The 57,671-nt window shown below is 32.5% G+C and carries 57 protein-coding genes and 1 pseudogene (1 of these 58 running past the window's edge); 19 read left to right on the plus strand and 39 right to left on the minus strand.

Annotated features, from left to right (window positions below; translation table 11 throughout):
• From BLP68_RS16985 to BLP68_RS17035, 11 genes and pseudogenes are all read left to right on the plus strand, one after another.
• Positions 1-251: pseudogene (locus tag BLP68_RS16985) on the plus strand (hypothetical protein); the annotation flags it as partial.
• 241 nt (positions 252-492) lie between these two features.
• Positions 493-1,734 (plus strand): glutamate-5-semialdehyde dehydrogenase, encoded by a 1,242-nt coding sequence (locus tag BLP68_RS16990; protein ID WP_091546156.1) that lies wholly within the window; start codon positions 493-495, stop codon positions 1,732-1,734.
• 9 nt (positions 1,735-1,743) lie between these two features.
• A complete protein-coding gene (gene proB / locus BLP68_RS16995; RefSeq protein ID WP_091546159.1) occupies positions 1,744-2,538 on the plus strand; it encodes a glutamate 5-kinase in 795 nt (264 codons plus the stop codon).
• A 31-nt stretch (positions 2,539-2,569) separates the two neighbouring features.
• Entirely contained in the window at positions 2,570-3,385 is an 816-nt protein-coding gene (gene proC, locus BLP68_RS17000; RefSeq protein ID WP_091546160.1) for a pyrroline-5-carboxylate reductase, read from the plus strand.
• Positions 3,386-3,817: 432 nt separating this feature from the next.
• Complete coding sequence (locus BLP68_RS17005) at positions 3,818-4,195, plus strand: L-lactate permease (RefSeq protein ID WP_330389210.1); 378 nt, start codon at positions 3,818-3,820, stop codon at positions 4,193-4,195.
• A 285-nt stretch (positions 4,196-4,480) separates the two neighbouring features.
• Positions 4,481-5,188, plus strand: a complete 708-nt coding sequence (locus BLP68_RS17010; RefSeq protein ID WP_091546165.1) for a FadR/GntR family transcriptional regulator — start codon at positions 4,481-4,483, stop codon at positions 5,186-5,188.
• A 382-nt stretch (positions 5,189-5,570) separates the two neighbouring features.
• Positions 5,571-6,356 carry an electron transfer flavoprotein subunit beta/FixA family protein gene (locus BLP68_RS17015; protein WP_091546167.1) on the plus strand — a complete coding sequence of 262 codons (786 nt, stop codon included), beginning with the start codon at positions 5,571-5,573 and terminating at the stop codon, positions 6,354-6,356.
• A gap of 30 nt (positions 6,357-6,386) precedes the next feature.
• On the plus strand, positions 6,387-7,568 hold the full coding sequence (locus tag BLP68_RS17020; protein ID WP_091546170.1) for an electron transfer flavoprotein subunit alpha/FixB family protein: 1,182 nt from the start codon (positions 6,387-6,389) through the stop codon (positions 7,566-7,568).
• Between the two features lie 11 nt (positions 7,569-7,579).
• On the plus strand, positions 7,580-8,977 hold the full coding sequence (locus BLP68_RS17025; RefSeq protein WP_091546172.1) for an FAD-binding oxidoreductase: 1,398 nt from the start codon (positions 7,580-7,582) through the stop codon (positions 8,975-8,977).
• Positions 8,978-9,256: 279 nt separating this feature from the next.
• On the plus strand, positions 9,257-9,937 hold the full coding sequence (locus tag BLP68_RS17030) for a Dph6-related ATP pyrophosphatase (protein ID WP_091546175.1): 681 nt from the start codon (positions 9,257-9,259) through the stop codon (positions 9,935-9,937).
• Positions 9,938-10,092: 155 nt separating this feature from the next.
• Positions 10,093-11,349 carry a polysaccharide deacetylase family protein gene (locus tag BLP68_RS17035; RefSeq protein WP_091546177.1) on the plus strand — a complete coding sequence of 419 codons (1,257 nt, stop codon included), beginning with the start codon at positions 10,093-10,095 and terminating at the stop codon, positions 11,347-11,349.
• Between the two features lie 25 nt (positions 11,350-11,374).
• Here BLP68_RS17035 and uvsE read toward each other — a convergent pair whose 3' ends face one another.
• Positions 11,375-12,346 carry a UV DNA damage repair endonuclease UvsE gene (gene uvsE / locus BLP68_RS17040; protein WP_091546180.1) on the minus strand — a complete coding sequence of 324 codons (972 nt, stop codon included), beginning with the start codon at positions 12,344-12,346 and terminating at the stop codon, positions 11,375-11,377.
• Positions 12,347-12,677: 331 nt separating this feature from the next.
• Between uvsE and BLP68_RS17045 the strand changes: the two genes are divergently transcribed.
• Both BLP68_RS17045 and BLP68_RS17050 read left to right on the plus strand, forming a co-directional pair.
• A complete protein-coding gene (locus BLP68_RS17045) occupies positions 12,678-13,181 on the plus strand; it encodes an NUDIX hydrolase (protein WP_091546183.1) in 504 nt (167 codons plus the stop codon).
• A gap of 249 nt (positions 13,182-13,430) precedes the next feature.
• The gene (locus BLP68_RS17050) at positions 13,431-13,739 is read left to right on the plus strand and encodes a P-II family nitrogen regulator (protein WP_091546185.1); all 309 of its coding nucleotides are present in this window, start codon (positions 13,431-13,433) and stop codon (positions 13,737-13,739) included.
• A 282-nt stretch (positions 13,740-14,021) separates the two neighbouring features.
• On the opposite strand, the gene BLP68_RS22475 is transcribed toward BLP68_RS17050, so the two are convergent.
• From BLP68_RS22475 to BLP68_RS17110, 12 genes are all read right to left on the minus strand, one after another.
• On the minus strand, positions 14,022-14,324 hold the full coding sequence (locus BLP68_RS22475; RefSeq protein ID WP_091546187.1) for a 4Fe-4S binding protein: 303 nt from the start codon (positions 14,322-14,324) through the stop codon (positions 14,022-14,024).
• The gene (locus BLP68_RS17060) at positions 14,321-14,794 is read right to left on the minus strand and encodes an EFR1 family ferrodoxin (protein ID WP_091546189.1); all 474 of its coding nucleotides are present in this window, start codon (positions 14,792-14,794) and stop codon (positions 14,321-14,323) included. Before BLP68_RS17060 ends, BLP68_RS22475 begins: the two co-directional genes overlap by 4 nt.
• 40 nt (positions 14,795-14,834) lie before the next feature.
• Positions 14,835-15,248 (minus strand): nuclear transport factor 2 family protein, encoded by a 414-nt coding sequence (locus BLP68_RS17065; RefSeq protein WP_091546192.1) that lies wholly within the window; start codon positions 15,246-15,248, stop codon positions 14,835-14,837.
• A gap of 251 nt (positions 15,249-15,499) precedes the next feature.
• Positions 15,500-16,111, minus strand: a complete 612-nt coding sequence (locus tag BLP68_RS17070) for a class I SAM-dependent methyltransferase (protein ID WP_091546193.1) — start codon at positions 16,109-16,111, stop codon at positions 15,500-15,502.
• A gap of 22 nt (positions 16,112-16,133) precedes the next feature.
• Entirely contained in the window at positions 16,134-17,009 is an 876-nt protein-coding gene (locus tag BLP68_RS17075; RefSeq protein ID WP_091546196.1) for a DUF4037 domain-containing protein, read from the minus strand.
• Positions 17,010-17,160: 151 nt separating this feature from the next.
• Positions 17,161-17,556, minus strand: coding sequence for an FMN-binding protein (locus tag BLP68_RS17080; RefSeq protein ID WP_091546199.1), 396 nt, complete (start codon positions 17,554-17,556; stop codon positions 17,161-17,163).
• Between the two features lie 241 nt (positions 17,557-17,797).
• Entirely contained in the window at positions 17,798-19,123 is a 1,326-nt protein-coding gene (locus BLP68_RS17085; RefSeq protein ID WP_091546202.1) for an ABC transporter substrate-binding protein, read from the minus strand.
• 24 nt (positions 19,124-19,147) lie between these two features.
• The gene (locus BLP68_RS17090; RefSeq protein WP_091546205.1) at positions 19,148-19,969 is read right to left on the minus strand and encodes a carbohydrate ABC transporter permease; all 822 of its coding nucleotides are present in this window, start codon (positions 19,967-19,969) and stop codon (positions 19,148-19,150) included.
• Positions 19,970-19,988: 19 nt separating this feature from the next.
• The gene (locus BLP68_RS17095; RefSeq protein ID WP_091546208.1) at positions 19,989-20,882 is read right to left on the minus strand and encodes a carbohydrate ABC transporter permease; all 894 of its coding nucleotides are present in this window, start codon (positions 20,880-20,882) and stop codon (positions 19,989-19,991) included.
• The gene (locus tag BLP68_RS17100; protein ID WP_091546210.1) at positions 20,879-21,952 is read right to left on the minus strand and encodes an ABC transporter ATP-binding protein; all 1,074 of its coding nucleotides are present in this window, start codon (positions 21,950-21,952) and stop codon (positions 20,879-20,881) included. Before BLP68_RS17100 ends, BLP68_RS17095 begins: the two co-directional genes overlap by 4 nt.
• A 199-nt stretch (positions 21,953-22,151) precedes the next feature.
• Complete coding sequence (locus tag BLP68_RS17105; protein WP_176759084.1) at positions 22,152-23,594, minus strand: bifunctional metallophosphatase/5'-nucleotidase; 1,443 nt, start codon at positions 23,592-23,594, stop codon at positions 22,152-22,154.
• Between the two features lie 19 nt (positions 23,595-23,613).
• On the minus strand, positions 23,614-24,165 hold the full coding sequence (locus BLP68_RS17110) for a CD3072 family TudS-related putative desulfidase (RefSeq protein ID WP_091546215.1): 552 nt from the start codon (positions 24,163-24,165) through the stop codon (positions 23,614-23,616).
• 1,002 nt (positions 24,166-25,167) lie between these two features.
• Between BLP68_RS17110 and BLP68_RS17120 the strand changes: the two genes are divergently transcribed.
• The 4 genes from BLP68_RS17120 (at position 25,168) to BLP68_RS17135 (ending at position 28,917) form a co-directional block, all read left to right on the plus strand.
• Complete coding sequence (locus BLP68_RS17120; RefSeq protein WP_091546218.1) at positions 25,168-26,391, plus strand: L-lactate MFS transporter; 1,224 nt, start codon at positions 25,168-25,170, stop codon at positions 26,389-26,391.
• A gap of 138 nt (positions 26,392-26,529) precedes the next feature.
• The gene (locus BLP68_RS17125) at positions 26,530-27,651 is read left to right on the plus strand and encodes a tyrosine-type recombinase/integrase (protein WP_091546220.1); all 1,122 of its coding nucleotides are present in this window, start codon (positions 26,530-26,532) and stop codon (positions 27,649-27,651) included.
• Positions 27,652-27,742: 91 nt separating this feature from the next.
• A complete protein-coding gene (gene lexA, locus BLP68_RS17130) occupies positions 27,743-28,372 on the plus strand; it encodes a transcriptional repressor LexA (RefSeq protein WP_091546224.1) in 630 nt (209 codons plus the stop codon).
• A gap of 101 nt (positions 28,373-28,473) precedes the next feature.
• Positions 28,474-28,917 (plus strand): hypothetical protein, encoded by a 444-nt coding sequence (locus tag BLP68_RS17135; protein WP_091546226.1) that lies wholly within the window; start codon positions 28,474-28,476, stop codon positions 28,915-28,917.
• Positions 28,918-28,997: 80 nt separating this feature from the next.
• On the opposite strand, the gene BLP68_RS17140 is transcribed toward BLP68_RS17135, so the two are convergent.
• The 10 genes from BLP68_RS17140 to miaB form a co-directional block, all read right to left on the minus strand.
• Complete coding sequence (locus BLP68_RS17140) at positions 28,998-30,284, minus strand: methionine gamma-lyase family protein (protein ID WP_091546230.1); 1,287 nt, start codon at positions 30,282-30,284, stop codon at positions 28,998-29,000.
• Positions 30,284-30,481: a hypothetical protein gene (locus tag BLP68_RS17145; RefSeq protein WP_091546234.1), complete on the minus strand. Its 198-nt coding sequence runs from the start codon at positions 30,479-30,481 to the stop codon at positions 30,284-30,286. Before BLP68_RS17145 ends, BLP68_RS17140 begins: the two co-directional genes overlap by 1 nt.
• 10 nt (positions 30,482-30,491) lie before the next feature.
• Positions 30,492-31,052 carry a hypothetical protein gene (locus BLP68_RS17150; protein ID WP_091546236.1) on the minus strand — a complete coding sequence of 187 codons (561 nt, stop codon included), beginning with the start codon at positions 31,050-31,052 and terminating at the stop codon, positions 30,492-30,494.
• The gene (locus tag BLP68_RS17155) at positions 31,033-31,638 is read right to left on the minus strand and encodes a GTPase domain-containing protein (RefSeq protein ID WP_176759085.1); all 606 of its coding nucleotides are present in this window, start codon (positions 31,636-31,638) and stop codon (positions 31,033-31,035) included. Before BLP68_RS17155 ends, BLP68_RS17150 begins: the two co-directional genes overlap by 20 nt.
• A gap of 112 nt (positions 31,639-31,750) precedes the next feature.
• Positions 31,751-32,695 carry an AAA family ATPase gene (locus tag BLP68_RS17160; protein WP_091546241.1) on the minus strand — a complete coding sequence of 315 codons (945 nt, stop codon included), beginning with the start codon at positions 32,693-32,695 and terminating at the stop codon, positions 31,751-31,753.
• A gap of 120 nt (positions 32,696-32,815) precedes the next feature.
• Entirely contained in the window at positions 32,816-33,046 is a 231-nt protein-coding gene (hfq, locus tag BLP68_RS17165; protein WP_091546243.1) for an RNA chaperone Hfq, read from the minus strand.
• Between the two features lie 27 nt (positions 33,047-33,073).
• The gene (miaA, locus tag BLP68_RS17170) at positions 33,074-34,024 is read right to left on the minus strand and encodes a tRNA (adenosine(37)-N6)-dimethylallyltransferase MiaA (protein ID WP_278278245.1); all 951 of its coding nucleotides are present in this window, start codon (positions 34,022-34,024) and stop codon (positions 33,074-33,076) included.
• A gap of 14 nt (positions 34,025-34,038) precedes the next feature.
• The gene (gene mutL, locus BLP68_RS17175) at positions 34,039-35,913 is read right to left on the minus strand and encodes a DNA mismatch repair endonuclease MutL (protein ID WP_091546246.1); all 1,875 of its coding nucleotides are present in this window, start codon (positions 35,911-35,913) and stop codon (positions 34,039-34,041) included.
• Positions 35,914-38,565, minus strand: a complete 2,652-nt coding sequence (gene mutS / locus BLP68_RS17180; RefSeq protein WP_091546249.1) for a DNA mismatch repair protein MutS — start codon at positions 38,563-38,565, stop codon at positions 35,914-35,916.
• A 101-nt stretch (positions 38,566-38,666) separates the two neighbouring features.
• Positions 38,667-40,097 carry a tRNA (N6-isopentenyl adenosine(37)-C2)-methylthiotransferase MiaB gene (gene miaB, locus BLP68_RS17185; RefSeq protein ID WP_330389212.1) on the minus strand — a complete coding sequence of 477 codons (1,431 nt, stop codon included), beginning with the start codon at positions 40,095-40,097 and terminating at the stop codon, positions 38,667-38,669.
• A gap of 437 nt (positions 40,098-40,534) precedes the next feature.
• Between miaB and BLP68_RS17190 the strand changes: the two genes are divergently transcribed.
• On the plus strand, positions 40,535-41,914 hold the full coding sequence (locus BLP68_RS17190; RefSeq protein WP_176759086.1) for a sensor histidine kinase: 1,380 nt from the start codon (positions 40,535-40,537) through the stop codon (positions 41,912-41,914).
• Between the two features lie 403 nt (positions 41,915-42,317).
• Here the strand turns inward: BLP68_RS17190 and queC are convergent, their stop codons facing one another.
• The 9 genes from queC to BLP68_RS17235 form a co-directional block, all read right to left on the minus strand.
• On the minus strand, positions 42,318-43,010 hold the full coding sequence (queC, locus tag BLP68_RS17195) for a 7-cyano-7-deazaguanine synthase QueC (protein ID WP_330389213.1): 693 nt from the start codon (positions 43,008-43,010) through the stop codon (positions 42,318-42,320).
• A gap of 25 nt (positions 43,011-43,035) precedes the next feature.
• On the minus strand, positions 43,036-43,590 hold the full coding sequence (folE, locus tag BLP68_RS17200; protein WP_091546253.1) for a GTP cyclohydrolase I FolE: 555 nt from the start codon (positions 43,588-43,590) through the stop codon (positions 43,036-43,038).
• A 1-nt stretch (position 43,591) separates the two neighbouring features.
• Complete coding sequence (locus BLP68_RS17205; RefSeq protein ID WP_242877023.1) at positions 43,592-44,224, minus strand: radical SAM protein; 633 nt, start codon at positions 44,222-44,224, stop codon at positions 43,592-43,594.
• Entirely contained in the window at positions 44,211-44,603 is a 393-nt protein-coding gene (gene queD / locus BLP68_RS17210; protein ID WP_207647935.1) for a 6-carboxytetrahydropterin synthase QueD, read from the minus strand. The genes BLP68_RS17205 and queD overlap by 14 nt, the downstream gene beginning before the upstream one ends.
• Positions 44,596-45,375 carry an acyl-CoA dehydratase activase gene (locus tag BLP68_RS17215; protein ID WP_091546256.1) on the minus strand — a complete coding sequence of 260 codons (780 nt, stop codon included), beginning with the start codon at positions 45,373-45,375 and terminating at the stop codon, positions 44,596-44,598. The genes queD and BLP68_RS17215 overlap by 8 nt, the downstream gene beginning before the upstream one ends.
• 7 nt (positions 45,376-45,382) lie before the next feature.
• Positions 45,383-46,372: a 2-hydroxyacyl-CoA dehydratase family protein gene (locus BLP68_RS17220; RefSeq protein WP_242877024.1), complete on the minus strand. Its 990-nt coding sequence runs from the start codon at positions 46,370-46,372 to the stop codon at positions 45,383-45,385.
• A gap of 262 nt (positions 46,373-46,634) precedes the next feature.
• Positions 46,635-47,519 (minus strand): energy-coupling factor ABC transporter ATP-binding protein, encoded by an 885-nt coding sequence (locus BLP68_RS17225; protein ID WP_091546262.1) that lies wholly within the window; start codon positions 47,517-47,519, stop codon positions 46,635-46,637.
• Entirely contained in the window at positions 47,507-48,220 is a 714-nt protein-coding gene (locus tag BLP68_RS17230) for an energy-coupling factor transporter transmembrane component T family protein (protein ID WP_091546265.1), read from the minus strand. The genes BLP68_RS17225 and BLP68_RS17230 overlap by 13 nt, the downstream gene beginning before the upstream one ends.
• An 18-nt stretch (positions 48,221-48,238) precedes the next feature.
• Positions 48,239-49,324 carry an energy-coupling factor ABC transporter permease gene (locus BLP68_RS17235; RefSeq protein WP_091546268.1) on the minus strand — a complete coding sequence of 362 codons (1,086 nt, stop codon included), beginning with the start codon at positions 49,322-49,324 and terminating at the stop codon, positions 48,239-48,241.
• A 343-nt stretch (positions 49,325-49,667) separates the two neighbouring features.
• On the opposite strand from BLP68_RS17235, the gene BLP68_RS17240 reads away from it, so the two are divergent.
• Positions 49,668-50,864 (plus strand): pyridoxal phosphate-dependent aminotransferase, encoded by a 1,197-nt coding sequence (locus tag BLP68_RS17240; RefSeq protein ID WP_091546271.1) that lies wholly within the window; start codon positions 49,668-49,670, stop codon positions 50,862-50,864.
• Positions 50,865-50,967: 103 nt separating this feature from the next.
• Here the strand turns inward: BLP68_RS17240 and BLP68_RS17245 are convergent, their stop codons facing one another.
• The 7 genes from BLP68_RS17245 to BLP68_RS17275 all read right to left on the minus strand — a co-directional run.
• The gene (locus tag BLP68_RS17245) at positions 50,968-51,579 is read right to left on the minus strand and encodes a helix-turn-helix domain-containing protein (protein WP_091546274.1); all 612 of its coding nucleotides are present in this window, start codon (positions 51,577-51,579) and stop codon (positions 50,968-50,970) included.
• Between the two features lie 168 nt (positions 51,580-51,747).
• Positions 51,748-52,740: a M42 family metallopeptidase gene (locus tag BLP68_RS17250; protein WP_330389214.1), complete on the minus strand. Its 993-nt coding sequence runs from the start codon at positions 52,738-52,740 to the stop codon at positions 51,748-51,750.
• Between the two features lie 196 nt (positions 52,741-52,936).
• Positions 52,937-53,962 carry a M42 family metallopeptidase gene (locus BLP68_RS17255; RefSeq protein WP_091546278.1) on the minus strand — a complete coding sequence of 342 codons (1,026 nt, stop codon included), beginning with the start codon at positions 53,960-53,962 and terminating at the stop codon, positions 52,937-52,939.
• Complete coding sequence (locus BLP68_RS17260) at positions 53,953-55,005, minus strand: M42 family metallopeptidase (protein WP_091546281.1); 1,053 nt, start codon at positions 55,003-55,005, stop codon at positions 53,953-53,955. The genes BLP68_RS17255 and BLP68_RS17260 overlap by 10 nt, the downstream gene beginning before the upstream one ends.
• Before the next feature lie 35 nt (positions 55,006-55,040).
• Positions 55,041-55,814, minus strand: a complete 774-nt coding sequence (locus tag BLP68_RS17265; protein ID WP_091546283.1) for a CheR family methyltransferase — start codon at positions 55,812-55,814, stop codon at positions 55,041-55,043.
• Positions 55,815-56,018: 204 nt separating this feature from the next.
• A complete protein-coding gene (gene rpsA, locus BLP68_RS17270) occupies positions 56,019-57,173 on the minus strand; it encodes a 30S ribosomal protein S1 (protein ID WP_091546284.1) in 1,155 nt (384 codons plus the stop codon).
• Positions 57,174-57,215: 42 nt separating this feature from the next.
• Positions 57,216-57,671, minus strand: the 3' portion of a protein-coding gene (locus tag BLP68_RS17275; protein WP_091546285.1) for a 4-hydroxy-3-methylbut-2-enyl diphosphate reductase. Its footprint extends 387 nt past the window's final position; 456 of the gene's 843 nt are visible here — the last part of the coding sequence; the start codon falls outside the window, past its right edge — the gene reads right to left on this strand; its stop codon occupies positions 57,216-57,218.

The following is a 57,671-nucleotide window of genomic DNA, read 5'->3' on the forward strand; positions in this document are numbered from 1 at the left end:
TAGACCAATGGATGAGAAGACGCATAAGGATGATTTACTGGAAGCAGTGGAAGAAAATCAAAACGAAATTCACAAATCTAAAGAAGCTTGGTATCGCCGAAGGCAAAGCTTGGGAATTTGCAAACACAAGAAAGAGCTACTGGCGAACAGCCAATAGCCCAATTCTAAATAAATCTCTTACTAACCAAAGGTTATCAGACCTAGGTTATCTATTCTTCTTTAATTACTATCAACAAGCATGTGTAAACTAAAGAACCGCCGTATACCGAACGGTACGTACGGTGGTGTGAGAGGTCGGTAGATAAAATAATTATCTACCTCCTACTCGATTTTATATATTGAACTGAAGATTTTACTTATTTCTAGTAAGTATTATCGTTTTAATATGAATAACAAATTTTATGCATTTATATATATTTATATAATTGCATGTATATACAAATATAGATATAATGAAAAGATATATTCATTTATTGAAAGGATGTTATAAAAGTGTCACAGATAATTGAAATGTCAAAGAAACTAAAACATGCATCTTATGGGCTTTCAGAAGCCTCATCTAAGGATAAAAATGAAGCTTTACGTGAGGTTGCCTTAAGCTTAGATCGTAATCGTAGCCATATCTTATCTCAAAATTCAAATGATATTAAAGCTGCTGAAGAAATAGGCATGAAGGAAAGTCTAATAGATAGACTTATGCTAAATGATGAAAGAATTGATGGGATGATTAAGGGTATCCTTCAAATTGTTGAATTAGAGGATCCTATTTGGAGAAGCAACAAAGTATGGACATTGGAGAATGGACTTATAATAAACCGAATGACGGTTCCCTTAGGTGTAATTGGTATTATATATGAATCTAGACCAAATGTTACTGTAGACGCCTTCTCATTGGCTTTTAAAAGTAGTAACTGTGTCATCTTAAGAGGCAGCTCAAGCGCACTTAATTCCAATATAGCTCTGGTTAAGGCAATAAAAGAGGGGTTGAAGAGGAGTAATATCTCTGAGGATGTAATTTTCTTGATCGATGATGCAGATAGAAAACTAGTGAAGGAGATGCTGACCCTCAATGAATATATAGACGTTATTATTCCTCGGGGCGGTAATGATCTAATACGTTTTGTTATTGATAATGCAACTATTCCAACGATAGAAACTGGAGTTGGCAACTGTCATATATATGTCGATAATACCGGCAAATTTGATATGGCTTTAAAGATAATTGAGAATGCTAAGGTTCAACGACCAGGAGTATGTAATGCATGTGAAAGCATATTAATTCATAAAGATATTGCATCAGATTTTTTACCCTTACTCCATAAACTAATAGGTGATCGTGTAGAACTGAGGGGATGTGCAGAGACATTAGAATTGATTGATATTATGGAGGCTAATGAAGCTGATTGGTTTGAAGAGTACCTTGATTACAAGCTGGCAGTCAAAATCGTAAATAATATAGAGGAGGCTATTTCACACATAAATAAATATGGAACTAAACATTCAGAGGCTATTATTACAGAAAACTACTCAAATGCAAATCTATTTCTTAGAAGGATAGATGCAGCTGCAGTATATGTTAATGCTTCAACTAGATTTACCGACGGCAGTGAATTTGGTTTTGGTGGAGAAATTGGTATAAGTACCCAGAAGATCCATGCTCGAGGGCCTATGGGCTTGAATGAATTAGTAACTACAAAATATACTATACTTGGTAATGGTCAATATAGAGAATAGAGGGGTAAAATGATTTCAGAGATTATAAAAAAAAGCAAAAAAATAGTTATCAAAATTGGTAGTAATACTTTATCGAATGAAGATGGAACAATTAATAAGGAATTTTTAGAGCGATTATGCAGGCAAGTTGCCCTATTAGAAACAGAGGGCAAGCAGATAGTAATTGTAACTTCCGGTGCAAGAATATCAGGTATAGCAAAGATTAAAAAATGGTACCGCAAGGAGGATATGAACTACAAGCAAGCACTATGTGCTATAGGTCAAGTAGAACTAATGACCTCATATAGTTGTGCCTTTGAAGTTCATGGAATTCAGGTTGCTCAAATGCTATTAACCCGAGATGATTTTTGTGATAAAACAAGAACATTAAACATGAGAAATACTTTATTTACACTAGTTGATGAGGGAGTTATTCCAATTATTAATGAGAATGATACTGTAAGTGTTGAAGAAATTAAAATTGGTGATAATGATACCCTTGCTGCATTGACCACCAGTCTATGGAATGCTGACCTATTGATTTTGCTTAGTGATATTGATGGTATTTATAATAAAAATCCGAAGGAATACCAAGATTCAATTTTAATAGAAAAGGTTATCAATATTGAAGAGCTCATTAAATCTATAGAAATTGGAAAACTAAGCTCATTTGGAACAGGTGGAATTGAAACAAAAATTGAAGCAGCAAAAATCGTAAATAAGTATGGTATACCAATGATATTAGCAAACGGGAAACGAGAAGAAATAATTTCCGATCTTATTGAGGGTAAAGTAAAGGCAACATTATTTAAACAAGAAAATTAAATTTTATTTTAATGTAATGAGGTGATTAGGGATGAATAGAAAAATTGGTTTTATAGGTGCAGGCAATGTTGCAACAACAATTATTGAAGGACTTATAGATACTTATCCGCAGGCCTGCAACAATGTATATATAAGTAATCGAAATAAAAACAAGGGCAGGAGTTTACAAAAAAAGCTCAATATAAATTTCTGTGAAAATAATGTAGATGTAATTAAAGCCTGCGAAGTTTTTTTTATTTGCGTTAAGCCTGATAATTACTTAGAGGTCTTAAAGGAAATAAAAAGCTTCATTTCAAAGGACAGCTTGATAATCTCAATTGCTGCTGGAATATCAATTGATTATATTCAAGGGATTTTAGGTACATCCTTTAAAATTGTAAGGGCAATGCCTAACATTGCTGTTTCTGTGAGAACAGGAATGACAACCATCAGTGCTAATAATAATGTAACAGAAAAAGAGCTCAATTTAGTAATGGACATATTTAATAGTATTGGTTTAGCTGATGTTATTGATGAAGACCTTATAGATGTAGCTACAATAATAAGTAGCTGTAGTCCAGCATTTGTAGCCATGTTTATTGAAGCCTTAGCAGATGGTGGAGTGCTTCAGGGTATGTCCCGTGACAAAGCATATAAATATGTTGCTCAATCTATGATGGGAACTGCAAAAATGATTGTAGATTTAGAAAAGCACCCGGGTGAGCTGAAGGATTTAGTTTCTTCTCCTGCAGGCATTACAATAGAGGGAGTTTATAATTTAGAAAAGAACGGTTTTAGAAGCATTATAATGGAGGCAATCGAGGCATGCAATTTAAAGATTAAGTCATTAACAGATAGAAAAAAGTAAAATTATATATCAATCTACAATTAAAAAAAACCAGTAAAAAGCCATTAGATTTACTTCTTATTTTATTAGAGGAGTATTTCTAATGGCTTTATTAATATTAAAGAATGTTTTTCTAAATATATATTTATCATTTTATGTAGAATTATACATAAATATGTAGGTAACAAAGTGTTGCGTATTTAAAATGAAAATTGTCGAATTGGATAATTATGACTTACTGTATCTATTATTTAACAGTATATTAGACAAATTTTAAGTACATTTTTCTATATTGTCGAATAAGTAAAAAGCTTATAGGTTGCTGCCTATGTAGTGGAGGTTTTATTTAGTAGGTTTATTTAACACTGGACTAAAATTTGAAAAATAATATTAGTTAAAAAAGATTGTTAAAAAGTAAATATAGAATTTTCTGAATATATCTTGATATATTGCTTGTTATGTATATCAATATCAGCAGGAGATTTATTTCAAGGAGTTTGGCCTTTATTCTCGCCATTTATAGGAATAATTGGAGCCTTTATGTCAGGAAGTAATACAACCTCAAATGTTTTGTTCTCTGGTTTTCAATATGGAGTTGCAGACCAACTAGGTATATCTAAAATTATTATTGTTGGCTTACAGGTAGTAGGTGGCGCTGCAGGAAATATGATTTGTGTTCATAATGTAGTTGCAGCCTTTACAACTGTTGGTGTATTGGGTAAGGAAGGAAGAGTTATACGTACCAATGCGATACCTGCCTTAATATATGCAATTTCTGTAGGAGTATTTGCATATATATCTGTTTATTTCTTATTCCCAACATTGTTTTAGTTCTTTAAGTAAATAGTATAGAAAGAGGTATCTGCATAAGCATATACCTCTTTTTTGATTATATTTCACCCTTGTAGTTATAATTTACAAAAAATAATATATTACTTAAAATATAAGACATTTTTGATGAAAAAATGCTATTTTATGTTATAATTTTAATAATGGATTAATATAATGTGGACTAGAAAATCTCCGTTTCTTTGTCTCGGCAGTAGTTCATATAGTAATTCTATATAAAAGCAGTAATAATGAGTTATAGTAATTCATGAATTAAGGGGTGAAAGTATGTTTGTACCAGTAAAAAGCACAAAGGTATATGAACACGTTATAAAGCAAATCCAAAACATGATTGCCAATGGGGAACTAAAAAGAGGAGATAAATTACCTTCAGAAAGACAACTGGCTGAGCAACTAATGGTTAGTAGAACATCTGTCAGAGAAGCCCTTAGGGCCCTTCAAATTATTGGGCTTATCGAAGTTAGACAGGGTGACGGAAACTTTATAAAAGATAGCTTCGATAAATGTTTATTTGAACCGCTTTCAGTAATTTTTATGCTAAATGAAAGTCGACCTGAAGAAATAGTTGATTTAAGAAGAATTATTGAAATGGAAACAGCAGCATTGGCAGCCAAAAGGATTACAGATGATGAAATTATAATACTTGGCAATTTGATTAAGCAATTAAAGGAATATGGTGATTTAGATGATGAAAAAAATAGTGTTAAGGTCGATAAAGAATTTCACTATATGATTGCTCAAGCTGCAAAGAATTATCTGCTTATGAGTATTTTAAATGTAATTTCAGCATTAATGGATGATTTTATTGAAGATGCTAGAGGCATAATTTTAATAAATCAAAAAAATAAAGCTGTATTATTAGAACAGCATGAAAATATATTTAAAGCTATAGCCAATAGAGATCCTAAGGCAGCTTCTGAAGCCATGAATGAGCATATTAATCTTATAATTCATGAGTATCTTGGTAAAATTTAATATTTTCTCAGGATAACATTATAATTTATATAATCATAACCCCAGCAACAGTACACATATCTGTAAAGTATGGTGTTGCTGGGGTTGTTTTTTCTACTTTAAATTACTTATTAACAAAAAATTTCTACAAAAGCGCCAGTAATAGATATTAATCCTGTTAAAAAAAAATTAAATATTGTAATGTTTTAAAAATTGTGATAATTTATAAATATAACTGGTAAGACCATATTACCACATTGCCATTAGTAATGTTAAACTTATGGAATCCAATTTTTAAGTGACCAGTATTATATACCTACTGATTTGAAATACCCATTAAAATTCAGATTTTTATTTATGGCGAAAATGGTAGTACCATAATACCTATAATAGGAGGGAAACTATGGAAATAACTGTATGTATTAAACAAGTACCAGGAACAACTGAAGTAAAAGTAGATGAAAGAGGAAACTTAATTCGCGACGGAATTGATTCAAAAATGAATCCCTATGATCTATATGCTGTTGAAACTGCATTAAAGATTAAAGAAAAGAGTGGAGCAACGGTAAACGTTATCACAATGGGACCACCACAGTCGGAGGCAGTAATACGAGAAGCTTTTATGATGGGTGTGGACGAAGGATACCTTTTAACAGATAGGAAATTTGCTGGAGCAGATGTTTTAGCAACATCCTATACACTATCTCAAGGGATTATGAAGACAGGTAAACCACAGCTAATCATATGTGGAAAGCAAACAACTGATGGTGACACAGCTCAAGTAGGACCTGAAATGGCAGAATACATGGGTATACCCCATGTGGCAAACGTAAAGAAGATACTTGAAGTAAAAGAAAACTCAATCTTGGTAGAGATGGATATGCCTACAACTTTAGAAACTGTAGAAATACAATTTCCATGTCTGATCACAGTTGAGAAAGGAATATTTCAACCAAGATTACCATCATATAAGCGAAAAAAAGAAACAAAGGATAAGCTTATCACGTACTTTAGTCTAAAGGATTTTGATGATAGAGATGATAAAAACTATGGAATAAACGGTTCACCGACACAGGTAGAAAGAATTTTCCCACCAGAATCTAATACTGATAAGGAAACATGGACAGGCTCAGGAGAAGAGCTGGGTAATAAGCTATTTGAAAAATTAGCGGAATTAAAGTTCATATAACAAGTACTCTAAGGAATAAGGAGGGAGTTTATGTCAGGTATAGTTGTAAATCAAGATAAAATTAAAGATGTAGATTTAGCCATAGGTTTATGTCCATTTAGTGCTATTGAAGTTAAAAATGGGGTAGTGGAAATTAATGCGGCCTGTAAAATGTGCATGATATGTGTAAAAAAGGGTCCGGAAGGTGCTTTTATCTTTCAAGAAGATGAAAAACTTGAAGTAGATAAAAATTTATGGAATGGTATTGCAGTATACGTGGATCACTTAGATGGAGATATTCATCCGGTAACCTTCGAATTAATTGGTAAGGCTAGAGAATTAGCTGCAAAAATAAAGCATCCTGTTTACGCAGTATTTATTGGAGATAACATCAAAGAAAAGGCTGAAGACTTACTACACTATGGCATTGATGAAGTTTTTGTATATGACAATGTGGAGCTAAAGGATTTTAGAATTGAACCTTATACTGCAGCTTTTGAGAATTTTATTGAAAAAGTAAAGCCGTCAACAGTTTTAGTCGGAGCTACTACTCTGGGTAGATCTTTAGCGCCAAGGGTTGCTGCAAGATTCAAAACTGGTTTAACAGCTGATTGTACAATTCTTGATGTTAAAGAAAACACAGACTTAGTACAGATCAGACCCGCCTTTGGTGGTAATATTATGGCACAGATAATAACACCTAATCACAGACCACAATTTGCCACTGTAAGATATAAGATATTCAATTCTCCGGAAAGAAATGGAACAGGCAATGGCAAAGTTTCTATTTGTGAAATATCTCAAGAAAAATTATATTCAAGTATTAATGTATTAAGAAAAAGTCAAAAAGAATTGGAAGAAAATATTTCTGATGCTGAAGTAATAATTGTAGCAGGAAGAGGAATTAAAAAAGAAAAGGACCTTGAAATGATTAATGAGCTTGCAGAAGCTATTGGAGCACAGGTAGCATGTACTCGACCTCTTATTGAAGCAGGCTGGGGAGATCCTAGAAAACAAATAGGGCTAAGCGGCAGAACAGTTAGACCTAAATTGATCATTACTTGTGGTGTTTCAGGTTCGGTACAGTTTAAGGCTGGTATGAATAATTCCGATGTAATAGTTGCAATTGATGAGGATCCAAAAGCACCTATCTTCGATGTTGCTCACTATGGTATCGTAGGTGATATCTATCAAATAATTCCGAGTTTATTGGAAAAAATCAAAACAAAGTAGAGGTGATTGAGATGAAATATAAAAAAATTGATGAGAAGGATATACAGTTCTTAATCTCAGCATTAGGTGAAGATAGAGTGTTTGTGGGGGGAAATATTAATGAAGATTTTAGTCACGATGAGCTGGCAAGTGTAAAAAGAATGCCAGATGCTTTAATCGAAGTTAAAACTACTGATGAGGTTTCGAAGGTAATGAAGTATGCATTTGATAATAATATTCCTGTTACACCAAGAGGACAGGGTACTGGACTTGTTGGTGGAGCTGTTTCTTTACATGGTGGCATTATGATGAATATGAGTAAAATGAATAAAATACTAGAGTTGGATGAAGAAAATCTAACATTAACTGTGGAACCTGGAGTATTGTTGATGGAGATAAGTAAGTATGTTGAATCCCATGATCTATTTTATCCTCCAGACCCAGGAGAAAAGAGTGCTACAATTGCAGGAAACATTAATACAAATGCAGGTGGTATGAGAGCTGTTAAGTATGGTGTAACCCGTGATTACGTTAGGGGTTTAGAAGTTGTACTTCCAAATGGGGAAGTACTGGAAATCGGTGGAAAGATTGTAAAGAACAGTTCTGGATATAGTTTGAAGGATCTAATAGTTGGTTCAGAAGGAACTCTGGGAATTGTAACAAAGGCTATTTTAAGATTAATACCACTTCCTAAAAAGACAATTAGTTTATTGGTACCATTCAATTCTTTAGAGGAAGCCATCGAAACTGTACCAAAGGTTATTAAGTCAAAATCAACTCCAACTGCAGTTGAGTATATGGTTCGTGATACTATCCTATCTGCAGAAGAATTTTTAGGTAAACCATTCCCTGATAAATCTTCAGACGCTTATTTATTGCTATCCTTCGATGGGAACTCTAAAGAGGATATTGAGAAGGCTTATGAAAGCGTTGCAGAAATTTGTTTAGAGTCTGGTGCATTAGATGTTTATATATCTGAAACCCAAGAAAGACATGAGGCTATTTGGTCAGCTAGGGGTGCCTTCCTGGAAGCTATTAAGGCTTCTACAACAGAAATGGATGAGTGCGATGTAGTTGTACCAAGAAATAAGATCGCAGAGTTTGTTAAATACTCCAACGAGCTTCAAAAAGAGTTTGATATAAGAATAAAATCATTCGGCCATGCAGGTGATGGTAACCTTCATATCTACGTGTTAAGGGATGAACTTTCACAAGAAGCTTGGGAAAAGAAGCTAGGGGATGTATTTGATAGAATGTACGGAAGAGCTCGAGAGCTTAATGGCCAGGTATCTGGTGAGCATGGTATTGGAATTGCAAAGATGGAGTATTTAAAACAATCCTTTTCAGATGAGCATTTGAACATACTGAGGGGAATTAAGACTACCTTTGATCCTAAAGGAGTACTAAATCCTGGAAAGGTTATAGTATAGAGAAACATTTTAAGATAATATTATTATTTAAGAAGTCCATTTTATTCTGAAATGTGCTTCTTTTTTTTGCATAAAAACCCATGATAGAATAAATAACATAAATTATTTATTATAAAATATTAGAGTAAAAAAATATTATAAGTAAAAGATTGAAAAATCAGAATTAATATTAAGCAGTTTTGAAGGATAAGGTTTTATTTTGTCGAATAGATTAATTATAATGGTTTTTGAAAATAAAAGATTTAAAATTTAAATTTCATTTTAGGAAGGTGAAGGGTTATGAACAATGCTTCAATATCTTCGATTGAAGATGCTCCTTTCTTTTGCTCATGGAGCGGTGGTAAGGACTCTTGCTTGGCATTATATAGGACAATAAAAGAGGGGGGAAAACCTCAAATATTATTCACTATGTTTGCAGAAGGGGCATTACGTTCTAGATCCCACGGTCTGCCTTTAGAATTATATAAAGAACAGTCATCATCATTGGAAATTCCATTCATATACAAAGCTGCAAGTTGGCAAGAGTATGAAGAAGTTTTCATCAAGACCCTTCATACCTTTAAGGATATGAATATAAATATAGGTGTTTTTGGAGACATAGATTTGGAGGATCATCGCAAATGGGAAGAAAAGGTTTGTAATGAAGCAGACATTGAAGCCTATTTACCACTATGGAAGGAAGAAAGAACTGCACTATTACTAGAATTTATTGATAATGGCTTTAAAACCATGATTATAGCAATTAAAGAAGGTGTATTGGATAAGAAGTATTTAGGAAGAATACTCGATAGAGAGCTTATAGCCGAATTAGATGCACTTGATATAGATCCTTGTGGCGAAGAAGGTGAATTTCATACTGTCGTGCTAGATGGTCCTATATTTACTTATGCTATAGAAGTAGAAATAAAACAAGAGATTTTTAACAACGGGTATTGGTTTATAGATATTGCAGTCCTATAAGATGATATAGTTACATTTAATAGAAAGATCTAGGAGCTAAATGCTAGATCTTTTTTGTATGATTTACTCACACTTCCCAATCATTACCGGTGGATTAAGTTTACATAATGTCGTAACATTAAACTAGTATACTTTAAAGGGGGGAAATCGTCTATATGAATAAACTACGAAGCATAATTGTGTTTGTTTTAGTCATTGCTTTCACTATGACTCCACTTACAAGTCATGCTGCTATGGTTCATAGAGTAAGCCCGGGTGAGACTATGTTTCTAATAGCGCAAAAATATGGAGTAACCTTAGATGAGTTAGTAAGTAAAAATAAGTTCTTAAGTGATCCAGGACGAATATTTAACAGACAACTATTGGTTGTACCACAGCCACCAAAGAAAAACATCTATATTGTTCAACCCAATGACACTCTTTTTAAAATTTCACAGAAGTTAGGACTTACCATCAACAATATTGTAGAAGCAAACCAAATCAAAGATATAAATAGACTTTATGTTGGGCAGGAATTAAGTTTACCTGTAAATAATACGCCTGAAAGCAGTGCTACTGTAAAAAATAATTATACAATTAAAAATGGAGACACTTTGTATAAAATTGCACAGCAGCATGGTGTATCTATTGATACTCTTGTAAAGGTCAATAGCTTAGAAAATATAAATATGATTTATGTGGGACAGGAGCTTCAAATTCCTAAAAAAGATACAGCTGCTACACCAGTTAAAAAACAACCAGAAGCTAATTTTCAATACTCATTATCTCAGCTTAGAAATATGTACCCCAATACAATTCACCTTAAAGGAAATGGTAATGATAGAAAAATTGCCTTAACCTTTGATGATGGACCAAATCCAGCATATACTCAACAGATTCTGGATATTCTTAAAGAGCATGATGTACCCGCAACCTTCTTTATAATGGGCAGTCGAGCAGAAAGATTCCCAAATATAGTAAAGAGGGCTGTAGCAGAAGGACACACAATTGGTAATCATACTTGGAATCATCCAGACTTAAGAAAAAATTCAAATGATAAAATCAGAGAAGAAATAAAAATGACTGAGGATACTATTTCAGAAATTACAGGCTTGAGAACAGCAATTATGAGACCACCATATGGAGCTATTTCAGTTGATGTAGTTGAAACCTTAATAGAAAAAGATTATAAGATAATTAATTGGTCTGTTGACTCAGTTGATTGGCGAGATAAAAATGCAGATAAAATAATTATTAATACTTTATCTGATATTTCTAGTAATGACATTGTTCTTTTCCATGATTCCAGTGGAGAGGGTGTAAGTATGCAGCCAACAGTTGATTCGTTACCTGAATTAATAGAGACATTAAAAATGCATGGTTATACCTTTGTTACAGTAGATGAATTATTAAATATTCAACCATATAAATAAATAGCTTAACGCCGTAACCTAATGTTTACGGCGTTTTATATTTTATAGAAGCACCACTTAATATTTCAATATTATCCTGAAGCTTTAAGTCCTCCATAAGCTTAAACAAAGCATCATCCTTTTTCTTTGCTTCTATCATAACATCAAAGTCATAATCCAAATCCTTTGCTTTATTTATAAATTCCATTAAGAAGCTTACGTCAACAAAATCTGCATGAGCCTTTGGTTGCTTTAAGCACTTAGGACTTGATGCATGTATTTTGGGTGGCTGAACCTCATTTCTCCAAGTATCGAATATATCCTCAAGTAAATTTTCAATCTTTTCACCATCACTATTACACCAATGGTGATGAATATCAAGAACCATTGGAATAGATAATTCCTTACATATTTTCAAAACTTCCTTTGCAGTATATGATTTATCGTCATTCTCAAGAATGATTCTGTCTCTAATTTTTTTGTCAATTTCACTAAATTGCTCCACAAAACGAACTGTTGACTTCTCTTTATTTCCATAGGTACCACCAACATGTAATACTAATTTTGCTTCCTTCTCAGAAAGATTCATTGCTTCAAAAATGTTTGCATGATACTCTAAATCCTTTAATGAAGACCGAAAAATATCTTGATTTGGTGTGTTTATAACAGTAAAGTGATCTGGATGGGCACTAACCCTCAAATTATTTTCTTTAACATAGCTTCCAATTACATCATATACAGCTTTAAATTCATCAATATAGTTCCACTCAAAAACCTCCTCATGAGTGACAAGGGGAACAAGCTTAGAAGTAAAGCGATAAAGCATTATATCATGGGCTTTATTATATATGAGTATTCTTCTAGTAGCATCTAAATTTTCCTTTACAAGACTCTTTAGCTTATATAGTTGTGTTTCTTTATCTGGAAGCTGAGTAAATCTCTTATAAGTTATGGTCTTATTTGGTGATCCATTATGGAGATTTAAGGGTAACGCAACATAACCAAATCTAACAATCATTTAAATCACCTCTGAATATATTTTACCCTTATAGGATCAGTTAATGTGAGAATAATAAACTTATTGAAAAATAAAAAATACTAGTTATTGTAGAAAGTAATATTTATGGTATAATGTAATTCGACATTTAAATTTCAACATTCGACAATAAATAAGGTTTGTCGAAGTGTCTTTGTTAATATGTAACAAAGACATATAGTTTATAGAATTGGTAATAGTTAACAATCAATCAACATAATATACGTTATTAATTTAACAAACTCTGTGGATAAAGAATGTAGTTATACACAGAGTGATGTTATAATGTTGTAAAACCAATGGAGGGATACGTATGGAGATATTTGCGACTCCTGGCGCAGCTGGAATAATTGAAAAAAATGAAAATGGAATAGATTATATATTAATTCAAGAAAGAGTGAAAGAGAATGCTCCTTTAGAGAATGGATTACTGGAAATACCTGCAGGTAAAATTAGAGAATTCGAGAATATTTATAACTGTCTTAGACGAGAAATACTAGAGGAAACTGGACTTAATGTGCTGCAAATAGAAGGGGAAGATCAATCAACTATATTTGAGGAGAATGGTTATAGAGTTTTAAATTATAAACCCTTTGCATCAGCACAAAATATAGCCGGCAACTATCCTATTATCGTGCAAGCATTTATATGTAAGGTCGAAGGTGAAATAATAATGAAAACCAATGAAACAAGAAACATTAGATGGGTTTCGCTAAAGGATCTAGGTAACCTTATAACTAATGATTCAAAAAAAATCTATCCAATGCATATAGATACGCTAAAATGCTATTTGAAATTTAAGGGTTTTAGTTGGTAAGAATTATACTAATAGCATAAATATTTATATTAGGAGGTATCTATGTATTTATTGGTGGGTTTTCATTTATCACCTCTATTATTTTAAGTAGTGCTATAAGTATGTTTATAATGAAGATTAAGCTTGAAGATAAAATAGATCTATAATATCTAAGCATCCTTATTCAAAATCTGCTGGATAAACTTTACTAAAATCTTATTATTATATATAATCTATAGTAGTAGATATATTATATAGGGGGTAAGGAATATGCAAGCAGATGCTATTGTAGTAATTGTTGAAAGAGGAAAAGCTGACGAGATTGTAAAAAAGGCTAAAGAAGCAGGTGCAATGGGAGCTACAATATTTTATGCCAGAGGTACTGGGGTTGAAGAGGCTCGAACCTTTCTTGATTTACGAATTGATTCACAAAAAGAGGTAATAGTAATTATTACAGCAAAGGATGAAACAAAAGCAATATATGATGTTGTTATTAAAGAAGGTAATATCAAGTCACCAGGAAAAGGCATTATATTTGTTTTACCAGTTAGTCAATTTGAAGGGTTGCATCATATGTAAACAACAGTCATTCTAAAATTTTCATTGACTGTTGTTTTTTCTCCTTTTTATTAAATATTTATTTAATCTCTAAGAATAAAAAGACTCCCTGCTGAAACGATACAAGGGAGGGCTGTAATATAAAAAAGTAATTAAAAAGGATTAAATGTAACTGTTCTTTAAATGTATATTTAGGGAATAGTTAAATATAGTATTAATTATCTAATACGAACCTTACTTTTCAAACTCATTTTAGTTTACTAACAAATTAGTAATTTATATTCTATTTCTTTTAACATGCATCTAAAAATTCCAATACTGTAATTTATTTTTCGTATCTATATTTTTTTCTTTATTTACATATTGAACTGCATTTCTTGGGCAACAATGAAAACAAGCTAAACACATCTGACAATTTTCATGTTTCCACTCTACTTTAGAAGTTATTTTAATGTTATTTACTGGACATGATTTCTCACATTTTTTACAAAGAGTGCATTGTTTTTTATCAACAACAAAAAAGTTATCTTTTAGGTAAATATTTTGTTTATATACTTTATATCCGTATCTAGGTATGTTTTTTGTAATAAAAGGAAAGTAATCTATAAATACATACTTTTTTTATCTTGCTGGTTTTTTATTGCTTGCGTTATCTTATTAATCTCGATGTTGCTTTTTTCATTTCTAATTAGTCTTTTTTGAGGACTTGTTGCATCCCAAAAATCAAGAACAAAATTATCTCCCATTGTTATATATTGAAAATAGTTGTACTTCTTTTTTCCTTCAAACAATTTTTCAAGGTGTGTTTTTACACCACCTCCTAAGGAAATGCCTTTAGTAACAATAATAAAAAGATATGTATCTTCAGATATACTTATTCCTCTAATAAACTCTTCTACTAACACAGGTAAACCAAAATAATATACCGGGAATACTATACCTACAATTTTATCATCAAGAACTCTATCGTAGTTATTGGCTTTAATTTGAAGCAGCTCTGTATTATCCAACCAGTTGCTTATTTTTTTTGCAACTTGATAAGAATTCCCTGTACCTGAAAAATAAAATAGTTTCATTTTTTCCTCCTAAGCTGAATTGAAATAGCTACAGAATAAATTACAGCTGGTCTTGCCATAGCATGCTGTGTATTTTCCATTCATGTCCATTATGTATTAATTGGACTAAATTTACGCCACTTTTAATTATGTTTGAATCTTCTTTTTTTCTTTTAGCTGCATACTCACTATAGACACTTGCAATACTTCCAATCACTTTAATTTCATAATTAAATCCATACTCATAGAAATCATTTGATTTTAAGAAATCACATAAACCTACAATATATGATTCAACATCCATACCCTTTGTGATACACTCTTTATCAGCATTATATTTCATTGAAGCTAAAGAGGAATCTTCTGAAAAGAACAAAGACTTAAACTCATTCCAATTTCTTCTTTCTCCAGCACTCCCAGATATTATTTTATAAAATTTATCTATTGCGTATTGTATTTCTTTCTCACTATTCATAATTAACCTCCTTCTATTTATAATGTGTTACGCTGACCCTGTCCTTGATACGTCAAGTACCTTTATGTAAATCCCAACCAATTTCTTACCCCCGAAGGATCTTAAAACCAAGATTCTTCACTTCATAAGATCCCTCGTTTCTCTCAGGATGACTGAGTACTAATCCGTGTTTACGACGCCTTCCAACTGAACCCTCAAAGCCCTTCTTCTTATATTGCTAGATGATGTTGCACGCAGAACATCCTAATATATTACAACATAACCTTCTGCATACATATAATTTGAATGTATCCTTTTTTTATGATACTAACTTGTCTAAAACCATGAACTTGCAAATTGTTTACTATTTCTTGTGGTGAATAAAACTTTACATCCCCTTCTTTAGATAATGGAACAAATGGATTAATAATTGCCCTCAAAGCTGTTGGCAAATAAACTTCTGCTATGTATATAAATCCATTTTTTTTAATAACTCTTGAAACTTCATTTGCAAAAGCATTAATATCTGGAAAATGATGATATGCTGCACAAACAGTTATTACATCAAATAGTCCTGTTTCAAATGGGATATCTTCACATCCAGCAACTTTGAATATCATTTCAGTACAATTTTTAAACGCATTATTAATCATTCTATCTGAAATATCAATACCATATCCATTAATGTTATTCTTTGTAGACAACATCTTCAATAATGTTCCATTGCCGCATGCTATGTCTAAGACATTACTGTTATCTTTTAAAACTATATTTTCACATAACAGTATTTTAAATTTTAGTGTAAACTTCCCATCAATAGTCTCATTATAATTATCAGCTTTATTATTGTATGCCGCCTTTGAAAGCTCATTAAAGTTCTTCATAATGTTTCCTCCTACGAATCAATTAGGCTTCATCTCTAACCTTAAAGTGTACCCTTTTCAGTTCATCCACCAGATTACTCCATAACTGATAAGATTGAGGGACACCTTCTGGATAACTTCCAAGCTTAACGACTTCTAGCAACCTTTCTTCGCATCTTTCCGGCTTAATTTCAAAGCTATAAATGAAGTTAATACTCCTTTTCCTGCTTGGGAAGTAGGTTCTATTAAGGGCAAATAGTGCTTGAAGGAAACTATCAAGGGCTAAATCCATTGCAAAATGATAGAACAATACATCCTTCCTTATTACGGCACGATCTAAATCCTCTGTATTCTCCAGTTTATCAAAATGATATTGAATAATTATTTCTGCCAACTTATCTGGATATTCAGACAGCCTTTCCTTTATTGAATGCAGAAAACCTTTCCTATCAAATTCAACGCTTATTTTTGTAAACATTGCACAACGACCTATAGGATAATAGTAATTATTTAATTTGTCTGGATACTCTCCATTGAGTATTGCTTCTATATCATTTAAAGTTTCATTTACTGTAAAATACATTAACCAAGTTTCAATACCATTTATAACTACAAAATCCCCAATGCCCCAATGGCCTCCCTCAAATACATTAACCTTAACGTCTTGCAATGAATAACCAAATTGGCTTAGTATTGATTTTCTTCTATCTACTTTAGGTATTGTGTCACAAAAGATAAAGACATCAAAATCACCTTCACCTGCTTTAGGAATTGGGTGTTTGCCACCGCTTATACCTATTGATTGTACTTCCTCCATTGTAGAAATATTATCCAGTAATGAGTCCATAATTTTTTCAGTATTATTAACCATGTCATCTTCTCCTTTATATTCTTTAGCACTTGGTACATTATATCTCATATGCCCACCAGAACTTAATATATTATGTTAATCAACCATAGGATAATATGCAATTTCCTCAAATATATAGAATAATTCTCCAAATTTTAACAATATCCTCTAATAAACGATCTAGCATTTTCGACAATTGCTTTATTAATAATTTGATATATTAGTTCTTCGTTAATGCATTTTCTATAGCTTTTAGTATAACCTTACTACTAGATGTAGCGCCAGAAACAATATCAACCTCCAGTGATTGTGCTTCTATAACTTTTTCTAATATTACTTCTGCAGCTTCACCTTTGCCATGTTTATGTTCCTTTAGTACTATACTATTAATACTATTATTTTTAACAACTACCTCAACATCAACTGCTACCCAAATTATTTCATAGCTGCCAGCATATATACCATCTGGGATATTTGATAGGTCGACATTTGATATTGTTATATTAGATACTTGTTTTCTATAGGTTCTTAAATCAATAAATCTCTTACTATAATAACCACCTATAACCACGCATAGTAAAATACAAAATAATATTATTTTTTTCTTCCGTTCCATGTTAAATCTACTCCTTTTTTATATATTTGAGAATTTATCTATAATAATCTTTACGAAACAATCCTTCAAAAGTTTAAGGAGTAGTACATGGATTTATAGAAATCATATTTTTAATTGTAAATATACTGGTTAAACACTATTTGTAATTATCTAACTTAAAACTAACTCATTCATCTATAGACTTACAATTATAAAAAAAAGCCACAGAAGTAACCTACTGCGGCTTTCTATGGCTTTTATATTATTGGGCAAAATTCTTCTTTGCCTCTTCCATCTCTCTTGTAGCATTTTCTTGGGCTGTTTGTAATGCTTCATCTATGGTTTTTACTCCAGCTATAATTTCTTCTAAAGCAGTTTGCATGTTACTATGTATTGCATATCCATTAAGTCCATTTGGATCTTGGTAAGCTACACTCAATTGTCCTATTGCTGGAATTTTGCTTGGATCATTTTCTAAGTAAGCTTTAAATTCAGGATGATTTGCACCTTCATATGTTAAAGGAATATATCCTGACTTCATCCCCCATTCTAAAGTTATATCTGTTCTATACCAAAATTTAATAAATTCCCAGGCTGCGTCTTTTTGTTCTTGAGTAGATGTATTAAACATAGCTATATCTGTACCAGAGAAAAGAGCTGCTTTTTCTTTTCCCCTTACAAGTTCTGCAACTGCCCAGTTTACACCAGTTTCTCTACATGCTTCCTCCATTCTTGGTAGGTTTGAAGAAGAAGCAAAACCGATGAATGATTCACCTCTAGACATTGGTCCTGTAATGTAATTATCTTCACCTGCCAGATGAGCAATTCCTTCTTTTATCATACCAGTTATAAATTCATAAGCTATTTTAACCCCTTCAGAGTCAATTGTAGGAATTTCTAATTCTTCATCATATATGTGGCCACCAGCTTGTTCTACCCAAAAACTAAAGTCTATCCCTGCACTTTGATTTAATACTAATCCAGTATTTCCATCCTTACTAAGTACTCTTGCTGCATTTTCTAATTCTTCCCAAGTTGTTGGTACTTTTAAATCAGCAGCCTCCAATGCATCAACATTGTAAAACATTAGATAAGAGCCTTTATTAAAGGGGAGTGAGTAATGCTTTCCATCCCACATGCCATCATTTCTAAGTCCAAGGGGAATATCATTCCATATTTTAGGATCAATACCCTTTTCACTATCGTAAATATAAGGACCTAGATCTTCAGCTAAATCATTCATTACATAAGCAGTCAACCTATTGTTATAAATCATAGTTATTGTAGGTAAAGTATTTGCTTGAGCAGCACCGTTTAGTTTTTCGAACAGCTCTCTATAATGCCCTTGATAATAAGCATTAATATGTATAAACTGATTTTCATCATTGAATTGATCTATAAGTTTTTGTAGCATATCTCCATTTTCTCCTGATAAAGCATGCCAAAATTCCAATTCAACGACCTCTTTAACCTCTTCACCATTTACTTCTTGGTTTTCTCCAACTACAGTTTCATTAGTATCATTGCTACAGCCAATAAGTGATACCATCATGAATACACATAATATAATTGTAACTACTCTTTTCATTTTAACCCCTCCATTTTTTATATATTATCCCTTGATTCCAGAACGTGTTATACCCTGTATAATGTACCTTTGAAGTAATATATAAATCACAATTACTGGTACAATTATAATGGATGCATAGGCTAATAACAGGTGGTAGTTTGGACCAGCTTCTGTCATAAAGTAAGCAAGTCCAACTGGTAAAGTTCTTTTATCAGGGGTGCTAACCATAATCATAGGCCATAAAAATTCATTCCAGCTATATATTATTTTTAATAGAGCTATTGTTATAAGTGCAGGTTTAGTTAATGGAACCATAACTTTAATAAGATATTTAAAATCGCTGCATCCATCTGCTTTAGCTGCATAATATAGTTCTTCTGGAATTCCTAAAAAATATTGTCTTAATAGAAATATTGCAAACATGCTACTAATCCATGGTAAATATAATGCTGTTAGTGTATTAATTAGATTTAATTTAGATAGTATAACGAAATTTGGTGTAATTAAAAGTTCACTAGGAACCATCATTGTACTCAAAAGTATTGTAAATATAATATCTCTACCTTTAAATTGAACTCTTGAGAATGCAAAGGCAGCTAAAATCGATGTTATAAGGGTCCCCAGTGTTACTATGGTTGTTACCAACAGACTATTGAAAAAATATGTATTTATTGGGGTTTTTTCTATAACCACTTTATAATTATCAAAATTAAAATTGTTGGGTAAAACACTTGGCGGCATTTGGTATACCTCTCCCAGCGTTTTAAAGGATGTACTTAGCATCCAAAAGAAAGGTACTAATGTGACTAGAGCTCCTAAAATTATTATCAAATATTTAGTGAATACAAGTATTTTATTCTTCATTTAAACCCCCACAAAACTATTATTTGTAATGAACAAATCGTTTTCCAATTAAGAATTGAATCAACGTAATTATAAGTATTATTATAAATAGAACAACCGATGCAGCGGCTGCCACCCCATACGAAAACTGATTGTTTAATTTATCATATATGTAATAAACCATTGTTAAGCAAGAATTTAAAGGCCCTGGCCTTTTTTCAAAAAGGGCATATACTTCACTAAATACCTTAAATGCTCCAATCAAAGAAGTTATAGATACAAAGAAAAGTGTTGGCGATAGTAATGGAATAGTAACTCTTGTTAACCGCTTCCAAGAATTTGCCCCATCTATTTTAGATGCCATATAATATTGTTTATCAATGTTCTGTAGCCCTGTTAAAATAATTAATATATTGTAGCCTAAGGTTTTCCAAACACTTAGTATTATTAATGACACCATCGCCCATTTTGGGTCAATCAGCCATGGAATAGGGTCAATACCAATGAATCCTAATCCATAATTCAAAATTCCATGCTTAGAGTGAAAAATCCACCGCCAAACCATTGCGATTGCAACAGTACTGGTAACAAAGGGTAAAAAGTATATGTTTCTAAAGAGCTTTTTAAATCTTACATTACTATTTAATAATGTAGCAATAAACAAAGATATAATAATAGAAGTCGGAACCATTACAAAAACAAATATACTTGTGTTCTTGAGTGCTAAAATAAATTTTGGATCGTTGGCTAATTGTATATAATTGTCTACTCCATATTCAAAAACTATATGACGAAAATAATTGTATCTCGTATAAAAACTCATTAGAAAAACTTTAATAATAGGATAAATTTGAAAAACACCTAATATAACCATAGCTGGAAGAAGATATAGAATTCCCAACGCTGCATTTTTTAAATTGTTTTCTTTTTTCATATGCTACTCCTTGAAATATTTTCGTAAGTGGTAGGATTAAATAGCATAATTCTCTCTTTATCAAATCTTAAGAAAACTCTATCTCCTGGTTTTATATCATCAGATGGAGAAGCAAAGAAACGGTATATATTATCTCCCATATAAAAGGACACTAGGTTATCCTTTCCCTTCATGTCAACTTGTTCGACCTTTCCACTAAATGATGCATCTTCTTTCTTACTAACAATTATGTTTTCAGGACGAACAGCTAATATAACTTTACTATTATATAAGTTAGTGGATTTTTCTTCATAGGGTATTACAATCTTTTCCTCTATAAAAATCCCCTTATCAGTGCAGGTTCCATCAAAAATGTTTATTGGTGTTGATCCCATAAATTTTGCAGTAAATAAATTAGAAGGCTTCTCATATATGTCCCTTGGAGAACCATATTGTTGAAGCTTTCCATTATTTAATATCAATACCTTGTCTGATATGCTGGCTGCCTCGTCTTGATCGTGTGTAACAAAGATTGTTGTAATAGAAAGTTGCTTTTGAAGCTTCCTAATTTCATCACGAGTTTCAACTCTTAATTTAGCATCTAAGTTAGATAAGGGCTCATCCATTAGTAGGACCTTGGGCTTCTTAACTAGAGCTCTTGCTATTGCAACTCTTTGTTGCTGGCCACCAGATAATTGACTGGGCTTTCTTTTCACAAGATCTTTAATTTGTAATAACTCAAGAACTTCTTCAGCCCTAGTTAGAGCATCTTTTTTATTAACCTTCATCATTTCAAGGGGAAATAGTATATTTCTAAGTACAGTCAAATGAGGATATAACGCATAGTTTTGAAAAACCATACCTATGTTTCTTTCTTCAGTTTTTAGATGATCAACCTTCTGATCTTCAAAAAATATACTCCCTGCATCTTGATTGATTAATCCAGCTATCATAAATAAAGTAGTGCTTTTTCCACATCCACTTGGACCGAGAAGAGTAACTAACTCGCCGTCTTCTATATCTATGTCCAAATTGTCTACAGCCACAACATCTTTGAATCGCTTAGATAATGATCTAATTTTGATTTTCATCATTAAAACCTCATTTTCAAATAATTATTTGCAATTTAAATTTGTCAACAGTACTAATTTTTTTATAATATTGTCTTATAAAACCAAACTTAATAATAGCACTTAAAAAAACTATAATCTAATTGTGATTTTTTATACAAACTATTAAACCCATAGTATTAATCTATAATCAAAATAAAAAAAAACCCGAGGGCTTTTTTTATTCAACATGCTTATTTATAATTATGTATTCTAAGACTGCATTGCGAATAACAATGTTTGTATCTATAATAGATAATGCCTCTACAAACTCATATTTAAAGTCAATACTTTCAAATATAAAATTACTTACAGCAATTGAGTAAAACCTATTAAGCTCTATAGCATTGCCATTGTTATCTCTTATATTAGAAAAAATTGCTCTACCCTTGTCAAAGGTTATATCTTTTAAAATTCCATATGTTTGCATAATACCGTGGTTTTTTTCAAAAGATTTTTTTAGAATATTAATGATATTCCTTCCAGGAAGATTCATTTTTATAATAGTATTTTCAAATGGTAGATTCATTTTTATATCTACATCAAAGATATCACCTTTATCAATACTGCTTCTAACTGAACCTACATTTATCATACCTATTGATGCAGACGTGCTAGCTGCCAAAATCTTGGCTATATATTTACCCCAGAAGGATTCTGACTTAGAGTCTACTTTCAAAACTATTTCTGTGAAACCTACTTTTTTAGATTTTCTTTTATACTTATTCCAATGCATATCGATTATTTTTTTTATATCCATATCAATATCCACTGTCTCATTTTCAATTTTCATATATTTAGCCTTTACATCAATAACTTTATCATTTTTGATTGTTACTGAAATATTACCCAATCCATTTCCATATGAACCTGCTTGCATAACCTGAATCCCATTAATATTATCTGAAATAAACTCATGACTATGTGCTGCTATAGCTACTTGAAGCTGAGAGGAATCAAAATTTTTAATAATGTCAACCAACTCACCTTTTAATGACTTGCCATCTTGAGAAACAGATATATCACAATGGGCTAATAATACAATCAAATTAACACCACATTTTTTTAAAAACTGTATTTCTTTTTCTAATGTAATTATTGCATCACTTATATCATAGTTTTTAAACTCATCTTCAAGACAAATTGATTTGCAGCTTTCAGTAGTTAAACCAATGACACCAATTTTGGATTTGTTAGCTTTAATGATTGTAGATTTTTCTATGTAGCTTGGAGTTCTCCCTGTTTTCTTCTCAATTAAATTAGCTGATAAAAATGTACAATCTAACCGCATCTTTAGATTAGTAAAAAAATCCTCATCATAAGGTATCCAATCAAATTCGTGATTTCCAATAGTCATTCCTTTGCATTTGACTAAATTCAATAATTCCACAGTCAATAGTCCAGGCATCTTCATTCCAAATGAAGGACTTTCAAACATATCTCCTGCAGATAACATTATTGGATATTCTGATTTGTTAATGCATTCTATAAGTTTAGAAAACAATAAAACCCCATGATTCTCATATACCTTTTCAGTGGATGGTTCCCAAATAACATCTTCAATAACTCCGTGAAAATCATTAATAGAATAAATGTTAAGAACCCATTCATTATCATTTTTCAAATCCATCCTTCTTTCTAAATTATTTTAATATTTTTCTTATTGCTTCATAGGAAGCTTCAGTATTGGAAAAACTAACACCGAAAAATGGCACATCAACTTTTATATCTGCAAGTATTTTCATTATTTCTTCTATGAATATACCCTTCTTATCTATATATTGAATTGAATCTAATCTTTCCTTCCACTGGTCAGTAGAAGTCCATTCTCCACCCCAATCTCCATCACAAGTTCTTTCAACTCCACATGTTGGACTTCCGTCTATTCCAATTATACCAAGTACTTCATAATCATTGTCTATATAATTGATTATTTGATCAGCATATGGCTCAAAAATAGCCTTACAGCTTTTTCTGAAGTGAGGAGTATCAAATTGTGCTCTTACATGTCCCCATCGTTTTAGCCCATAACACATAAATTCAGGACAGGGTAATTGAATAATTCCGATTTGATTTTCAATTAAAGCATCAATAATTGTTTTTTCCAAATCACTTTTCTTTGCTAATCCTTCCACCTTCGTATTAGTATTCAAAATACAATGACATAACAGAATAACCTTTTTGCTTCTATACATAGTAACACCATCCTTCATATACAATTTTTTATATCCACAGTTTATCAGTGGTATAAAGTAAAATTTTACTAATATTTAAATATATCATAAATTATATTTTTTGCAATCATTCATTTATAAAATGAATATTGACCATTTTAACAATTAAGTTATTTCATTAGAAACATCAGTGAACAACATAAAAAATACCTAAAATGTTAGAAAAAGATAACTTTTAGGTATTTATATTTATACAAATAAATTTAGTGTTTCACCATAACAACATTTATTGCTTTAACTAATGCATCTACTTGATCTCCCTCTTTAAAACCTGCATCTTTTAGACTATCTGACGTCATCACGGACGTTATACGAGGCGCTTCGCTACCTCAGCCACCAACTCACATAGTAACCTGTGCCATTATTCCATCCTGTTTAATCTTTTCTATTTCACCATACAAATTATTTCTAACTCCTGCTTCCATTAATTAACCCTCCTTATATTGATTATTTATTGTAATCAAGAAACTTCACCTATAGATGAATTCTATAGTTAGTTTTATTAATATACTAATAAATAATACATAAATAATACATAAGGAAAATGTTAACATTGAATAGGATACTAAATATATCCACCAGTAAATTTACATTAAAACATTTAAACTTTTTATGAAATATTAGATTAACTTATATTTTGAGAATTCTCCATTATTCTTAAAATAATTAAAGAAATAGCATTATCTATCATTAGATGAACTTTTGCTCACCTGTTTACGAAAAATATTCAACATTATCAGCAATTATCCTCCTTTTCTGAATAGTGGAAAAAAACATTATAAAATTATAAATATTATCTTGTCTTGTAATCTTTTACCCATTATAATGGATATATTAGCGTCTTTTATACATTGACTGTATAATTTCCTTGCACATTGAAATAACAAGCTTTACATCAAGTCAAGATGCTAGTTTACTATTGGATTATACACAAAGCAAAAGCATAATTAAGGGGGACTATGATTGAGTACAAAAGAGACAAAGCAATTTAATCGCTGGTTTGTAGTATTTGGTGCAGTGTTGTTGCAAATATGTATTGGTGCAATTTATTCTTGGAGCCTATTTAATCAGCCACTAATGGACAAGTTTGGCTGGGGAAATAACGAAGTTGTTTTAACTTTTTCCATTGCTGTTTTTGTATTTGCATTTTCTACAATATTTTCTGGGAGACTCCAAGATAAGCTTGGGCCGAGGGTTGTAGCAACCATAGGCGGTATTCTATATGGTGGTGGGTTGCTTTTGGCCTCTACAGCTACATCCATCCTACAGTTATATATCTATTATGGTGTTATTGCTGGGGCTGGAGTCGGTTTCGCCTATGTATGCCCTCTATCAACCTGTGTTAAATGGTTCCCTGAGAAGAAAGGCTTTATTACTGGTATTGCAGTAGGTGCCTTCGGTCTTGGAAGCTTGATCTTTAAGTCTGTAATTCAATTTTTCCTTACTACAAAAGGAGTGTCTGCAACCTTCTTCTATTTAGGTATTATTTATTTTATTTTGGTACTTATAGGTGCGCAATTTTTAAGACTTCCTGAGGGCTATAGTTCAACAAAGCAAAATTCAACTGTAACCGGAAATAACTTTACTGTTGGTGAAATGCTTAAAACAAAATCATTCTATTTAATTTGGACTATGTTTTTATTTGCATCTATGAGTGGTCTATTGGTTATTGGTCTTGCAAAGGATATAGGTGTGGAACTGGCTAATTTAGAGGTTGGTGTTGCAGCCAATGCAGTGGCCATGATAGCTTTATTCAATGCTTCCGGCAGACTATTATGGGGAGCTTTATCAGACAAGCTAGGAAGAATTAAAGTAGTATTCATGATGTTTACTATTACTGCTATTGCCATGATAGCCATGAGTATTATTTCATTGAGCTTTGTTACATTCTTTATTTGTCTTGCGGCAATTGCCTTCTGCTTTGGTGGATTTTTAGCAGTATTCCCAACAATAACAGGAGAATTTTATGGTATGAAGAATTTAGGAGGAAATTACGGTATAGTTTATCAGGCATATGGTTTGGCAGCTTTGGTTGGCCCTATGGTAGTGGCTAACGTAGGAGGACTAAAACCTACTTTTATTATATCAGCTTTCCTAGCAATAGTTGGAGCAGGAATGACATTTATGGTTAAGCCTCCCTTATCCCCCGCTTCTACTAGACTAAATACTGAGGAAGCATTATCTTAAAGATTGATGTTAATAATACAAATCATATTCTGAAGGCCCACAGTAAAGTGTGGGCTTTTTTCTTATTTTACCAACTAACTAGGATTTTTCTTGTAATAACCCTCCATTATAATTAAAATATACATAAGGGGTGAGTTTATGGCTAAAAAAAAGCAATTAACAGTACATAATAAATCAGATAAGCCTGATAATATAGTTACTTCTGAGCATAAAACCATTGAGGATTGTTTAGAAATTGAAGCTCAGCTACCACGATTTATGCGGGATTTCTTTATATATTTAAAAAATGCTGTTGCCCTATCAACACGTCTTGCTTACTTAAATGATATTCTATTTTTTTGTAAGTACTTAATCGCAGATAATACTATAACCTCTGCTAAAAAGGTTTCTGATATTACTATTGATGAATTTAATAATATAACAGCTAGGGATGTTAATTATTTTATTGGAGAATACTGTACCCGTTATATTATAGAAAGTCAGACTAGTATCAAAGTAGTAGAAAATCATAACCGTGCCCTAGCAAGAAAAAAGTCCTCCCTTTCTGTTTTATTTAAATATCTATATCGTGATGAGAAAATTAAGAATAATATAATAGACGGGTTAAATCCCATACGCCTGCCAAAGCCCCAACCAGATGCAATTAAGCGTCTTGAGATTGATGAAGTAGCAAGGCTTTTAGATGTTATTGATAGTGGAACAGTTTTTACTGACAAGGAAAAAGTCTACTGGGAAAAAACTAGACTTAGAGATCGGGCTATAATACTTTTATTTGTGACCTACGGCCTTCGTTTAAGCGAATTAAACCAGTTAAACATTTCTTCCTTTAATTTTAGTCGAGGTGAGTTTAAAATTTATAGAAAACGAGGTAAAGAGGTTCTGATGCCTATTAATCGTACCTGCGAGAAGGTTGTTAAGGAATATGTATCCTTAGAAAGACCAAAATCAGAAGTCCTGGATGATGAAAATAAGGATGCGCTTTTCTTATCCATTCAAAGGACTAGAATGACCCCCAGAGCAATTCGTAACTTGGTAAAGAAGTATACTTCATATGTATTAGGAACAACTTCAGATAATGGTTACAGTCCCCATAAACTGAGGGCAACTGCTGCAACATCGTTGATACAACAGGGCTTTTCAATATATGATGTGCAAAACTTATTAGATCACGATAATGTTACAACCACCCAGTTATATGCTGCCCACAAGAAAAATGTAAAGCGAGAAATTGTTAATAATTTTGAATGGATAGATGAATAATTCTCCAAAAAACCGAACGAATGTTTGTATTTTTACTAATAATGTGTTATAATTATGGAAAATAAATTACAAATTAGAGAGGAGCTCTCCAATGTATGAAGATTTAAGCAGTAAGCAGGTTGAGATACTTAAATATATGAAGAGCCAAATAAATCAAAAGGGTTATCCACCGTCGGTTAGAGAAATATGTGAAGCGGTTGCCTTAAGGTCTACCTCTACTGTCCATGGACATCTTTCAAAGCTGGAAACTAAGGGATATATCAGACGTGATGCAACTAAACCAAGAGCGATAGAAATCTTAACTGATGATCATAATGAAGATTACTCATATCATAAGGAAATGGTTAACATTCCTATTATAGGTAAAGTGACCGCTGGTGAACCTATTTTAGCAGTAGAAAATATCGAGGATTCCTTTCCAATGCCCTTAGATTTTGTAGGTCATGAAAACCATAAACTATTTATGTTAACCATCCGAGGCGATAGCATGATTGAAGCGGGAATAATGGATAATGACTATGTAATAGTTCGACAGCAACCAGTGGCTACTAATGGCGATATAGTTGTTGCTTTAATGGAGGATGGTGCTACAGTTAAACGTTTTTATCGCGAGAAGGATTATATAAGGTTACAACCTGAAAATAGTTCTATGGAACCTATTATAGTTAAAGATGTGTCCATCTTAGGAAAAGTAGTAGGTGTTTTTAGGAAAATTCAATAAAAATTCTACCATGTCTACACACTCTATTATAAAAATAATGTTAAATCACTAGATGATTACAACTAATATTATGCTATAATTTATTTGGGGGAGTTGATCTTTTGGAGGATAAAATATTTAATTTAATGGAAAAGATGTATGTTGAGTTAAGTACTAAAATTGATACTATGGATAATAAAATTACTACTATGGATAAACGTTTTGATACTATTGATAGTAAGATTGATTCCATGGATAAGCGTTTTGATAGTATTGATAGTAGAATTGACTCCATGGATAAACGGTTTGATAGTATTGATAGAAGAATTGATTCCATGGATAATAGAATTGATAGTATTGAAAATAAAATGGAAGCAGGCTTTCATAAAGTCAATCAAGATTTAACTCGATTGGAAAATAAGATGGATGAGAACCATAGTGCTCTATATGACGGCTATATGCAGAGTATCGAAGGTTTAAATGTATTAAACGAAAAAGTTGATAAACTAACCGAACAAGTAGAACATCAAGAGATAAAACTACAGGTTATTAAAGGTTCAAAATAAATTGCCACCAGCCCCGAAGCTGGTGGTTTCTATTATTCCTTTTTAATTAATGCTTTTTTAATCATTCACATAATTATTTACTAATTACCTTCAGAAAGATTTACAATATTTTGCAAAGCTTTTATTGCTCCCAGCTTTGCATGTTCATAGGTTAAGCCACCCTGATAGTATACTATATATGGAGGCTTAATAGGCGCATCTGCACTTAGCTCGATTGAAGATCCTTGAACAAAGGCACCTGCAGCCATAATTACTGGTACATCATAACCGGGCATATCCCACGGCTCAGGTTTAACAAATGAGTCCACCGGTGCCGCCTCTTGAATACCTTTGCAAAAAGCCAATACCTTCCCTTCATCCGCCAGCTCAATAGCTTGAATAATGTCACTTCTTTTATGATTGTAATTTGGCATTACTCTATAGCCAGCATCACTAAAAAGCTTAGCACAAAAGATAGCACCCTTTATCGCTTCACATACAACATGGGGGGCAATAAAAAGACCATGAAACATGGACCTTGAAGTTCCAAAGGTTAAACCACACTCTTTCCCTATTCCTGGTGATGTCATTCTGTATGATATCAATTCTATTAAATCTTTATTACCAACAATATATCCTCCAGCTAAGGCCAGTCCGCCTCCAGGGTTCTTAATTAGAGATCCAGCAATTAAATCGGCTCCCACCTCTGTAGGTTCTTTAGTTTCTAAAAATTCTCCATAACAGTTATCAACCATGCATATGATGTTGGCGTTTTTGGCCTTTGCTATATTGACTATTCTTTCAATTGTTGCAATGTCTACTGCTTTTCTAAAACCATAGCCTGTAGAACGTTGTATATAAACCAGGGTTGTTTTTTTATTAATAGTTGCTTCTATTTCTTTGAAATCAACTTCTCCATTATCTAAAAAATCAATCTGGTTATATATTACTCCAAGTTTTTTTAAGCTTAATGGATAGTTTCCTCTTATACCTATTAATTCATCAAGGGTATCGTAGGGCTTACCGGTTACAGAAATCATCTCATCCCCTGGCTTTAGGAGTCCAGATAAGCATAGGGTTAGGGCATGGGTTCCATTTACAATAGTGGGCCGTACAATGGCGTCTTGACCGCCAAACACTCTACTATATACCTCCTCCAGCTTTTCTCTTCCTAAATCATTGTAGCCGTAGCCAGTTGTCCATTGAAAATGCTGGTCACTTAGTCTCGATTCCTGCATTGCTCTAAGTACTTTATATTGATTAAATTCTTTAATTTTGTCCAACTCTTTAAACTCTTGTTCAACTGTGGCCTCAGCTTGTTTAACCTTTTCAATGATATCCTGGCTAATTCCAAAAAGCTGTTGTAACATATGTTGACTTTGTTCCATTAATTCTTCTCCTCCACCTCTGTTGTTTTAATATTACAAATGGGGCATTTCTTCTTTTGATAAAGCTCTATCTTAAGTGCAATTGGTATGTAGTCCATAGCCTTTTGAAATCCTTCCTTTTGACCAATTTTCCTACCTATAACATATCCTAATAATACCATTAACAAGCCGAAAATAACAATAGTTCCATATAGCATTATACCCCTCCTACCTTCTGGAATACAAGTAATTTATAAAAATTGCTACGGGTAATATTATAAGAGTATTAATCCAGTTTAGCATTATTGCAGCAACCAGTAGTATTAAAATAAAGATTATAACCTCACCCTTACCAAACTTTACGGCGTAATTCTTAAAGCTATATTTCTTATCATAATTAAAATCAACAATGTCATCCAATAGCTGAATTGTAAAAATTAGAATTAATGCATGGATAAAAATATCTATTGGGACAAATAAAGTATTAATAATTATTAAAATAATTATTTCTTGATATGATTTTAATCCAAAGGGAAGCCTTTGCAGAGGAATTTGAAACATACCAATGATATAAGCTGCAGTAAATAATGAGAAGGAATAATAAGTATCCAGCATCATTGCCAATGCTAAAAATAAGAGGCAATAGGGCAGCTTACAGTCAAATATGTTTAGAAGCTTTTTTTTATCGATTGCAGCTTCTTCTTTAAAGTCAACTTCATCATCTAGCCATTTAATTACGAATCCAATTAATAACACCGCTATATATCTTTTAAAGATTTCTACCCACAAACATTCTCACCTCTTTAAAACCCATTCCACTTACTGAGGAAATAGGGATTATATAGGAATCATAATACTTATTTTTAAGCAGCTCATACCCCTTTTTACTTCCTTCTAAATCCATTTTGTTTGAGAGGATACAATAGCTACTTTTTGACTTGCAATATCTATTAATTTGATCATCGATAAGACTAATGGAATTGATTTCTCTCAAAAATATACTGGAGGCATCAATTACATGTAGAATAATATTAGTTTCTTCTAATGCTTTTATAGTAGCAGTCATTGAACTACGAATGTCCTCATTATCACTAATGCCATCTATCAATCCACTAGAGTCTAGAAGCTTAAAGCTCTGAAATCCTTTATAAATTGGAATCGACAGATTTATTTCACAGATGTCTTTGGTCTTAAAAGGGGTTTGACTTATTAAGTATTTCTTAGCTAATTCAATGGAATATTCTTTGTGTATAATCCTACCTTCCACATCCTTAAAGTTTAACTCACATTTGTAAACCCCTAAGTAGGAAGCAAAATTAAGAAAGAAGGAAGTCTTACCAACATTGGGTTTTCCAACTAAGAGACAGTGTTTCATATTATCACCATCCATATGCAATTAGTACAATCCTTGATGCTAAAGCATATGCAACTTTAATAAAAAGAATGACATAAATTACTCTCATATATAGTAATGAGAGTAACCTATGTCATTCAAAATCTTCTCTTGTTAGCATCATTAATTCTTGGATTGAGCATTCATCTCTATTTTTTAGTCTAACTGCTTGTCTTCTTATAGCCTTTTCTATAAGATTTCTAACAAGACGCGCGTTACCGGAGTGTAACCCATCCCTCATTCTTTTTTGAGCCAAAAGTTGAAATAGCTTTGCTTTTGCTGAAATAGATAATAAATACTGTCTACATTCTATCATTAAATCTGCTATTTCAACCAGCTCTTCAATTGTGTAATCTTCAAAATCCATATGTATAGGAAATCTAGATTTTAGTCCAGGATTAACCCGTAAAAAATTATCCATTTCCTCTTGATATCCAGCAAGAATAAGAATTAAATTATCCTTATGATCCTCCATTCCCTTTACAAGGGCATCAATCGCTTCCTTGCCAAAGTCCTTTTCTCCACCTCTAGCAAGAGAGTAGGCCTCATCAATAAAGATGATACCACCTATGCCCTTTCTAATTTGCTCCCTTACCTTCTGTGCAGTATGACCTATGTATTCGCCAACTAGATCTGCCCGTTCAATCTCTATTAGATGTCCATTCTCTAATATTCCTTTTGCTTTTAGAATTTTCCCTAGTAGTCGTGCCACAGTAGTTTTTCCTGTACCTGGATTTCCTTTGAAAATCATATGCATTGCCATTGGTTGTGCCTGCAATCCGTTTTCTTTTCTTTTCTTTTGCATATCTGTATAGGCTAAAACTTCATTAACAAGAGATTTTACATTATTTAGCCCAATAAGCTTATCCAATTCTTTTAATATACTCTCAAGGGAAGCTTCGTCATTAACATCCTTTGAATCAACAGCAGCTTTTTCTTTTTCATAAAATAGGCTGTCAAAAAATTCATTGGTTGATAATCTTCCTGATTCTAATGAATTGTACTTTTCCTGTAAAGAATATATGACCCTTCTTTTCATCGAATCACCTCAGAAAAAAATGCTATTCTATCATATTCACAAAGCTTCAAAAACGTGACAAAAAACCGCCATAATAATATAGCGGTTATAGTTTGTAGCCAAATACTGATATGCTCAAAACTACATTTTGTTATTGGTTAGGTTTACAGCAGTAGCTGGTGAAATTGTTGATACTGCATGCTTGTAAATCAACTGTTGCTTTCCATCAGAGTCTAAAACAATAGTATAGTTATCAAATCCTTTTACAAAACCCTTCAGCTGAAACCCATTTACTAAATATATTGTAATAGGAATGCTTTCCTTTCGGACTTGATTCAAAAAAACATCCTGCAGGTTAATGGTATTTTTCATGCTATGCCCTCCTCATAATAATATTATTTAGGTATTCGATATGAAGTAAAAATGTCCTTCTACCTCTTTAAGAATATCTTTAAATAATTTTTCTTCAGTAGGATATTCACTTAAATTATACCAGTTGACAGCTTCATATCTTCTAAACCAAGTTAATTGTCTCTTGGCATATCGTCTTGTATCTCGCTTCAATGTTTCAATTGCTGCATCTAGACTATACTCGCCTTTTAAATATCCTATAATTTCCTTATAACCTAAACCTTTGAAAGCAGTCAAATCCCTTGAATATCCTTTATCTAAAAGGAACTGTACCTCTTCAACTAGTCCCTGTTTTACCATTATATCAACTCTTTGGTTAATTCTATCGTATAATTCCTCTCTATCTCTTGTCAAACCTATAATATAGAAGTCATAATCATTATTTAGAGTAATATCTTCACTGAAATCACCCATGTTTTCGCCCCCTTCATAATTAACTTCAAGGGCTCTAATTACACGTTTAACATTATTGGGATGAATTCTTACAGCAGCCGCAGGGTCTATTTCCTTTAGCTTACTGTGTAGATGCAGATTACCCTTAGTCCTTGCTTCATCCTCCAGCTGTGAACGAAGCTTCCAATTAGAAATAGTATTGGTAAAATCCATATTGTATATCAGGGAATTAAAATATAGACCTGTACCTCCAACAAGAATAGGTAATTTGTTTTTAGCATGGATTTCTATTATTTTATTTTTTGCTTGATGTTGAAAATCTGCTACAGAAAACTCCTCATCGGGATAAACAATATCTAATAAATGATGGGGTATACCATCCTGCTCTTCTAAAGAGGGCTTAGCTGTTCCAATGTTCATATGATGGTAAATCTGCATTGAGTCAGCTGATATTATTTCACCATTTAAGCTTTGTGCTATATTTATTGAAGTATCAGTTTTCCCTACAGCTGTAGGCCCAAATATCATTAATACTTTTGGTTTCAAGATTTCACTCCCTTCTATTGAATTCTTTTAAAATATTTCTCTATTTCATATCTTGTAAGACTAATAAGAATTGGCCTACCATGGGGGCATGTTAATGGAGGCGTTAAAGTACTCAAATCTACAAGTAATTTATCTATCTCATTAATATTCAGCTTATCCTTTGCTTTTATCGCTTCTTTACACGCTCTTTGAATAACCTTCTCTTCAAAAAGAGTCTTATCTGTAGCATCCTTCATGTCATCAATAAGATCATAAAAAAAGTTAAAGTTTTGTGGTATACCCATAACCATAGGAACGCTTCTTATAATTATGGTGTTTTGCCCAAATTCCTCTATATCAAATCCCAACTTATTAAACTTTTCTAATTTATTAATAATGATTAAATAATCCTCTGCTGATAGGTTTATTACTCTTGGCTCAAGAAGCTGCTGTGAAGTCACCATAGTCCTTTTACACTCATCAAGTAGCTTATTATAAATCAATCGTTCATGGGCTGCATGTTGATCTATTAAGTAAAGAGAGTTCTCTTTTTCCAATAAAATATATGTATTAAACAATTGCCCAATTACTTTAATACCTTCTATGAGTGATATTATGAAATTCTCTTGTACTTCTTCTTTCACAGACTCTACACTATGATTATCATCTAGAATAGCTTCATCTTCACTTAATTTTTTAAAGGCTATGTCATATAAATTTATATCATTATCTGGATTTTCATAATCCTTAGTTTCTTTATTTATATGTGTAGATATACCTACATTGCTATTTGTATTGTATTCAATTTTATCTTCTTTTATCCCCTCTGTTGGTTGATTAGTGGTGGATATCGAAGATATATTCCTAATTCTTTCCTTCACATTAAAATTATCACCCTGTGGTGATACCTTTAGTTCAGGTATAGTTATTCTGGTAGATAATCCTCTACTTATGATTTTTTGTATGGAATTATTAATATCAGATTCATCATTGAATTTTACCTCTGTTTTCATAGGATGAACATTAACATCGACGTATGAAGGGTCTATAGTTAAATTTAGTACACAAATGGGGTATTTATTTATAGGAAGCTTCTCCTTATAGGCTAGCTCAATGGCTTGGCTAATAATCTTGCTTTTAACATATCTACCATTAATAAATACTATCTCATAATTACGATTTCCCCTATAAAGGCTAGGTTGACCAATAAACCCCTCAATTTTTAAATTATTCATTTCATCATCTATATTAATCATGCTTTTTAACCATACATCCTGTAAAACCGATAAAATTGTAGCTGATAGATTTCCGTCACCCAAGGTAGTGAACATAACATTATTATTGTTAACATATCTAAAGGCTACATTGGGCTTGCTTAAGGCTAATCTAGTAATAATTTCTGTTATTCTACTGGTTTCACCCTGGGTAGTCTTCATAAATTTAAGCCTTGCTGGGGTATTAAAAAATAGGTTATTAACGATAATTGTTGTTCCAGTTGGACACCCTATAGGTTTTTTTCCAATTAGACGGCCTCCATTAAGCTCTATCGTTACACCATATTGCTGCTCCTGTGTTTTTGTAATCATTTCCACCTGTGCCACGGCTGCAATGCTTGCCAATGCCTCCCCTCTAAAACCAAGGGATTGAATACTATTTAAATCTTTAATCTTTTCAATTTTTGAAGTGGCATGTCTTAAAAAGGCTTTTTCCACATCATCCTCAGGGATACCTATCCCATTGTCAGTCACTCTTATGTATTTTTTTCCACCTTCCTTTATTTCAACTGTAATAGAAGATGAACCTGCATCAATGGCATTTTCCACTAACTCCTTAACAATGGAATATGGTCCTTCAACCACCTCACCTGCGGCAATTTTGTTTATGGTTAAATCATCTAGTAAGCGTATCATTTAGCTTCCTCCCTGTAAAAGCTGATTTACCTTTTTTTGCAGATTGGCAAGTATATTGAGGGCTTCAATTGGTGTGGTTTCAAGTAAATTTACTTCTTTTAATTCCTCAATTATATTATTTTGATAAAGTGAATTGAAGTCAATTTGAACTGGTGTGGCTTCCTCAATAGTAGCTACAGCTTCTTCTCTTCCACTGCTTATGCATAGACTATCAACCCTTGCTATATCCTTTTCTTCTAGTCTTAATAGAATATCCTTGGCACGACATATAACCTCAGCAGGTAAACCAGCAAGTCTAGCAACTTGTATCCCATAGCTTCTATCTGCACTTCCATCGATTACCTTCCTGAGAAAGATAATATCTTCTCCCTCTTCCTTAACAGAAATACGATAATTTTTTACACCCTTTATGATGCCCTCTAACTCTGTAAGCTCGTGATAATGGGTTGAAAAAAGTGTCTTGGCACTAATTTTCTTACTTATATGCTCTATAACTGACCAAGCAATGCTTAAACCATCAAATGTACTTGTACCTCGGCCTATCTCATCGAGAATAAGGAGACTATTTTTTGTTGCACAATTAAGTATATTAGCCATTTCACTCATTTCTACCATGAAGGTACTCTGACCTTGTGAAAGATCATCACTGGCACCAACTCTTGTAAATATCCTATCTACAATACCTATTGAAGCTTCAGACACAGGAATAAAGGATCCAATCTGTGCCATCAGCACAATTAAAGCCACCTGTCGCATATATGTTGATTTACCCGCCATATTAGGGCCAGTTATAATTGAAACCTGATGATCTTCATTATCAAGATAAATATCATTAGCTATAAACATTTGATTATCTAACATTTTCTCAACTACTGGATGTCTTCCATCCTTAATACTTATTATGTGGCTACTATTTATATTTGGTTTTGTATAATTGTTTTCGGCAGCTACTTCTCCCAGTGAAACTAGCATATCTAATTCAGCTATTGCAGAAGCAGTTGACTGAATACGGCTGATCTCTTTTGAAATTATATCCCTTATTTCTATAAATAATTGATATTCCAATACAACTACTTTATCCTCTGCACCAAGTATTTTTGATTCAATTTCCTTTAATTCTGGAGTAATAAAACGCTCGCAATTTGCCAGAGTCTGCTTACGCTGGTAGTCTTCTGGGACCTGCTTTAAATAGGACTTTGTAACTTCTATATAGTAGCCAAACACCTTATTAAAACCCATTTTTAAGGACTTAATACCTGTCTTAAGCTTTTCTTCTTCCTCCAGCTTAGCTATCCATTCTTTACCTTCTCTAGATGCCAACTGTAGCTTATCCACCTCTGGATGGTAGCCAGTTTTAATAATTCCACCATCCTTCAATGCAATTGGTAGATCTTCAACTATACCTTTATTAATTAGCTCCTTAATATCCTCAAGAGTGTCTATTCTATTATGAACACTAGCAAGTAGTTGCTTTTCATCCTTTATTAACTCTTTTATTAAAGGTATCTGTTCAAGAGATGTCTTTAAGGCTACTAAATCTCTCGGATTGGCAGAGCCATATGATATTTTAGCAGCTAATCTTTCTAAATCATAAACGCTTCTTAAATGCTCCCTCAATTCTTTTCTTAAACCAATATTATCCTTTAGAGTACCAACAGCCTCTAACCTGTCATTTATCTTTTCAATCTTCAATAGAGGAGTCTCTAAAGATTTCCTTAGCATTCTTCCACCCATCGCTGTAGATGTTTTATCTAAGACCCATAATAAAGAACCCTTTTTATTTTTCCCACGAATAGTTTCTGTAAGCTCTAGATTAAATCTCGTACTATAGTCTAATACCATTGTTTCAGACAGGTGATATACATTTATCTTGTTGATATGACCTAAAAATCTTTTCTGAGTGGTTTTTAGGTAATTAATTAAGGCTCCTGTAGAAATAATTCCATTGTGTGTAGAAGCTAGACCTAATCCATCTAAATTTATTACATTAAAATGCTCCTTTAACCGATTAGAGGCATACTGATATTCAAAGCACCAATGGTCATGATCATTAGTAACTAAGTCGAATTGCTTACATATTTCATTAAAGAATTCCTTCCAATATACATTATCCTCTATGTAATAGATGACTTCTTTAGGCTGTATTTTTGTTATTTCATCTTGAAGTCCTTGAAGTATTCCCTCGCCAATTATCTCTGTTGTAAATAATTCTCCTGTAGAAATATCTACATAGGATATTCCTACTCCATCAGCTTGTCCATAAATAGACATAAGATAGTTATTCTTCTTTTCATCTAAAAGCTGAGTATCAATCAACGTTCCTGGTGTTATTATCCTAACTACATCTCTTTTTACTATTCCCACTGCTTCAGAAGCGTCTTCCACCTGCTCACATATGGCTACCTTATATCCCTTTGTAATTAACCTATCTATATAGCTATCTACAGAATGATGCGGTACACCACACATTGGTGCACGGCTTTCAAACCCACAATCTCTTCCTGTTAGGGTTATCTCTAATTCTCTAGAAGCTATCTCAGCATCATCGAAAAACAATTCATAAAAATCACCTAATCGAAATAATAATAGGGCATCCTGATACTGCTTTTTTATCTGAAAGTATTGCTCCATCATAGGCGTTAGCTTTTTCAAATAAACCCCTCCTGTATATGAAAATCATAGGTTTATTATAACAAATATCAGATAGTTAAACTATAAGGAAATAAAAAAGAACGCAATTTGCGTTCTCTATTTTATTCAACTAACTCTCCATTTAAAGAAAAGGTTTTTGGATCAATAATTTTTACATTTACTAGCTTTCCAATATATGAGCTGTCTCCATTGAAGTTAACTAGCTTATTTTGTCTTGTTCGACCCATCAGCCTATTTGGATCAGTTTTACTTGGTCCCTCCACTAAAACCTCAACAGTTTTATTTAAATAAGATGCATTTATCTCTCCACAAATCTGGTTAACAGCTTCAACTAATCTATTAAAGCGATTATGCTTGACTTCATCCGAAACCTGTATATCCATATCTGCTGCCGGTGTACCCTTGCGTATAGAGTAAAGGAAGGTAAATGCAGCATCGAATCTAACTGTCTTAACAACGTCAAGGGTGTGGTTGAAGTCTTCTTCCGTTTCTCCAGGAAATCCTACAATAATATCTGTTGTTAAAGATATGTCTGGTATTCTTTCCTTTAACATTTCTATGTGCTGAAGATACTTTTCCTTGGTATATTTTCGATTCATTTCCTTTAGTATATGGTTGCTGCCAGCCTGGAAAGGAAGATGAAGATGTTCACATACCTTATCACACTCAGCCATTGCATTAATTAGCTCCTCTGATAAATCCTTTGGGTGAGATGTCATAAATCTAATTCTTTCAAGTCCGACAACTTTATTAAGCTCCCTTAATAGGTATGCAAAGGTAACTTTATCTGTAAGGGTTTTACCATATGAATTAACATTCTGACCCAGCAAAGTAATCTCCTTAGTTCCATTTGTAACTAGGTCTGTAACTTCTGAAACTATATCAGATACCTCTCTACTTCTTTCTCGTCCCCTAGTATAAGGCACTATACAATATGTACAGAAATTATTACATCCAAACATAATATTCACAAAGGTCTTTATTCCATATTTTCTTATTACAGGAACTCCCTCAATAATTTCTCCCTCTTGCTCCCATACATCCACCAACATATTATCTGAATGCATCGCATTCACTAAAAGCTCAGGAAACTTATGTAGATTATGGGTACCAAAAACAATATCTACATGATTATACTTTTTCTTGATTTCTTCAATAACTTGTGGTTGCTGCATCATACACCCACAAACAGCAATTATCATATCGGTTCTTTTTCTCTTAAGATTTTTTAGAGCTCCCAAATTACCATATACCTTTAATTCTGCATTTTCTCTAACACAGCATGTATTGAATATAACTAAATCGGCTTCATCTTTATTTTTTGTTTCAACATATCCCATATTTTCCAGCATACCTGCTAGCTTTTCTGAATCGTGTTCATTCATTTGACACCCATAGGTGGTTATTTGATACTTCTTTTCCTTTTTGTTATTAGAATAATGCCTTTGATTTTCATTTTTTATAGCTTCCATAAATTCCTGTTGATTTTGTATATCTAAGGAAGTAACCTCATATTCGTTTTTCCTTTTCAAAGTAAAGCCTCCTCAATAATCTATATAAGTTTACTATTATTCTTTTGTATTCACCTATCAATTATAACTTAAACTTGTACATAAAAAAAGATTCGGGTTTAGTGCTTGGATAAATTTTTATATAATAGATGTTAGCATTTAGTTAGTATAAATACAAGGTATATATGGAAATTTACTCTAATAATACAATGTTTCTAGTTCTAGATAATATGTGAAATGGGTAAAATATGTCAATAATATTTTTTTTCATATAATAATCACATTATGATAAAAATCGACAATACACTTTGATAGAATGAATTGATATGTTTTAGTACCTTTATTATTTTAAGAATTAAACTGTTTTTTTAATATAGTAAAAATAATATATGTTTCATTTATTTATATACTGGTACTATAAGTTAAACATGAATATATTAAGCTTTAGGGGGAAAATCATGAAGTATCAAGAATTATCAAAGGATGAATTAATTCACCTACTTCAAGAAAGAGACGAAACCATTAAGGGATTAAATTCTAGAAATAAAACCACTACAATTAAGGAAAAAAACCAAATAAAACAGATGTCAGCTTTAGAATATGATAATCAATTTTATTATTATGCCTTTGACGCCATACCTGTTGGTTTAATAATTATTGATAAAGAATATAAAATTATCCAAGTAAATCAGGCTATATTAAACCTTTGCAATGCTAATATCGATCTAATTGGAGAAAAAATCTGTAAAGGTATTTGCTGTCTATTTTCAGATATCACTTTCAGCAATATTCTGAACTGCTCTATCCGAAATGCCGTTGACTCTGTGTTTATAACAGGTAGCTCTGTTTATAATCATACTGTTAAATCTTCACCTATAAATAGAGAAGAAATGCCATCAATAATTAGCTTGAATGTTATAAAAACATCAATACTGAATAATGATTACGCTGTAATTACTGTAAATAGTATAACTCAAGAAAGGAATACCCATGAGCTTAGAAAAGAGATTATCCACAAGAAGCTAATGAAGGAAATTGATATATATAACCAGCTTCAAACAGCTTTTATATCAAATATATCCCATGAGTTCAAAACCCCATTAAATATTATTTTCAGCACTATTCAATTGTTACAATTTCAGCTTGAAAATAAAAAAATAGAAACCACTTCATATAAACTAGAGGGATATATAGAAACAATGAAGCAAAATTCATATAGACTACTTCGCCTAATAAATAACTTAATTGATATAACTAAGCTGGATTCGGGATTATTGGAGCCACAGCTTAAGAGAATTGACATTATTATGCTTTTGGAAAATATTATGTTATCACTAGGTGGTTACATAAAGAATAAAAATCGAATACTATTTTTTAACACAGATATTGATAAAAAGATAATTACATGTGATTCCTATATGATGGAGAGAATTATTTTAAACTTACTTTCAAATGCTGTAAAGTTTACTAAACCAGGAGATAAAATATGGGTTAATGTTTCTAGTGTTGGAGATTACATACTTATATCGGTAAAGGATACTGGTATAGGAATACCAAATGATAAGAAGAAGGTAATTTTTAATCGCTTTAGACAAGCAAATCCAGATTTGAATCGTAGTCATGAGGGAAGCGGAATAGGTCTATCCCTTGTAAAATCTTTAGTGGAAATACATGGTGGAAAGATTTATGTAGAAAGTCAGGTGGATGTTGGAAGTAAATTTATTATAAAGCTACCTACTAACATTCCAACAAATAATGATGTACAGTATTCAGAAGGCTTTGTTCAAGAAATAAACGTTGATAAAATACAGCTTGATTTTTGTGATATATATAAATAGAACAGGACATAAGTTGAAGTATCTGCCTGTTTTTTTATAATTAGAAATTTAATTACTAAAAATAATTATAACAAGCCAAGTAGCTTCATAAATAAAGCCCCTCCATTAGAGGGGCGCTTTATTTATGAAGCTTTTTTATGATTTAACTTCTTTTGATTCCATTCCTTAAGGTAGGTTCTTAACTCCTTTACAGTTCCAGCAAATACAAATACTTTCATTTATTCTCCCCCGTTCATAGTTAATCTTATAATTTAATTATAATCGAACATATGTTTGTTGTAAAGCACTTTTTTTATGTTTGTCCTAATTTTCTCTATATATATTCTATTATTATATAAATTATGATTAAACTGAGAACAGATTATAAAAGAATTACTTATTATTTCGTTACTAGTATGCATCACTATTCTTCATATAATATTGGATCTATTATTCCTGCCTCATTAAATCCCTTTAATCTTAATACACAGCTATCACATACCCCACAGGCCTTTTCCTTACCATTATAACAACTGGTAGTCAAGTGATATGGAGCACCATATTTATATCCCAGCTGAATTGTTTCCTTTTTACTAAGGTTGATTAATGGTGTTTTTATTTCAATAGAATTACCCTTCACACCTGCTGCGGTACCAACATCAACTACTTTTTGAAAGGCCTTAATAAATTCTGGACGACAATCGGGGTAACCGCTATAGTCAATAGAGCTAACACCTATAAAAATAGCTTCTGCACCTATCACCTCTGCATATCCCAGTGCATAGCTCAAGAAAATTATGTTCCTTGCGGGAACATAGGTTATAGGAATATCATTGGTTTCTTGATACGTTGGAAGGTCTATGGATTCATCTGTAAGTGCGCTTCCACCCACATTTTCTATTGCTATTATTTTATGATCACTACTCTGAAAGTAAGTTGCAATCTCCTTAGCTAAAGCCAATTCTCTATTATGTCTTTGTTTATAATCAAAGGATATTGGGTAAAGCTGGTATCCTTCCTGCTGTGCTATTGCCATACATGTTGTGCTATCTAAACCACCTGATAATAATATTACAGCTTTTTTCATATTTTTTATCATTCCTTTCGCTTCCCTCAAGAACCCTCCACTAATTGAACTGTTCTTATAGTTTTATTGCATGATAAAAATCATTTTTAAGATTTATGTCATTCTTAAAGACACCCTCTGATGAAAAGGTTGTAGTAATACTTCCAAGCTTTTTAATTCCCCTCATACTAATACACAAATGTTCTGCATTAACTACAACTATTACTCCCTTGGGAGAGAGCTTATCTACTATAGCCTTTGAAATCATAGTAGTCATTCTTTCTTGAACCTGGAGTCGTCTAGAGGTGTTTTCTACCAATCGATGAAGCTTACTTAAGCCTACAATTTTTCCATTTGGTATATAGCCAATGTGGACCTTACCAAAAAAAGGTATTAGATGATGCTCACAGGTAGAGTGAAAAGGAATATCCTTAACCACCACCATTTCATCATGCTCTTCAGAAAAAACTGTATTTAATTCCTCATTTGGGTTTATGCCAGTGTGTCCATAAATTTCTTTGAATAAATTCATAACTCTTTTGGGAGTTTCCTTTAATCCCTCTCTATTAGGATCTTCACCGATTTCCTCAAGAATAATCTTAATTGCCTCCATTACCCTTCCTTCGTTCATATTAGACCCCCCTTTCATCAGGATTCCAAATAATTTTATGGATCTGCAGCTGAAACCGCAAATCTAAATTATCCTCCAATATCCAATTGATAATCTTTTGTGGATCAATTTCTCCAAAAACTGGCGAAACGGTTATCACACCCAACTGATGGAACTTTTTAATTATTTCCCTCATCCATAAATAATCTTCTCTGCTTCCAATAACAATTTTTATTTCATCATTTTTTCTTAGATTTGTAAAGTTTTCATAGAATATGGAATTGGAGGCACCAGAGGATGGAGCCTTTATATCCATAGTATACCGATGCTTAGGATTTAATGGAAATTTATTTATATCAATCGATCCATTTGTTTCAATATTTACTTCGTAGTCTTCTAGCCTTGATAGAAGAACTCTAACCTCATCCTGCAGTAATGGTTCGCCTCCTGTTAAACATACTCGTTTATAACCATAGGTCTTAATCTGTGAAACTACTTCCTCCACCGACATTAATGAACCCTCATGATGGGAATAGACAGTATCACAATAGCTACAACTCAAATTACAACCAGTAAGGCGAACAAAAATAGTTGGATAGCCTGTAGAAATACCTTCTCCCTGTATACTTAGAAAAATTTCATTAATTTTCAGCATAGTACTGCTCCCTTTCTAGGGTTCCATAGCTGGTTGGGGTCTCCCACAAAACTATTTTTTGAATGAAATAGTCTTCACCCTTCAATGATTCATCTAACCTCTCAAAAATCCATACCAGCATATTTTCACAGGTGGGATTAAAGTCAAACACGTCGTTTAAGTAACGATGATCCAGCTTTAGTAAAATTTCCTTTTTTACAAGCTCTTTTAAATCATTAAAATCCATCACCATACCTCTATAGTCAATCCTTCCACGAATAGTTATTTCCATTCTATAGGTATGTCCATGAAGATATTTACAATCTCCATCATAATCATCTAATTTATGGGCACTGTCAAAGGTAAAAATTTTAGTAACATCTATTAGCTTATTATTCATTATTCTTCATTCCTTTCTTTAAAAAGCCCAAATAGCAACATCCAATTGCTCCATTTAGTTGAGGATACTTTGGAATTATAACATGCTTATCTTCCTGCTGTAAGAAATGTATAATTGCTTCGTTTTCTGCTACACCACCAGCTAGAATCAAAAGCCTTCCCCTGAGTTTTTGAAGCTGTGGTTGTATTCTCTTAAATAAAGCATAATTGATTCCAGCAGCCAATTGAGACAATGGGGTTCCCTGGGCTATCTCACCTATTAATTCAGATTCTCCAAAAACTGCACAGGTACTATTTAGATTTACTGGATTTTCATAGTGCTTCATGAGATCATCCAAAGGAATTTCTAGTATATTGGACATATTCTCTAAATATCGCCCACTGGAGGCAGCACATTTATCATTTAAAAGCATGTCAGTTATGATTCCCTTCTCCACTTTAATTATCTTAAAATCCTGTCCTCCTATATCAAGCAAAGTAAAATCTTCCTCTCCAGTCTGGCATAGAGCACCATAAACATGAGCCTTTAATTCGTTAATAATTAATGCTCCTGCTATTTGTAGATTATTTCTACCATAGCCAGTACTGATGATATTATCATAATCAGAGAGGCCCAGTTGAGATAAATTGATATGGATTTCTCCATCTATCATTTTACTGAAATCCCTGTAAAACTTCATTGTGCTAATTATTTCTGTTTTTATTAGAATATCATCTTTAAAGCAGGCTATTTTTACTGCTCTACTGCCAATATCTATCCCTAGTTGCTTCATAAGCCCGTCACTCCTTTAAATCCTTTAGCATATCTATGAAGGACTCTAATCTCAATTTTGTACGGGCATCGCCTTTTTCAGGATAGTCCCCTTCTATTGTTAATACAGGTACCTTTAAGGATTTTTTAATAATAATATCCTCTATTCCTCTATGGCAAAAGCTTTGAGTATAGTGAATAATACCATCTAATCTTCTATTATTAATCTCTTCCTTAATTTCAGTTAATCTACCCTGTAGATCATATGGATATGTGAAATTTAAATACATATTAAAGATATTAGTATCAATGGTTTCCTTAGCCATTGTAAATGCCCTTTGAACCTCGTTAAATACGATTCTACCCCCGTTTTCCTCCACCAAATGATATAAATCACTAATATTAGGCGGGACGCCAATATATCCAAGTCTTATTTCATTGGAGGGAAATGGTTTTCTTCCTTCTATATCTTGTATGGCTTCCTCTAATTCATTCAAAAATACTTTTGGATCTCCATTGAAGTCGCTGCATGACACCTGCCATAGATGATTTTCAAAGCCTGTAGCTTGATTGGTTTTCCAGGTTAGCTCATCTAGATACTTTACTCTTTGCCTTATGGGATACAATTCCCTCTTCATATCATCTACAGCCTCAAGCCTGACATTGAAATGATCCATTAAATGATTTATCTCTTCTATCATCGATTGATACTGCTTTTTTTGTGGAAAACCAAAGAGAATTACCTTTTTACCCTTTGACCTCCATACTTCTATTAATGATTTTGTGTTGGAGCAATCGCCTTCTGTAACTCCTACAATATAGTCTATATCCTCCAACATAGCTACTCCATATATCCCCTTAATACATGCACAAAGGTTTCTAGGAAAGCCTTCTATTTCAGAATAATTCATATATTTGGTGCTATTACCTAAAACAAATATATTGTTAAGGTCCACTGGAGTAACTCCAGCAGCGTATAATACTTCAACAGGTACAGTTGTTGTTATTCCCACCTTCATAAGACATCTCCTCTCCATAAAGAAATTCCCAACGATTATAAAATTTATAAAAAACAAAAAAGACTACTATAATTAGTAGCCTCGGATTTTTAACGATTTTAAGCCACTAAGATTAGTAGCTAAAGTTAATATTTTTGCACAATAATAAAGCACTCAAATTTAATTGGTTATGCCTTAGTTTTGTTTAAGGACAGGAGGCTTTCGAACTGTCCAGATACTAATGTATCACAAGAAGCTATTTAATTCAAGTGATAAGTCAAGATTAATCTATAGCTTTTAGTTTAACAGCATGATGATATTTTTTCTCTTGAGGGTTTATTTCTTCTAATATATTTAATAGAATATTCTCTGCTTCTTCCATGTTTTTAGGTATACCTAAACCATAACCTTTTCTTTCAAGCCTTGAAAACAACTCAGTCAGAATAGGAGGTTCTAGCTTTGCCCTTTTAATAACATCAACATTACTGAAAATCTCCATGGGTGATCCAGCAGCTATAATATTACCGCTGTCGATAACATAAATTTTATCAGCAATCTCAGGCACTACATTTATATCATGGGTTGTGGTTATAGTAGTAATTCCATGGGCACTGTTTAGATGATTTAAGAGGGATACCATCTCCGTCTTAGATTTTGGGTCAAGGGATTCAAAGGGCTCGTCCATAATTAATATTTCTGGCATCATTACTATTGAACCGGCTAGTGCCACCTTTTTTTTCTGACCACCACTTAGGTAGTGGGGTATTTTTTCTAGAATATCAGCAATTCCTAAGCTTTCAGCAACATTACGAACCATCTCATCTATTTCATTTTTACTTAAACCTTCGTTTCTGGGGGTAAATGCAATATCATCATAAACTCTAGGGCCAATAATTTGTTCATCTGCATTTTGAAATACAACACCAATTTTTTTTCTAATAGTATTGAAATTTTTACTGGGTTGTAGGCCCATTACTTCCACTATTCCATCTACTGGTTTGAGAAGTCCAAGAATATGTGATAATAGAGTGGTTTTTCCTGCACCATTAGGCCCAAGTATCACTATTCTTTCACCCTTAAAAACTTCAAAATTTAAACCGCAAATATTTACCTCTGTTTTATCAGGATAAATATGCTTTAAGCATTGTACCTTTATTAAAGGCTCCATGGTATCACCGTCCCTAATAATATTATAACAGAGAAAAAGATAAGTAAAACATCTCTTCCCTTTAATGGCCAATTATCTGATGTGATGGGAATACCACCATTGTAGCCTCTAAGGGTATATATTTGATACATCCTGTCATTCATGTCATAGGAATGAATTATCATAATACCAAGGGCACCAGCAATATTTTTAATATTCTTAACTAAATTAAAGGATCTATATCCGCCTCTTAGCTTCATGCTCTTTAATAGATTTTCCATTTGCTCAATTAAGATAAAAACCGAACGGTAGGTGAATAAAAATATATCCACTAAAAGTTTAGGTAAAAACTTTGATAATAGTGCAAATATATCAACATAAGGGGTTGTTGTAATTAACAATATCATTGTTAATGCAGCCCCACTGGCCTTAAGTATAACGATTAAGCCAAGAATATATGATTGCTGCAATCTTATAAATGCAAATAACAAAGAAAAAAATAAAGGATATAAAACGAGGTGAAAAACCTTATTATAGGGAATTTTTCCTATGGCAAATAAAATCAAAAGTATTAATATTAACCCCGACAATTTATATATGTTATTACTAATTATAAAAGATGCCAAGACCAATAAAGAAAATATAGATTTTGAGACAGCCCTCATTCTATGAAGAGGGCTATCTGTGGTATTGGATAAGTAATCTATTTCAGCTATATGCATTCCTATACCTCATTTCTATTATAAAACATTTGATTTAGATACTAAGTCCGGTCGAATTTTTGTAAAGAAACCTACTATAGCTGCAGTACCCAAGGATTCTACAGCGATTGCTACAGCGATTAATAAAATTAAAGCACTCCATCCTGTTAAGAATAAGTATTTTGTATCAGAAACATTATGATGATGGTGATCATCTTCAATTTCAAAGCTTAGTTCCTGACCATCACTAGATATTAGCTTCATATCAAATTCATCTGGATGATGCTCTAAAAATATTATGTACTCCCCTTCTTCGTCGACAGTAATTTGGTATATGGTTTGGGTCTCATCTAGCTCTAACTTATAGCCAACCTTATCTCTTATAACAATAGTATTTTCTTTTGTTAATGTAGCTACACCTTCTTCTATAATTCCTTCAGCCAATTCCTCCTCATGTTGATGCTCCTCCTCTAAATGATCCTCGTGCTTTAGAAATACAATATTTACATATTTATCTTCGCTTTCTTCAAAAATCAATTGATGGGAGCCTTCCTCTAAATCAACAATACCATGCCATTCAAACAATTCGTCATCATGTTCGTGTCCATGTCCATAGGCATGATGATGGGGTATTGCCTCATTGAAATCTACAGAAAAGCCTACCAGTAATGCCATTATAGTTAAGGAAGCCACCAATGCCATAGAAGTGGCTAAAATAATACTTGTTAGCTGCTTTAACTTTTTTGAGAACAATGAAAATAAAAAGTAGCCTAATAAAACTTCAGAACCTATAACTAAGGTATTTAACCCTACCAGAGTTATTCCCCCATGCCCAAATAAGGCCAGCATTATATTTACAATGAATACAGCCAAAAAACCTAACTTTGGACCAATTAAGATACCTGTAAGAACAGCTAAGCTTAAATGTACGGGAATAATACCAAGGGGCACAGACATACCAATAAGCATGATAGCTGCAGCTAATCCTGTTAGGGGAATTTTCTTCCTAACTTCCTCCCCTTTAATTCCCTTAAGTAATACAAACATGATGGTAAAGGTAATAATATATCCTCCTACCCACCAAGCAAATGGAATTATTCCATCTGGGATATGTATATGACTCATATAAATTCCTCCAATCTTTTTACTATTATATGTATGTTACCAAATGCATATGATTTGCATTTTGCTCTTAAGTCTATAATAATGCATATGATTTGCATTTGCAAATATAACTTAAGTATTACCCGAATATATCATTTCTAAACATCGTTACTATTAATACAACTAAAAATTATCCATAATAAGTTGAATTACTCCTGTTAATATTGGATAGTATAAATAAAAGATATACTAAACTACTTCTATCAAACACATAAATAATAGGCGTCTTTTTAGTGTAATTTATAAACTAATATGATATTATATAATGGAAATACATAATACATTAATAGGAGGTATTAAAGCCATGAATTTTTCAAAGAGAATTACTTCCATGCAAGAATCTCCAATTAGAAAGCTTGTTCCATATGCACAGGGAGCAAAGGCACAGGGCAAGAAGGTCTATCACTTAAATATCGGACAACCCGATATTGAAACACCAGATTCTTTCATGGAATCAATTAGAAGCTTCGACGAAAAGGTACTGGCATATTCACTATCACAAGGAATGCCTGAACTTATTGACGCTATGATTAATTATTATAAGAAGTATGATATGGATTTTGAACAAGATGACATTCTAATCACTAATGGTGGCTCAGAGGCTCTTTTATTCTCTATAATTGCTGTTGCAGATGCAGAAGATGAAATTCTTGTTCCAGAGCCTTTTTATACAAATTATAATGGATTTAGCTCAGCCGTTGATGTTAAAGTTGCATCAATAACGTGTAAAGCTGAAGATGGATTCCATTTACCAGATAAGAAGACAATTGAAGAGGCTATAAATCCAAAGACAAAGGCTTTCGTACTTTCTAACCCAGGGAATCCTACTGGTGTTGTATACACTGCTGAAGAAGTTCAAATGCTGGCAGATTTGGCTAGAGAGTATAATTTATTTATTATTGCAGATGAAGTTTACAGAGAGTTTGTATACGATGGATTAGGTTATACAAGCTTTGGAAATATAAAAGAGGTTGAGGATAGAGTAATCATCGTTGATAGTGTATCTAAGAGATACAGTGCTTGTGGTGCAAGAATAGGCTCTATTGCATCTAAGAATAAAGAGCTTATGAAACAAATTTTAAAGCTATGTCAAGGTAGATTATGTGTGCCAACCCTAGAGCAGATAGGTGCTATTGAGCTTTATAAAACACCAGAAGACTATTTTGAAAGTGTAAATAAAGAATATGAAAAGAGAAGAAACATTGTTTATGAAAGTTTGAATGATATTCCAGGGGTATTATGTAAAAAGCCTACAGGAGCATTTTATGTAAATGCCAAGCTACCAGTTGATGATGCCGAGAAGTTTACCATTTGGATGCTAAAAGAATTTGATGTTGATGGTGAAACTGTTATGCTTGCACCATCAGAAGGCTTTTATGCAACCAAAGGTTTAGGAAAAGATGAAGCCAGAATAGCTTATGTTTTAAATGAAAATGACCTAAAGAAAGCTATGAATATTTTAAAGAAGGCCATTGAGAATTATCCTAATCGAACAATATAAATAAATTATAAATCAAAATGAAGCCCGTAGGCTTCTTTTTGATTTATATGATTACAAAGACTGATTAAATAAATAATAAATCAATCATTAATTTTTATTGAAATCAGTATTTTATGCTGGTATTATTTTTACTAAACATTCTTTCAAATAGAGATTTCTTTTGAGTTTGTTCTCTTTTCAGCTTGTCTTTTAATTCTGCAACTTCATATGATTTTTCCTTTACCTTCATTTTTAGTTTAGCATTTTCGCAAATCAATACATCTTTTTCTTGATTATTTAGTTGGTTCTTAAGTTCATCAATTTTTTCTGATAGCTCTGCAATTTCCTTTCTAGTATCTATGTTTTTAATTGTTTCACTAACCTGCATACTCAGATATTGAGTAGCTTCCTTTATTAAAACATCGTAGTTTTTTTCCTCATTCCTGACTAATTTTATGGGAGCAGACACAGCTACCTCTTTTTTAGTTTTGGAATCCATAGCTATTTTAGGAGATTTAAGAACCTGCTTTATTTGAGGATTTGTCAATCCTTTTTCCTGCATACTCTTAATATATAATAAATCCTCTAATTCCCTATAAGTAAAATATCTTCTATTGCCCGTGTCTCTAGGAATTTTTAGCTGAAATTCTTTTTCATAAAACCGTATTACATGAGGTTTAAACCCTGTTAGTTCTGAAATCTCATTAATAGAATATACTTCATTGCTAGTTTTCATATCTACATTCCCCCTCTATAGTCTTTTTCAATAAACCATAGAGAATTTCCTTTACTGAAAAGGAACTTTCGTAATACAAATTCCAGCATTATTCATATTAATTCTTACATTTGTAATTCTTTTTAGACAAAAGAAGAGAGGAAATTTAGTATTCCTCTCTTCTTTATATTATTCGACAAATTCTGATTCAACAAGCTTTACTGTTAATTCGATAGCACCAGTAATATCTGATAAATAACACATTTCACAATTACTATGTATATATCTAGTGGGGATCGATATTACTCCTGCAGGTATACCACTTCTTGTTAAATGGATTGCTCCTGAGTCTGTTCCACCAAGTTCTAGAACTTCTAACTGATACTTAATATCATTTTCTTTAGCTCTTTTGATCATTGTATTCTTAACTACAGGATGACAAAGTATAGAGTTATCTTTAACCTTAATGGCAGGTCCATTACCTAATTTAACTGCCATTTTTTTTGCATTAGGTGTATCTCCCGTAGTAGTTACATCGATGGCGATTCCAAAATCAGGGTTAATAGTATAAGCAGAGGTTTTTGCACCCCTTATACCTACCTCCTCCTGAACAGTAAAGACAAAATAAAGGTCATTTTCGCTATCCTTTAATGCTTTTAAAGCTTCAATCATAATGAAGCATCCAATTCTATCATCTAAGGCCTGGGAAACAACTTTTTTATCGTCGATAATTGGTTCACTATAATAAACACAAACATCACCGATGGAAACCATCTCTTCTGCTTCTTTTTGTGAAGAAGCTCCAATATCAATGTAAAGCTTATCAAGATTTAAATCCTTTATACTCTCCAGCTTTTCACTACCAATCACGCCTATTATCCCATTTTCAAAAATTACCCTTTGAGACAAAGTAATTGCTGGAGCCAGGCCTCCAACATTTGTAAATCTAAGAAACCCATTTTCATCTATAAAGGTTACCATTAACCCTATTTGATCCATATGCCCTGCCAGCATAATTTTTTTTCCAGGACCTTTTTTTCTGGCAATTAAATTACCCAATGGATCAATTTTTATTTCATCTACATAGTCTTTAATTTCATTTACAATAAAGTCTCTTATAGCTGTTTCATTTCCTGATGGAGAATAAATAGAACACATATTTTTTAGTAGCTCTTTATTCAAGATTTAAAACCTCCTTGCACCTTTTTTCTTGTATTGCATTTTATTAAATATTAATCATTCTTAATTCTAATTTTCCATTTTCAATTTTCAATTTTCCCATTCTCAATTCTTAACTCTTAATTTTTCTCATTCAACATTCAACATTTAACATTTTTACTTTTCCATTTTCCATTTTCAATTTTTCCATTCTCAACTCTTAACTCTCAAATTTAAATCTATTCATTTTCTCAATAAACTTAATTAATAATGCTTGAGTATTATTATAATCATCTTTACTTAAGACCGACACTGGTGAATGTATGTAACGACAAGGCACTGCTATAGACACACAGGGAGTTCCTCCCTTGGCGGTATGGAATCTGCCGGCATCATTTCCTCCAAATGAAGATTTACGATATTGCCAAGGTATGTTATTTTTCTTGGCTACTTCAATCATCAAATCAATATACCTGCGATTATATATTGAAGTTCTATCCATTATTGAAATGGCTGGACCAGCATCAAGGGCAGTAACCTGTGAGTGTGGGTCTACCTCCGAAACATCAGAACATGTGGTTCCCTCAATAATTATAGCTAAATCTACATCAACTTGGTTTGCTGCAACCTCAGCACCACGCAAACCAATTTCCTCTTGTACGGTAAATATTCCAGTAACAGTAACAGGTTGTGGTTGCTTAAGTATATCAATAATAATAGCACAACCTACTCGATCATCTAAAGACTTAGCTTTTATTCGGTTTTTACCAAATTCAACGAAATCACTGTCAAAATATATAAAGTCACCTACTGCTATTTCCTTTTCAGTTTCTTTTTTATCTTTTGACCCTATGTCTATGTATAAGTCGTCAATAGATAATGCCTTTTTTCTTTCATCTGGCTTTTGCATATGTACTGCTTTAGAGCCAATTACACCAGGAATTTTATTTTCTCCTATAATTACAGGCTTTGATACCAATATTCTGGCATCTATTCCCCCCACAGCTGCAAATTTCAATAGTCCATTTTTGTCAATTCCCTTTACCATTAGTCCTACTTCATCCATATGGGCTACTAGAGCAATATTTGTTCCTTCTTCTGTTCCTTTTTTTACTGCAATAACATTTCCCATTCTATCAACTTTAATTTCATCAACATACCCCTTAATTTCTTCAAGTACAATATTACGTACAGCCTTCTCATTTCCTGAAAGGCTTAAGGCTCCTGTCAGTTTTTCTAATAACATAGGAACTCCTCCAAATCCTTATCGTTTAAGCTTAAGATAAAATAAGCCAATAGCTTACCACATTTTTCAACATCATTAAGACTTATGGTTTCTACAGAGGTATGCATGTATCTAAGGGGAATTGATAAAACAGCTGTTGCTACACCAGTCCTTGAAACTTGCATAGGCCATGCATCTGTTCCTGAATGACCAGTAGCAATTTCAACTTGATAGTCTATGTAATTATTTTTTGCTACTTCTTTAAGACCATTAAAAACATTAGGATGTATATTGGGTCCCATAGTTAAAGCAGGTCCTTTATCCATTTCTATTGTATCGTACTCTTTAAGATCAGGGGTTCTACCAAACCCTACATCAATGGCGATACCAATATCAGGCATTATATTGTAGGCTGCCGTTGTAGCTCCTCTTGTTCCAACCTCTTCTTGAACTGTTGCTACTAAATATACGTCCACCTCATGGTTGAGCTTGTTTAGCTCCTTTAAACATGTGTACATGGCTGCAACCCCTGCACGGTCATCTAGTGCCTTGCCAGCTATCCAATCATTTCTTAGAAAGCTTACCTTCCTTTTCATGGTAACTATATCCCCTATAGAGACATACTCCATAAGTTCTTTTTTACTATAGCCAGTATCAATAATTAGGTCTTCCATCTTAATAGCTTTGCTTCTTTCTTCATCAGTTGTTAAATGAGGAGGTTTAACACCTATTATACCGTATATAGGTTTTTGTCCATGAATTAAGACCTCCTGGCATAGTAGTGTTCTCTGATCAATTCCTCCAATATTAGTGAACCAAACAAATCCCTTTTCATCAATATCCTTTACCATTAGCCCAATTTCATCCATATGGGCAGCCAACATGATTTTTCTACCGTTGCTATTACTCCCCTTCTTAAGACAGATAAGATTTCCCAGTGGGTCAATTGTTGTATCATCACATAAACCACTGAAATGATCTTTAATGATTGCTGTTGTATCACCTTCATAGCCAGAAACACCCGAAGCTTCTGATAATAATTTAATAAAATCCTTACTAGTCAATAAATATCCTCCCTCCTGATTTTATAAAGAACTCATTACTTTAATTTTTGATAAAAAAAGGTTTTCATAGGAGCTAAGTTATAACGATTTGGTAGTATAATTTGTTCTGTACTACCAACAAATAAAACACCATTTGAATCCAAAGAATCATAAAATTTATGATACATTTTATTCTTTGTTTCTTCAGTAAAATATATCATAACATTTCTACAAACAATTAAATCGCATTTATCTGGATATGGACTCTCCAGCAGATTGTGCTTTTTAAAGCTTACTTGGTTTTTTATTGTATCCTTTATCATATAGCTTTCATTAATTTTTTGAAAGTAATTATAAACAAAATCCTTAGGTAAATTTTCTAGACTTTTAGCTGAATAAATTCCTGTTTTCGCTTTACTCATTGCACCATCGTCTAAATCTGTTGCTATTATACTTATGTCATTAAGCTTAAGAAATTTTGTCAATAGCATTACAAGGGAGTAGGGTTCTTCACCTGTGGAGCATGCTGCACTCCAAATTTTAAGCTTTGATTTATGCTTTAAGAGATAAGGTATTATATCATTTTCTAATACCTCCCATTGCTGTGGATTACGATAAAACTCTGAAACATTGATGGTAAGATAGTTAATAAATTCATTTAGTAGCTTAGAGTCACGACATATTGCTTCATAGTAATCGTCATAGGTTGTGAATTGATTTCTTGTGATTAGAGACTCAATCCTTCGCTTCATCTGTCGTTCCTTATAGCTTGATAAATCAATTCCCGTTTTTTTATAAACCTTACCTATAAATCCGTCATAATCTCTCATTAATATCATCCCCCTAAACTAATTAAAAAATAAAAGAGTCTAAGACCCAGACTGTTGACAATCATCTTTCTTCTTGGTTACTTTAAAAACCCAGCACCCATACGTATTTAAACATATACGCTGCGTTGGCTGGGTTTTCTTAAGTCTCCAACAAAAATGATTTTTAACAGTCTTAATATTGTTGGTTTTTTTCAACAACCCCGTCTAAGACTCTTTATTTTCATCTGAAATAACATTAGTAACATCACCAATGGTAACATTATCGTTTTCAGTAATATACTCAGTTTCTTCCTCTGTTTGATTAGCAGCTGTAATACTTAAGCTAATTCTCTTTTGCTCCATATTAATGTCAAGTACCTTTACCTTAACAAGCTGTCCAACTTCCAATTCTTGAGAAGGCTTCGAAATAAATTTATTGCTAATTTCAGATATATGAACAAGTCCATCAAGTCCTGACTCTAGTTCAACAAAGACCCCATAGTCAACCATTCTAACAACTTTTCCTTCTACAATGTCTCCAACACTGTATTTTTCTTCAACTAGATCCCAAGGTTGTGGCTGTGTTTGCTTTAATCCAAGAGAAATTTTTTCTGTTTCTGAGTTAAAATCTAATATCTCTACCTCTACTTCATCACCCTTCTTCAAAATGTCAGAAGGATGCTTTACACGGTTCCAAGCTAGATCAGAAATATGAATTAATCCATCAATACCGCCTATATCTACAAATGCACCAAAGTTAGTTATATTCTTTACTTCACCTTTAACTTTAGCACCAACTTTAATTTTAGAAAGAACTTCCTTCTTCATTTCAGACTTTTCGCTAATTAGTACTACTTTTCTAGAGAGAACTACTTTATTTTTTCTTTTATCAATTTCTATAATTTTTGTGTTGAAGGTTTTCCCAACATAGCTTGATAAATCGTCAACATAGGAATCTGAGATTTGACTTGCTGGAATGAAGCACCGTATACCTCTGGAGATGGAAATAATACCACCACGAACAACCTCTATTACCTTTGTTTCTAATAGGGCATCAGATTCTTTTATCATCTCTAGGTCATCCCAGCCTTTTTGAACATCAACTCTTTTTTTAGATAAAAGCACATTACCTTCACCATCATCTAAATTTATAACATAAACCTTTATGTCATCTCCTATATTTACTAAGCTTCTAGGATTTACATTAGGCTCATTAGAGATTTCATCCCTTGGGATTACACCATCAGATTTATAACCAACATTAACCATTATTTCACTATCAGTTACGTTGATGACTTTTCCAGTTAATATATCCCCTCTATGTAATCTCACCATAGATTTTTCAATTTCATCCATAAAATTCTGCATATCGTTACTCATTTCATTACCTCCTAAGAATATTAATTATTATATGAAGCATATTTAAATTCGATTTAGTTTTTGAAGCAGTTCATCAATAATCCATTGTGGAGTTGAGGCTCCCGCTGTTACACCTACAACATCTATGTCTATTAGCCATTCATCCTGTAGCTCATGGACTGATTCAACATGATATGTTGTACTAGGTCTCTCTTCTTTACATATATCAACAAGTTTTTGGGTATTAGAGCTGTGGTAGCCGCCTACTACTATCATTGCTTGAACTTCTTTAGCAAGCTTTCTAGCTGCATCCTGTCTTTCTTTAGTGGCGTTACAAATAGTATTAAAAATTTCAATCTTGTTTCCCTTTTCTTCAAGAAGCTTTGCTATTTTTTGAAAATGTGGTGTTGACATGGTAGTTTGGACTACAATACATAGCTTTTCAGAGTAGGGGATTTTTTTTACGTCCTCTTCCTCTTGAATTATAAAAGCTTGATTATTGCACCATCCATTTATTCC

The sequence above is a fragment of the Alkaliphilus peptidifermentans DSM 18978 genome, from assembly GCF_900101495.1.
Taxonomy (GTDB): Bacteria; Bacillota; Clostridia; order Peptostreptococcales; family Natronincolaceae; genus Alkaliphilus_C; species Alkaliphilus_C peptidifermentans.

What these genes read in the sequence shown, in the direction of transcription:
- proB (WP_091546159.1), top strand. Translation starts at nt 1,744, where the DNA reads ATGATTTCAGAGATTATAAAAAAAAGCAAAAAAATAGTTATCAAAATT.
- proC (WP_091546160.1), top strand. Translation starts at nt 2,570, where the DNA reads ATGAATAGAAAAATTGGTTTTATAGGTGCAGGCAATGTTGCAACAACA.
- BLP68_RS17010 (WP_091546165.1), top strand. Translation starts at nt 4,481, where the DNA reads ATGTTTGTACCAGTAAAAAGCACAAAGGTATATGAACACGTTATAAAG.
- BLP68_RS17015 (WP_091546167.1), top strand. Translation starts at nt 5,571, where the DNA reads ATGGAAATAACTGTATGTATTAAACAAGTACCAGGAACAACTGAAGTA.
- BLP68_RS17020 (WP_091546170.1), top strand. Translation starts at nt 6,387, where the DNA reads ATGTCAGGTATAGTTGTAAATCAAGATAAAATTAAAGATGTAGATTTA.
- BLP68_RS17025 (WP_091546172.1), top strand. Translation starts at nt 7,580, where the DNA reads ATGAAATATAAAAAAATTGATGAGAAGGATATACAGTTCTTAATCTCA.
- BLP68_RS17030 (WP_091546175.1), top strand. Translation starts at nt 9,257, where the DNA reads ATGAACAATGCTTCAATATCTTCGATTGAAGATGCTCCTTTCTTTTGC.
- BLP68_RS17035 (WP_091546177.1), top strand. Translation starts at nt 10,093, where the DNA reads ATGAATAAACTACGAAGCATAATTGTGTTTGTTTTAGTCATTGCTTTC.
- uvsE (WP_091546180.1), bottom strand. Translation starts at nt 12,346, where the DNA reads ATGATTGTTAGATTTGGTTATGTTGCGTTACCCTTAAATCTCCATAAT.
- BLP68_RS17045 (WP_091546183.1), top strand. Translation starts at nt 12,678, where the DNA reads ATGGAGATATTTGCGACTCCTGGCGCAGCTGGAATAATTGAAAAAAAT.
- BLP68_RS17050 (WP_091546185.1), top strand. Translation starts at nt 13,431, where the DNA reads ATGCAAGCAGATGCTATTGTAGTAATTGTTGAAAGAGGAAAAGCTGAC.
- BLP68_RS17060 (WP_091546189.1), bottom strand. Translation starts at nt 14,794, where the DNA reads ATGAAACTATTTTATTTTTCAGGTACAGGGAATTCTTATCAAGTTGCA.
- BLP68_RS17065 (WP_091546192.1), bottom strand. Translation starts at nt 15,248, where the DNA reads ATGAATAGTGAGAAAGAAATACAATACGCAATAGATAAATTTTATAAA.
- BLP68_RS17070 (WP_091546193.1), bottom strand. Translation starts at nt 16,111, where the DNA reads ATGAAGAACTTTAATGAGCTTTCAAAGGCGGCATACAATAATAAAGCT.
- BLP68_RS17075 (WP_091546196.1), bottom strand. Translation starts at nt 17,009, where the DNA reads ATGAGATATAATGTACCAAGTGCTAAAGAATATAAAGGAGAAGATGAC.
- BLP68_RS17080 (WP_091546199.1), bottom strand. Translation starts at nt 17,556, where the DNA reads ATGGAACGGAAGAAAAAAATAATATTATTTTGTATTTTACTATGCGTG.
- BLP68_RS17085 (WP_091546202.1), bottom strand. Translation starts at nt 19,123, where the DNA reads ATGAAAAGAGTAGTTACAATTATATTATGTGTATTCATGATGGTATCA.
- BLP68_RS17090 (WP_091546205.1), bottom strand. Translation starts at nt 19,969, where the DNA reads ATGAAGAATAAAATACTTGTATTCACTAAATATTTGATAATAATTTTA.
- BLP68_RS17095 (WP_091546208.1), bottom strand. Translation starts at nt 20,882, where the DNA reads ATGAAAAAAGAAAACAATTTAAAAAATGCAGCGTTGGGAATTCTATAT.
- BLP68_RS17100 (WP_091546210.1), bottom strand. Translation starts at nt 21,952, where the DNA reads ATGAAAATCAAAATTAGATCATTATCTAAGCGATTCAAAGATGTTGTG.
- BLP68_RS17110 (WP_091546215.1), bottom strand. Translation starts at nt 24,165, where the DNA reads ATGTATAGAAGCAAAAAGGTTATTCTGTTATGTCATTGTATTTTGAAT.
- BLP68_RS17125 (WP_091546220.1), top strand. Translation starts at nt 26,530, where the DNA reads ATGGCTAAAAAAAAGCAATTAACAGTACATAATAAATCAGATAAGCCT.
- lexA (WP_091546224.1), top strand. Translation starts at nt 27,743, where the DNA reads ATGTATGAAGATTTAAGCAGTAAGCAGGTTGAGATACTTAAATATATG.
- BLP68_RS17140 (WP_091546230.1), bottom strand. Translation starts at nt 30,284, where the DNA reads ATGGAACAAAGTCAACATATGTTACAACAGCTTTTTGGAATTAGCCAG.
- BLP68_RS17145 (WP_091546234.1), bottom strand. Translation starts at nt 30,481, where the DNA reads ATGCTATATGGAACTATTGTTATTTTCGGCTTGTTAATGGTATTATTA.
- BLP68_RS17155 (WP_176759085.1), bottom strand. Translation starts at nt 31,638, where the DNA reads ATGAAACACTGTCTCTTAGTTGGAAAACCCAATGTTGGTAAGACTTCC.
- BLP68_RS17160 (WP_091546241.1), bottom strand. Translation starts at nt 32,695, where the DNA reads ATGAAAAGAAGGGTCATATATTCTTTACAGGAAAAGTACAATTCATTA.
- hfq (WP_091546243.1), bottom strand. Translation starts at nt 33,046, where the DNA reads ATGAAAAATACCATTAACCTGCAGGATGTTTTTTTGAATCAAGTCCGA.
- mutL (WP_091546246.1), bottom strand. Translation starts at nt 35,913, where the DNA reads ATGATACGCTTACTAGATGATTTAACCATAAACAAAATTGCCGCAGGT.
- BLP68_RS17190 (WP_176759086.1), top strand. Translation starts at nt 40,535, where the DNA reads ATGAAGTATCAAGAATTATCAAAGGATGAATTAATTCACCTACTTCAA.
- folE (WP_091546253.1), bottom strand. Translation starts at nt 43,590, where the DNA reads ATGAACGAAGGAAGGGTAATGGAGGCAATTAAGATTATTCTTGAGGAA.
- BLP68_RS17205 (WP_242877023.1), bottom strand. Translation starts at nt 44,224, where the DNA reads ATGCTGAAAATTAATGAAATTTTTCTAAGTATACAGGGAGAAGGTATT.
- queD (WP_207647935.1), bottom strand. Translation starts at nt 44,603, where the DNA reads ATGAATAATAAGCTAATAGATGTTACTAAAATTTTTACCTTTGACAGT.
- BLP68_RS17215 (WP_091546256.1), bottom strand. Translation starts at nt 45,375, where the DNA reads ATGAAGCAACTAGGGATAGATATTGGCAGTAGAGCAGTAAAAATAGCC.
- BLP68_RS17220 (WP_242877024.1), bottom strand. Translation starts at nt 46,372, where the DNA reads ATGAAGGTGGGAATAACAACAACTGTACCTGTTGAAGTATTATACGCT.
- BLP68_RS17225 (WP_091546262.1), bottom strand. Translation starts at nt 47,519, where the DNA reads ATGGAGCCTTTAATAAAGGTACAATGCTTAAAGCATATTTATCCTGAT.
- BLP68_RS17230 (WP_091546265.1), bottom strand. Translation starts at nt 48,220, where the DNA reads ATGCATATAGCTGAAATAGATTACTTATCCAATACCACAGATAGCCCT.
- BLP68_RS17235 (WP_091546268.1), bottom strand. Translation starts at nt 49,324, where the DNA reads ATGAGTCATATACATATCCCAGATGGAATAATTCCATTTGCTTGGTGG.
- BLP68_RS17240 (WP_091546271.1), top strand. Translation starts at nt 49,668, where the DNA reads ATGAATTTTTCAAAGAGAATTACTTCCATGCAAGAATCTCCAATTAGA.
- BLP68_RS17245 (WP_091546274.1), bottom strand. Translation starts at nt 51,579, where the DNA reads ATGAAAACTAGCAATGAAGTATATTCTATTAATGAGATTTCAGAACTA.
- BLP68_RS17255 (WP_091546278.1), bottom strand. Translation starts at nt 53,962, where the DNA reads ATGTTATTAGAAAAACTGACAGGAGCCTTAAGCCTTTCAGGAAATGAG.
- BLP68_RS17265 (WP_091546283.1), bottom strand. Translation starts at nt 55,814, where the DNA reads ATGAGAGATTATGACGGATTTATAGGTAAGGTTTATAAAAAAACGGGA.
- rpsA (WP_091546284.1), bottom strand. Translation starts at nt 57,173, where the DNA reads ATGAGTAACGATATGCAGAATTTTATGGATGAAATTGAAAAATCTATG.